Source organism: Streptomyces sp. NPDC056738, assembly GCF_042790435.1.
Classification (GTDB): domain Bacteria; phylum Actinomycetota; class Actinomycetes; order Streptomycetales; family Streptomycetaceae; genus Streptomyces.
This window is the reverse complement of record NZ_JBHTZF010000011.1, coordinates 57,672-115,342: the sequence shown is the minus strand read 5'-3', so window position 1 is coordinate 115,342 and position 57,671 is coordinate 57,672. Positions and strand designations below refer to the sequence as shown.

General features: G+C 72.0%; 43 protein-coding genes, 1 pseudogene and 1 riboswitch (1 of these 45 only partly in view). Of the genes and pseudogenes, 27 read left to right on the top strand and 17 right to left on the bottom strand.

Annotated features, from left to right (window positions below):
- The 4 genes from rlmN to ACFRIC_RS27275 all read left to right on the top strand — a co-directional run.
- Nucleotides 1–573, top strand: the 3' portion of a protein-coding gene (gene rlmN, locus ACFRIC_RS27290; protein ID WP_382790705.1) for a 23S rRNA (adenine(2503)-C(2))-methyltransferase RlmN. It extends 534 nt beyond the left edge of the window; the window shows 573 of its 1,107 coding nt (coding positions 535–1,107); its start codon lies off the left edge, out of view; the stop codon is at nt 571–573.
- Between the two features lie 93 nt (nt 574–666).
- Nucleotides 667–772: riboswitch (TPP riboswitch) on the top strand.
- A 77-nt stretch (nt 773–849) separates the two neighbouring features.
- A complete protein-coding gene (locus ACFRIC_RS27285) occupies nt 850–1,947 on the top strand; it encodes a thiamine ABC transporter substrate binding subunit (RefSeq protein ID WP_382790701.1) in 1,098 nt (365 codons plus the stop codon).
- A complete protein-coding gene (locus ACFRIC_RS27280) occupies nt 1,923–3,674 on the top strand; it encodes an ABC transporter permease (RefSeq protein ID WP_382790699.1) in 1,752 nt (583 codons plus the stop codon). The genes ACFRIC_RS27285 and ACFRIC_RS27280 overlap by 25 nt, the downstream gene beginning before the upstream one ends.
- Nucleotides 3,675–4,697 (top strand): ABC transporter ATP-binding protein, encoded by a 1,023-nt coding sequence (locus ACFRIC_RS27275; RefSeq protein ID WP_382790695.1) that lies wholly within the window; start codon nt 3,675–3,677, stop codon nt 4,695–4,697.
- 109 nt (nt 4,698–4,806) lie between these two features.
- Here the strand turns inward: ACFRIC_RS27275 and ACFRIC_RS27270 are convergent, their stop codons facing one another.
- The 7 genes from ACFRIC_RS27270 to ACFRIC_RS27240 all read right to left on the bottom strand — a co-directional run bounded on the left by ACFRIC_RS27270 (nt 4,807) and on the right by ACFRIC_RS27240 (nt 12,304).
- Complete coding sequence (locus tag ACFRIC_RS27270) at nt 4,807–5,466, bottom strand: LAETG motif-containing sortase-dependent surface protein (RefSeq protein WP_382790691.1); 660 nt, start codon at nt 5,464–5,466, stop codon at nt 4,807–4,809.
- Nucleotides 5,467–5,652: 186 nt separating this feature from the next.
- Nucleotides 5,653–6,768: an LOG family protein gene (locus ACFRIC_RS27265; RefSeq protein WP_382790688.1), complete on the bottom strand. Its 1,116-nt coding sequence runs from the start codon at nt 6,766–6,768 to the stop codon at nt 5,653–5,655.
- Between the two features lie 441 nt (nt 6,769–7,209).
- On the bottom strand, nt 7,210–7,617 hold the full coding sequence (locus ACFRIC_RS27260) for a VOC family protein (protein WP_382790685.1): 408 nt from the start codon (nt 7,615–7,617) through the stop codon (nt 7,210–7,212).
- Between the two features lie 119 nt (nt 7,618–7,736).
- Nucleotides 7,737–9,425 (bottom strand): hypothetical protein, encoded by a 1,689-nt coding sequence (locus ACFRIC_RS27255; protein WP_382790682.1) that lies wholly within the window; start codon nt 9,423–9,425, stop codon nt 7,737–7,739.
- Entirely contained in the window at nt 9,407–10,144 is a 738-nt protein-coding gene (locus ACFRIC_RS27250) for an ABC transporter ATP-binding protein (protein WP_382790679.1), read from the bottom strand. Before ACFRIC_RS27250 ends, ACFRIC_RS27255 begins: the two co-directional genes overlap by 19 nt.
- Before the next feature lie 277 nt (nt 10,145–10,421).
- Nucleotides 10,422–11,804 carry an aspartate aminotransferase family protein gene (locus tag ACFRIC_RS27245; protein WP_382790676.1) on the bottom strand — a complete coding sequence of 461 codons (1,383 nt, stop codon included), beginning with the start codon at nt 11,802–11,804 and terminating at the stop codon, nt 10,422–10,424.
- A complete protein-coding gene (locus ACFRIC_RS27240) occupies nt 11,789–12,304 on the bottom strand; it encodes an Lrp/AsnC family transcriptional regulator (RefSeq protein WP_339131888.1) in 516 nt (171 codons plus the stop codon). The genes ACFRIC_RS27245 and ACFRIC_RS27240 overlap by 16 nt, the downstream gene beginning before the upstream one ends.
- 187 nt (nt 12,305–12,491) lie before the next feature.
- Between ACFRIC_RS27240 and ACFRIC_RS27235 the strand changes: the two genes are divergently transcribed.
- The gene (locus tag ACFRIC_RS27235) at nt 12,492–13,931 is read left to right on the top strand and encodes a gamma-aminobutyraldehyde dehydrogenase (RefSeq protein WP_382790673.1); all 1,440 of its coding nucleotides are present in this window, start codon (nt 12,492–12,494) and stop codon (nt 13,929–13,931) included.
- Nucleotides 13,932–14,007: 76 nt separating this feature from the next.
- Here the strand turns inward: ACFRIC_RS27235 and ACFRIC_RS27230 are convergent, their stop codons facing one another.
- Nucleotides 14,008–14,640 (bottom strand): hypothetical protein, encoded by a 633-nt coding sequence (locus tag ACFRIC_RS27230; protein ID WP_382790671.1) that lies wholly within the window; start codon nt 14,638–14,640, stop codon nt 14,008–14,010.
- 272 nt (nt 14,641–14,912) lie between these two features.
- Here ACFRIC_RS27230 and ACFRIC_RS27225 point away from each other — a divergent pair, with 272 nt between their 5' ends.
- The 4 genes from ACFRIC_RS27225 to ACFRIC_RS27210 all read left to right on the top strand — a co-directional run bounded on the left by ACFRIC_RS27225 (nt 14,913) and on the right by ACFRIC_RS27210 (nt 19,624).
- The gene (locus ACFRIC_RS27225) at nt 14,913–15,569 is read left to right on the top strand and encodes a response regulator transcription factor (protein ID WP_382790667.1); all 657 of its coding nucleotides are present in this window, start codon (nt 14,913–14,915) and stop codon (nt 15,567–15,569) included.
- A gap of 74 nt (nt 15,570–15,643) precedes the next feature.
- Nucleotides 15,644–16,936, top strand: a complete 1,293-nt coding sequence (locus ACFRIC_RS27220) for a sensor histidine kinase (RefSeq protein ID WP_382790664.1) — start codon at nt 15,644–15,646, stop codon at nt 16,934–16,936.
- A 51-nt stretch (nt 16,937–16,987) separates the two neighbouring features.
- Nucleotides 16,988–18,178 (top strand): PotD/PotF family extracellular solute-binding protein, encoded by a 1,191-nt coding sequence (locus ACFRIC_RS27215; protein WP_382790661.1) that lies wholly within the window; start codon nt 16,988–16,990, stop codon nt 18,176–18,178.
- Nucleotides 18,179–18,565: 387 nt separating this feature from the next.
- Nucleotides 18,566–19,624, top strand: coding sequence for a PucR family transcriptional regulator (locus ACFRIC_RS27210; protein ID WP_382790658.1), 1,059 nt, complete (start codon nt 18,566–18,568; stop codon nt 19,622–19,624).
- Nucleotides 19,625–19,655: 31 nt separating this feature from the next.
- On the opposite strand, the gene ACFRIC_RS27205 is transcribed toward ACFRIC_RS27210, so the two are convergent.
- The 3 genes from ACFRIC_RS27205 to ACFRIC_RS27195 all read right to left on the bottom strand — a co-directional run bounded on the left by ACFRIC_RS27205 (nt 19,656) and on the right by ACFRIC_RS27195 (nt 28,612).
- Nucleotides 19,656–22,991: an ATP-binding protein gene (locus tag ACFRIC_RS27205; protein ID WP_382790656.1), complete on the bottom strand. Its 3,336-nt coding sequence runs from the start codon at nt 22,989–22,991 to the stop codon at nt 19,656–19,658.
- An 81-nt stretch (nt 22,992–23,072) separates the two neighbouring features.
- A complete protein-coding gene (locus tag ACFRIC_RS27200) occupies nt 23,073–26,048 on the bottom strand; it encodes an FG-GAP repeat domain-containing protein (RefSeq protein ID WP_382790653.1) in 2,976 nt (991 codons plus the stop codon).
- Nucleotides 26,048–28,612, bottom strand: a complete 2,565-nt coding sequence (locus ACFRIC_RS27195; RefSeq protein WP_382790650.1) for a S8 family serine peptidase — start codon at nt 28,610–28,612, stop codon at nt 26,048–26,050. The genes ACFRIC_RS27200 and ACFRIC_RS27195 overlap by 1 nt, the downstream gene beginning before the upstream one ends.
- Before the next feature lie 444 nt (nt 28,613–29,056).
- Between ACFRIC_RS27195 and ACFRIC_RS27190 the strand changes: the two genes are divergently transcribed.
- The 6 genes from ACFRIC_RS27190 to ACFRIC_RS27165 all read left to right on the top strand — a co-directional run bounded on the left by ACFRIC_RS27190 (nt 29,057) and on the right by ACFRIC_RS27165 (nt 33,305).
- Nucleotides 29,057–29,464 carry a sortase-dependent protein gene (locus ACFRIC_RS27190; protein ID WP_382790648.1) on the top strand — a complete coding sequence of 136 codons (408 nt, stop codon included), beginning with the start codon at nt 29,057–29,059 and terminating at the stop codon, nt 29,462–29,464.
- Nucleotides 29,461–30,099: a class F sortase gene (locus ACFRIC_RS27185; RefSeq protein ID WP_382790645.1), complete on the top strand. Its 639-nt coding sequence runs from the start codon at nt 29,461–29,463 to the stop codon at nt 30,097–30,099. Before ACFRIC_RS27190 ends, ACFRIC_RS27185 begins: the two co-directional genes overlap by 4 nt.
- 94 nt (nt 30,100–30,193) lie before the next feature.
- Nucleotides 30,194–30,685: an RNA polymerase sigma factor gene (locus ACFRIC_RS27180; RefSeq protein ID WP_382791272.1), complete on the top strand. Its 492-nt coding sequence runs from the start codon at nt 30,194–30,196 to the stop codon at nt 30,683–30,685.
- Nucleotides 30,669–31,181 carry a hypothetical protein gene (locus ACFRIC_RS27175; protein WP_382790642.1) on the top strand — a complete coding sequence of 171 codons (513 nt, stop codon included), beginning with the start codon at nt 30,669–30,671 and terminating at the stop codon, nt 31,179–31,181. The genes ACFRIC_RS27180 and ACFRIC_RS27175 overlap by 17 nt, the downstream gene beginning before the upstream one ends.
- A 168-nt stretch (nt 31,182–31,349) precedes the next feature.
- Nucleotides 31,350–32,714, top strand: a complete 1,365-nt coding sequence (locus tag ACFRIC_RS27170) for an FAD-dependent oxidoreductase (protein WP_382790639.1) — start codon at nt 31,350–31,352, stop codon at nt 32,712–32,714.
- A gap of 63 nt (nt 32,715–32,777) precedes the next feature.
- Nucleotides 32,778–33,305 carry a hypothetical protein gene (locus tag ACFRIC_RS27165; RefSeq protein WP_382790636.1) on the top strand — a complete coding sequence of 176 codons (528 nt, stop codon included), beginning with the start codon at nt 32,778–32,780 and terminating at the stop codon, nt 33,303–33,305.
- Between the two features lie 7 nt (nt 33,306–33,312).
- Here ACFRIC_RS27165 and ACFRIC_RS27160 read toward each other — a convergent pair whose 3' ends face one another.
- The gene (locus ACFRIC_RS27160; protein WP_382790632.1) at nt 33,313–33,996 is read right to left on the bottom strand and encodes a glycerophosphodiester phosphodiesterase; all 684 of its coding nucleotides are present in this window, start codon (nt 33,994–33,996) and stop codon (nt 33,313–33,315) included.
- An 18-nt stretch (nt 33,997–34,014) separates the two neighbouring features.
- Nucleotides 34,015–35,169: pseudogene (locus ACFRIC_RS27155) on the bottom strand (adenosine deaminase).
- Nucleotides 35,170–35,667: 498 nt separating this feature from the next.
- On the opposite strand from ACFRIC_RS27155, the gene ACFRIC_RS27150 reads away from it, so the two are divergent.
- Nucleotides 35,668–36,501: a DUF4190 domain-containing protein gene (locus ACFRIC_RS27150; RefSeq protein WP_382790629.1), complete on the top strand. Its 834-nt coding sequence runs from the start codon at nt 35,668–35,670 to the stop codon at nt 36,499–36,501.
- Nucleotides 36,502–36,525: 24 nt separating this feature from the next.
- Here ACFRIC_RS27150 and ACFRIC_RS27145 read toward each other — a convergent pair whose 3' ends face one another.
- A complete protein-coding gene (locus ACFRIC_RS27145; protein ID WP_382790626.1) occupies nt 36,526–38,127 on the bottom strand; it encodes an MFS transporter in 1,602 nt (533 codons plus the stop codon).
- 128 nt (nt 38,128–38,255) lie between these two features.
- Entirely contained in the window at nt 38,256–38,837 is a 582-nt protein-coding gene (locus ACFRIC_RS27140) for an NADAR family protein (protein ID WP_382790623.1), read from the bottom strand.
- 208 nt (nt 38,838–39,045) lie between these two features.
- Between ACFRIC_RS27140 and ACFRIC_RS27135 the strand changes: the two genes are divergently transcribed.
- From ACFRIC_RS27135 to ACFRIC_RS27100, 8 genes are all read left to right on the top strand, one after another.
- Nucleotides 39,046–40,572, top strand: a complete 1,527-nt coding sequence (locus ACFRIC_RS27135; protein ID WP_382790620.1) for a gamma-aminobutyraldehyde dehydrogenase — start codon at nt 39,046–39,048, stop codon at nt 40,570–40,572.
- A gap of 76 nt (nt 40,573–40,648) precedes the next feature.
- Nucleotides 40,649–41,896: a spermidine/putrescine ABC transporter substrate-binding protein gene (locus ACFRIC_RS27130; RefSeq protein WP_382790617.1), complete on the top strand. Its 1,248-nt coding sequence runs from the start codon at nt 40,649–40,651 to the stop codon at nt 41,894–41,896.
- Between the two features lie 5 nt (nt 41,897–41,901).
- On the top strand, nt 41,902–43,056 hold the full coding sequence (locus tag ACFRIC_RS27125; protein ID WP_382790614.1) for an ABC transporter ATP-binding protein: 1,155 nt from the start codon (nt 41,902–41,904) through the stop codon (nt 43,054–43,056).
- Nucleotides 43,056–43,985, top strand: coding sequence for an ABC transporter permease (locus ACFRIC_RS27120; RefSeq protein WP_382790611.1), 930 nt, complete (start codon nt 43,056–43,058; stop codon nt 43,983–43,985). The genes ACFRIC_RS27125 and ACFRIC_RS27120 overlap by 1 nt, the downstream gene beginning before the upstream one ends.
- Complete coding sequence (locus ACFRIC_RS27115; RefSeq protein ID WP_361683034.1) at nt 43,986–44,786, top strand: ABC transporter permease; 801 nt, start codon at nt 43,986–43,988, stop codon at nt 44,784–44,786.
- Between the two features lie 27 nt (nt 44,787–44,813).
- The gene (locus tag ACFRIC_RS27110) at nt 44,814–46,241 is read left to right on the top strand and encodes an NAD(P)/FAD-dependent oxidoreductase (RefSeq protein ID WP_382790607.1); all 1,428 of its coding nucleotides are present in this window, start codon (nt 44,814–44,816) and stop codon (nt 46,239–46,241) included.
- Nucleotides 46,242–46,466: 225 nt separating this feature from the next.
- On the top strand, nt 46,467–46,925 hold the full coding sequence (locus tag ACFRIC_RS27105; RefSeq protein WP_382790604.1) for a hypothetical protein: 459 nt from the start codon (nt 46,467–46,469) through the stop codon (nt 46,923–46,925).
- Nucleotides 46,926–47,046: 121 nt separating this feature from the next.
- Nucleotides 47,047–48,882, top strand: coding sequence for a chitinase (locus ACFRIC_RS27100; RefSeq protein ID WP_382790600.1), 1,836 nt, complete (start codon nt 47,047–47,049; stop codon nt 48,880–48,882).
- Here ACFRIC_RS27100 and ACFRIC_RS27095 read toward each other — a convergent pair.
- Together ACFRIC_RS27095 and gabT are read right to left on the bottom strand one after the other, a co-directional pair.
- Entirely contained in the window at nt 48,821–49,537 is a 717-nt protein-coding gene (locus ACFRIC_RS27095) for a phosphatase PAP2 family protein (RefSeq protein ID WP_382791269.1), read from the bottom strand. The genes ACFRIC_RS27100 and ACFRIC_RS27095 overlap by 62 nt on opposite strands.
- Nucleotides 49,538–49,996: 459 nt before the next feature.
- Nucleotides 49,997–51,331 carry a 4-aminobutyrate--2-oxoglutarate transaminase gene (gabT, locus tag ACFRIC_RS27090; RefSeq protein WP_382790597.1) on the bottom strand — a complete coding sequence of 445 codons (1,335 nt, stop codon included), beginning with the start codon at nt 51,329–51,331 and terminating at the stop codon, nt 49,997–49,999.
- 301 nt (nt 51,332–51,632) lie between these two features.
- Between gabT and ACFRIC_RS27085 the strand changes: the two genes are divergently transcribed.
- From ACFRIC_RS27085 to ACFRIC_RS27075, 3 genes are all read left to right on the top strand, one after another.
- Nucleotides 51,633–54,062 carry an ATP/GTP-binding protein gene (locus ACFRIC_RS27085; RefSeq protein ID WP_382790593.1) on the top strand — a complete coding sequence of 810 codons (2,430 nt, stop codon included), beginning with the start codon at nt 51,633–51,635 and terminating at the stop codon, nt 54,060–54,062.
- A 204-nt stretch (nt 54,063–54,266) separates the two neighbouring features.
- Nucleotides 54,267–55,934 carry a PucR family transcriptional regulator gene (locus ACFRIC_RS27080; RefSeq protein ID WP_382790590.1) on the top strand — a complete coding sequence of 556 codons (1,668 nt, stop codon included), beginning with the start codon at nt 54,267–54,269 and terminating at the stop codon, nt 55,932–55,934.
- A 288-nt stretch (nt 55,935–56,222) separates the two neighbouring features.
- On the top strand, nt 56,223–57,668 hold the full coding sequence (locus tag ACFRIC_RS27075) for an aldehyde dehydrogenase family protein (protein WP_382790587.1): 1,446 nt from the start codon (nt 56,223–56,225) through the stop codon (nt 57,666–57,668).
- Nucleotides 57,669–57,671: the final 3 nt, after the last annotated feature.

The following is a 57,671-nucleotide window of genomic DNA, read 5'->3' as shown; positions in this document are numbered from 1 at the left end:
GTCTTCATGGGGATGGGCGAGCCGCTCGCCAACTACAAGCGGGTGGTCGGCGCGATCCGTGCCCTCACCGACCCGGAGCCGGACGGGCTGGGGCTGTCGCAGCGCGGCATCACCGTCTCGACGGTCGGCCTGGTTCCCGCGATCAACCGGTTCTCGGACGAGGGCTTCAAGTGCCGGCTCGCGATCTCCCTGCACGCCCCGGACGACGAACTGCGCGACACCCTCGTCCCCGTGAACACACGGTGGAAGGTGCGCGAGGTCCTGGACGCCGGCTGGGGATACGCGGACCGGTCCGGGCGCCGTCTGTCCATCGAGTACGCGCTGATCCGCGACATCAACGACCAGGCCTGGCGGGGCGACCGGCTCGGCCGGATGCTCAAGGGCAAGCCCGTGCACGTCAACCTCATCCCGCTGAACCCGACCCCGGGCTCGAAGTGGACCGCGTCGCGGCCCGAGGACGAGAAGGCGTTCGTCGAGGCGATCGCCGCCCACGGCGTCACGGTCACCGTCCGGGACACCCGTGGCCAGGAGATCGACGGAGCGTGTGGTCAGCTCGCCGCGACCGAGCGGTAGTCTGAACCGAGTCGGTCCGTCTCGTCCGCTTCGCGAGCCGAAGGCTCCACGAGTCGACGAGTCCGGCCCGGCACATCACCGTCCGACATCTTCATATTCCGACAGGGGAGCGCCACAGCGCTGAGAGTGCGGGACAGACCGCAGACCCTCTGAACCTTGCCCAGGTCATTCTGGGTAGGAAGTTCGGTCACTTACTCAAGCTGTTGCGCCCTGCCCGGGAACCGTCAGAGGTCCCGGGCAGGGCCGCGTCTCTTCCTGGTCACCCAGGAGGAATCAGTGATCACCAACACCAGCGGCGGCAGGCGGCTCGCGGTCACGGCCGTCGGGCTCGGTCTCGTCGCGCTGCCCGTCCTGTCCGCGTGCGGCTCGTCCGACAGCGCCGGCTCGGGCGACTCGAAGACGATCACGCTCGTCAGCCACGACTCGTGGCTCGTGTCGAAGAACGTCCTGGCCGACTTCGAGAAGCGGTCCGGCTACAAGGTCCGCGTCCTCAAGGACGGCGACGCCGGACAGGCCGTGAACAAGGCCATCCTGACCAAGGACAACCCCCAGGGCGACGTCTTCTTCGGCGTCGACAACACCCTGCTCTCCCGCGCGCTCGACAACGGGCTCTTCCAGTCGTACGAGGCCAAGGGCGCGGACCAGGTCCTGCCGCAGTACCGGACCGACCAGGACAAGCACCGGGTCACGCCCATCGACACGGGCGACATCTGCGTCAACTACGACAAGGCCTGGTTCAGCAAGCACAAGCTGGCGCCGCCGCGGTCCTTCGACGACCTGGCCAAGCCCGCGTACAAGAACCTCCTGGTCACCGAGAACGCCGCCACCTCCTCGCCCGGCCTCGGCTTCCTGCTCGGGTCCGCCGCGCACTACGGCGACGAGAACTGGCAGGGCTACTGGAAGAAGCTCAAGGCCAACGGCGTGAAGGTCGTGGACGGCTGGGAGCAGGCGTACAACGAGGAGTTCTCGGGGTCCGCGGGCGGCAAGAAGGCCAAGGCCGACCGGCCCCTCGTCGTCTCGTACGCCTCCTCGCCGCCCGCCGAGGTCATCTACGGCGACCCGAAGCCCGCCACGGCCCCGACCGGCGTCGCGGACGGCACCTGCTTCCGGCAGGTCGAGTACGCGGGCCTGCTCAGCAACGCCAAGAACACCAAGGGCGGCAAGGCGCTCCTGGACTTCCTGCTCACCAAGGAGTTCCAGGAGGACATGCCGCTCAACATGTTCGTCTACCCGGTCCGTGAGGGCGCGCGGGTGCCGGCCGAGTTCACGCAGTACGGTCCGCAGGCCAAGGATCCCGAGATCCTGGCGCCCGCGAAGATCGCCGCCGACCGCGACCAGTGGGTCAAGTCGTGGACCTCGCTCGTACTGAAGTAGCCGCCGACGGGACGGTGAAGGCCGGCGGTCCCGAGAGGACCACCGGACCGGCCGGGCCCGGTGGGCGGGACCGTGCCGACCGGGCTCCGCGCCGGGCCCGCGGACAGAACGCGGTGCGGTTCGCCCTGATGGCGCTGCCCGTCGCGTTCTTCGCGGTCTTCTTCGCCTATCCCGTCGCCGCGATCGTCTCGCGCGGGCTCCACGGGGACGGCGGCTGGCAACTGGGCCGCGTCTGGGACGTCGCGACCCGCTCCGACATCCGGCACGTGCTGTGGTTCACCACCTGGCAGGCGCTCGCCTCGACGGCGCTCACGCTGCTGGTCGCGCTCCCCGGCGCGTACGTCTTCGCGCGCTTCGACTTCCGCGGCAAACAGATCCTCCGGGCCGTGGTGACGGTGCCCTTCGTGCTGCCGACCGTGGTCGTCGGCACGGCGTTCCTCGCGCTGGTCGGCCGGGGCGGACTGCTCGACGACCTGTGGGGCGTACGCCTGGACACCACCGTGTGGGCGATTCTGCTCGCGCACGTCTTCTTCAACTACGCCGTGGTCGTACGGACCGTCGGCGGGCTCTGGTCGCAGCTCGACCCGCGCCAGGAGGAGGCCGCGCGCATGCTCGGCGCCTCGCGCCTGGCGGCCTGGCGCAAGGTGACGCTGCCGGCGCTCGGGCCCGCCGTGGCCGCCGCCGCCCTCATGGTCTTCCTCTTCACCTTCACCTCGTTCGGGGTGGTGCAGATCCTCGGCGGCCCGACCTTCTCGACCCTGGAGGTCGAGATCTACCGGCAGACCTCCGAGATCTTCGACCTCACGACGGCGGCCGTGCTGACGATCGTCCAGTTCGCCGCCGTCGGCGCGATCCTCGCCGTGCACGCGGCGACCGTACGCCGACGCGAGACCGCCCTGCGGCTGGTGGCCCCGGACACCACCGCGCGCCGGCCCCGCGGCGGCGGACAGTGGGCGCTCCTCGCGGGCGTGCTCGTGAGCATCGCGGTGCTGCTCGTGCTGCCGCTCGCGGTCCTCGTCCAGCGCTCCCTCGACGCCCCGGGACTCGGCTACTACCGGGCCCTGGCCGACGCCGACGGAGGCGTCTTCCTCGTCGCCCCGATCGAGGCGGTCGGCAACTCGCTCGAGTACGCGCTCGCCGCCACCGCCATCGCCGTGCTGATCGGCGGTCTCGCCGCGGCCGCCCTCACCCGCCGCGCCGGCCGGCTGATGCGGGGCTTCGACGCCCTGCTGATGCTGCCGCTCGGCGTCTCCGCGGTCACCGTGGGCTTCGGGTTCCTGATCGCCCTGGACGAACCACCGCTCGACCTGCGCGCGAGCTGGATCCTGGTGCCGCTGGCCCAGGCGCTGGTCGGCGTCCCCTTCGTCGTGCGGACCATGCTGCCCGTGCTGCGCGCGGTGGACGGGCGGCTGCGGGAGGCCGCCGCCGTCCTCGGGGCGTCGCCGTGGCGGGTGTGGCGCGAGGTCGATCTGCCGATGGTGCGGCGGGCCCTGCTGATCGCGGCCGGCTTCGCCTTCGCCGTCTCCCTCGGCGAGTTCGGCGCGACCGTCTTCATCGCCCGCCCCGACAACCCCACGCTCCCGGTCGCCGTGGCCCGGCTGCTCGGACGCGCGGGCGACCTCAACTACGGCCAGGCCATGGCCCTTTCGACGATCCTGATGGTGGTCTGCGCGGTGGCGCTGCTGCTGTTGGAGCGGGTACGGACCGACCGGACCGGGGAGTTCTAGATGCTGCTGAGCCTTCAGGGCGCGACCGTACGCTTCGGCGGGCGGGCCGTGCTCGACGCCGTCGACCTCGACGTCGCCGAACACGAGATCGTCTGCGTGCTCGGGCCGAGCGGCAGCGGCAAGTCCACGCTGCTGCGGACGGTGGCCGGACTCCAGCCGGTGGACGCGGGCCGGGTGCTGCTGGACGGGCGGGACCAGGGGGGTGTCCCCGCGCACAAGCGGGGCGTCGGCCTGATGTTCCAGGACCACCAGCTCTTCCCGCAGCGGGACGTGGGCGGCAACGTGGCCTTCGGGCTGCGGATGCACGGCACGTCGAAGAACGGGCAGGCGGCCCGGGTGGGGGAGCTGCTCGACCTCGTCGGTCTGCCCGGAGCGCGTGACCGCGCCGTCGCCTCGCTGTCCGGTGGGGAGCAGCAGCGCGTGGCGCTGGCCCGCGCCCTGGCCCCGAGCCCCCGGCTGCTGATGCTCGACGAACCGCTCGGCCAGCTCGACCGCTCGCTGCGCGAACGGCTCGTCGTCGAACTGCGCCAGCTCTTCGGCGCGCTGGGCACGACCGTGCTCGCCGTCACGCACGACCAGGGCGAGGCCTTCGCGCTCGCGGACCGGGTCGTGGTGATGCGGGACGGGCGGATCGCCCAGTCCGGTACGCCCCTGGATGTCTGGCAGCGGCCCGCGGACGCCTTCGTGGCCCGCTTCCTCGGCTTCGACAACGTCGTCGAGGCGACGGTGGGCGCCGGCGTCGCCGACACCCCGTGGGGCAAGGTCCCCGTGCCCGAGGGCACCCCCCAGGGGCCCGGGACGCTCCTCGTACGGCCCGCCGGGGTGCGGCTCGTGGCCGCGGCGGACGGGCTGCGCTGCACGGTCGCCGCGCGCACCTTCCGGGGCACGCACGTCGCCGTACGGCTGCGGCCGGAGGGCGCGCCCGAGCTGGAGGCGGCGTGCGCGCTGCGGGACGCTCCGGAGTCCGGGGACGTGGTCGGGGTGGAGTTCGACGCGGGCGAGATCGTCGTCCTCGGGGCGTGACCCCGGGGAAAGGACCGGCGCGGCACACCGGTCGAGCGCGGTGTCCGGACAGGCGTGTGGCCCGCCCCCTCGAAACGGGGGCGGGCCACACGGTCGTTCGGGAAGCGGGTCAGCTCGCCTTCGAGGCGCCGCGGCGGCGCATGCCGAAGTAGACCGCTCCGCCACCGACGACGACGAACGCGCCGGCGATACCGGCGATCATCGGGGTGTTGGAGTTCGCACCGGTCTCGGCGAGGTTGGACTCACCGGCGGCGGCGGACGGCTGGTTGTCGCCCGGGGTGGCCGGAGCGGCGCTGCTCTCCGAGTCGGACGGGGTGGCCGAGTCCGAAGGGGTGTCCGACGGGGCGGACTCCGAGGGCTCGGGGCTCGCCGACGGGGACGGCGACTCCGACTTGGTGCTGCAGGCCTCGTCCTTCGTCACCAGGTTCGGCGAGATGTCCTTGTCCACGATGCCCGGGACACTGACGTGGATGCGGTACTCGGCCTTGGGCGCCCAGTCCTCCGAGAAGGAGACGGTGGCGCCGTCCTTGCTGCCGGTGACCTTCTGGGCGTCTCCGACCTGGTGGTCGTCGGCGCCGTTGCGCTCCAGGAAGACCGTGATGGTGGCTTCCTTGGCGGAGGAGTCGACGTCGGTCACGGTGATGATGCCCTTCCCGTTGCCGTCACAAGTGGCGGCAGCCGAGAAGTCCTTGATGTTGCAGGCGAGTGCGTTGCCGGCGACGCCGAGCGCGAGCGCGGCAGAGGCGGAGGCAACGCCGAGGATTCGCACGGTACGTGCGGTGCGTCGAGATATGGACACGATTGCCCTTCACAGGTTGCGCAACTGCGGGGGGTGTGGGGGGATTTGCTGCGGTCTTTCCAGCAACAGCGCCCCCAGGAGTCTCACAGGTCTATAAGCGCGACCTAAGTGCTGTCAATGCGTAGGTCCTGCCTCGCTGTTGGCTTTGCCGAGTTGTTAACGTCCCAGGTGTTTGAGCGCTTCCGGAGCGTCATCGACGCCATCGACGAGGGCGATCCGCGACTCCATCGCCCGTTCCCTGGCCAGCGACGTGAGCAGGTCCCAGGCGGGGTACTTCTCGGTCCAGTGCGTCCGGTCCACCAGGACCATGGGGGTCGGCTCGCCCCTGGATCCGTAGAAGTTCGGGGTCGCGTTGTCGAAGATCTCCTGTACGGTCCCGGCGGCGCCCGGCAGGAAGACGACCCCCGCGTTCGAGCGGGCCAGCAGCCCGTCCTCACGGGTCGCGTTGGCGAAGTACTTGGCGATGTGCGCGGCGAACGCGTTCGGCGGCTCGTGGCCGTAGAACCAGGTGGGGATGCCGACCGAGGCGCCGCCGGAGGGCCAGCGCTCGCGCACCTCGAACGCCGCGCGCGCCCAGTCGGTGACGGAGGGGGTGAACGACGGGACGGCCGCCACCATGCGCAGGGCCTCGTCGAGCATGCCGTCGTCGAACGGGGCCGCGTACGCGCCGAGGTTCGCCGCCTCCATGGCGCCGGGTCCGCCGCCGGTGGCGACCATGAGGCCGGAGCGCGTGAGGGTGCGGCCGAGGCGTGCGGCTCCCGCGTACGCCTCCGTGCCGCGCGCCATCGCGTGGCCGCCCATCACTCCCACGACCCGTACGCCGGTGAGGAGTTCGTCGAGGGCGTCCGAGACGGAGTCGTCGTGGACCGCGCGCACCATCGACGCGAATATGTCGCCGTCGGCCTTGGTCTTCTGGAACCAGGCGTACGCGCGGGCGTCGGGTGTCGACTCGTACCCCGCGTCGAGCGAGGCGAAGAGTTCGTCGGGCGAGTAGAGGTGACCCCGGTAGGGGTCGAGGGGGAGGCCTGGTACGGGCGGGAAGACGAGGGCGCCGGAGAGGCGGACCCGCTCGGCGGCCTCGGGCTCCATCGGGCAGCCGAGGAAGACGGCGCCCGTGGTGTCCACGGACAGGAGGTCCGCCGTACGGGCCGTCAGGTCGACCGCCTGGACGCGGAATCCGGCGAGCGAGGCGTCCGTCGAGACGACCTTGTCGAACTCGGCGAGGGATTCGATCTCGCGGTCGGGGGAGACGTGCGGGGGAGGTGGCAGCATCCCGCCCATGCTAGGGGCTGCCGCCCGAGGGACACCGGGGTTCCGGGCCACCGTTCCCTAACTGGGCTCCGCCCCGGACCCTGTTCCCTAGCTGGGCTCCGCCCCGGACCCTGTTCCCTAGCTGGGCTCCGCCCCGGACCCTGTTCCCTAGCTGGGCTCCGCCCCCGGACCTCGCTCCACCCCCTGGGGCTCCGCCCCAGACCCCGCTCCTCAAACGCCGGAGGGGCTGAATTTTCCCGGCCGGAGCGCCTGAAGTTTCCCCCGGCCGGAATGCCTGAGACTTCCCCGGCCGGAGTGCCTGAATCTGCCCCCGGGCAGGGAAGGCCGGTCGGCGGAGCTGGAATTGCTCCCGCAGCCGAAAAGGTCGGCAGGAGGGGCTGAATCCCCCAAGGCCCGGCGCGCGGACCCCTGTACCGCGCGCCGGGCCTTGGGGAGGGAGGGTCAGCCTTGGACCGCTGCCGGGTCCATCCACATGACCTCCCAGGTGTGGCCGTCCAGGTCGTCGAAGGCGCGGCCGTACATGAAGCCCTGGTCCTGTGCCTCGCCGGACCCCGAGCCGCCCGCCGCGATGGCGCCGTCGACCAGTTCGTCGACCTTCTCGCGGCTCTCGGCGCTCAGACACAGCAGCACCTCGCTGGTCCTGGTCGCGTCCGCGATCTCCTTCTTGGTGAAGTCCGCGTAGCGCTGCTTGCTCAGGAGCATCGCGATGATCGTGTCGCTGATCACCACGCAGGCGCAGTCGTCCGTGGAGAACTGGGGGTTGATCGAGTAGCCGAGCTCCGTGAAGAACTTCCTGGATGCGGCCACGTCGGACACGGGCAGGTTCACGAAGATCATCTGCTGGTACATGCGAGGTTCTCCCGTCGGTGTCGTGCTGTTCGCAGGGATAGACCGGGGGTCCGCCCGGAACTCATCGCCCGGCGCGGACCCTTTTTCCCGTACGTCGCGCGGAGTGCTCCGCGGGCCGGTCAGCGGATCAGGGGAAGCGCGGCAAGCTCGGCGACCGCCCAGGTCAGCGGGGCGAACGCGAGGAACAGCACCCCGGCACGCAGGGCCGCCGCACCGCGCAGCAGGGTGGCGGGCGCCCCCAGCCGCAGCAGGGCCGCCGTGGTGTCGGCCCGGGCCTGCCGCGCCTCGACGGCGGCGGTCGCGAGCGTCAGCACCGTGCACCCGGCGACCAGCGCGGCGCCCAGGGTGGTCAGCGGACCGAAGTCGGGCCGGGCGCCGGTGTACAGCGTCGTCATGGCGAACGCGCCCGACGCCACCGCGCACACCACGCCCAGCGGCTGTCCGATGCGCCGCGCCTCCGACTGGAGCACCCGCCCGGCCAGCAGCCGCAGCGCGCCGGGACGTACGGCCTGGAGCAGCCATCCGCACAGATACGTGATCGCGGGCCCGGCGAGGGCCAGACCGACCGCGGTCAGCACCCAGCCGAGCAGCACCCCGGCGGGACCGCCGGCGAATCCGCCGGGCAGCGCGAGCGCGGGCGCCGGTCCCGAGCGGCTCGCGTACGTCTCCACGGCCAGCCCGGCCGCGAGCGTGGCCGCGCCCCAGGGGAGACCGTTCGGGTAGCCCGGCGCGGCGGGCAGCCCGCCGGCCTCGGCGACCCGGCGCGGGTCCGGGCGCGCCCCGGGCACGGCGGCGCCCTCGTACGCCGGTCGCGGGTCCTCGTACACCGCGTCCGTGTCGACGTACGGCAGGTCCACGCGCTGGTACGAGGACGGCGTTCCGTGGGTGACGGCGGCCCGGTGCTCCTCGGCCGCCGTCGTCCCGGTCTCCCCGGAGGCGTACGCCTCGGCGGTCCAGTGGAAGTCGGGGCCGCCGGAGCCGTTCGCTCCGGGGGCGAGCGGGTCGGGTGCCGGCAGGGCGGCGCCGCCGGGGGCGGCCGAGGGGGTCCGGAACCCGTCGCCCGTGCCGGTCACGGTGACACCGTCGCCCGTGCCGGTCGAGGTGAGCCCCTCGGTCAGGCCGGCCGTCGCGAAGCCCGTGGGCCCACCGGGTGCCGTGAACGGCGCGAGGGTGCCCGGGGCGCTGCCGATGGGGAGGGCGTCACGGCGCACGACGGTCCGTGGAGTGCTCGCGACGGGGTTCTGCCGCGTCGACATCCACGTACGGCCGTAGGACCACGCGGCGCGCACGGGACCGCTGTCCCGGGGGCGCAGGGAAAGGGCGGCCGCGCCCGAGGCCGCGACCGGAACCAGGCCGAGCAGCGTGAGCGCCGCGGGCAGGGGCAGCGAGAGGCCCGAGGCGAGGAAGTCCTCCGCCGCGCCGCCGATCGGGCCGCCGGTCAGGTCGCCGCGCAGATGGAGGAACAGGAGCAGGGCGATCAGCGAGCCGAGGAGGGTGGACAGGGCGGTGGTGGCGGCGGAGATCGCCATCAGCCGGCCGGGGCCGAGGCCGACGGCGGACAGGCCGGGCCGGGGCCGGGTGGCGGGGTCGGTGCGGGCGACCGCGACGGCGAAGTAGACCGTGGCGGCGAGGGGCACGACGCACCAGGCCAGGCGCAGCGCGCCGGCGGCCGAGGCGTCCGGGTGGCTCATCGCGTATCCCAGCGTGCACAGCAGCAGGAACCCGGTGCCCGCGGAGGCGGCGGCGACCAGGAGCCGGCGGAGCTGGACGAGGGGGTGGCCCCCGCGGGCTAGACGGAGAGCGAGCACGCGGCCCGGCCTTCCGTCTCGGTGACCGGGGGCAGGTGGACGGTGTTCACACGCCGTCCGTCGAGCAGCGAGATCGTGCGGTCGGCGAGGGCCGCGGTGTCCGGGTCGTGGGTGGCGAGGACGGCGGTGATGTTGTGCGAGCGGGCCGCCGAGGTGAGCGTGCGCAGGACCTGGGTCTGGTCGGCGCGGTGCAGCGGGGCCGTCGGCTCGTCGGCGAACAGCACGGTGGGGGTGGGGGCGAGGGCGCGGGCGACGGCCACGCGCTGCCGTTCGGCCTGGAGCAGGGCGTGCGGGCGCTTGCGGGCGCAGCGGCCGACGTCCAGGCGCTCCAGCCACTCAAGGGCGGCGGTCTTGGCGGCCCGGCGGGTCCAGCCGCGCAGCATCAGCGGGAGGGCGGTGTTCTCCCAGGCGTTCAGCTCGGGGATCAGGGTCGGGACCGGGTCGATCCAGCCGAACCGGTCGCGGCGCAGCCGCTCGCGGGTGAGCGGGCCCATGGTGTGCACGGGCGAGCTGTTGAACCAGACCTCGCCCTGCTGGGGCAGGAGCTGGCCGGACAGGCACCGCAGGAGGGTCGTCTTGCCGCTGCCGCGCGGGCCGCAGACGGCGAGGATCTCGCCCTCACGGATGCCGAGCGAGACACCGCTGAGCGCGGGCGAGCCGTTGTGCTTGACGTGCAGGGCGCGTGCCCAGAGCACGTCGTTGTCAGGCGGGGCCACCATCGCGTACACCTCGTTCAGAGCTGATGTGCCGTGCCCGGCGACCTCTTCGAGGTCGCTCGGTCCCCCGGACGGGGGAACGAAGGCAGGGCCGATCGGTCACAGGGCACGCTAAGGAGTCGGGGCGGGGAGGCCGGACAGCACGCGGCCCCGGGCCGCCCATTCTCACTCGAACGGGCGGCACCGGGGCCGGTGTTGATCAGTCGGACGGAAGACCCGGGCCCGCCGTGGGGAAGTCGGCGGAGCCGGGTTCACGGCCGGGGATCGGCGGGATTCGCGATCAGAGCTTGGTCCACGCCTCCGTCAGCACCTGGCGGACGATCCCCTCGATCTCGTCGAAGGTCGACTGGTCGGAGATCAGCGGCGGCGAGAGCTGGATGACCGGGTCGCCGCGGTCGTCGGCACGGCAGTAGAGGCCGTACTCGAAGAGCTTCTTGGAGACGAAGCCGTAGAGCACGCGCTCCGACTCCTCGTCCGTGAAGGTCTCCTTGGTGGCCTTGTCCTTCACGAGCTCGATGCCGTAGAAGAAGCCGTTGCCGCGGACGTCGCCGACGATCGGCAGGTCGTGCAGCTTCTGGAGGGTCTTCAGGAAGTTCGCCTCGTTGTCCAGCACGTGCTGGTTGAGGCCCTCACGCTCGAACAGGTCGAGGTTGGCGAGGCCCACGGCCGCGGAGACCGGGTGGCCGCCGAAGGTGTAGCCGTGCAGGAAGGTGTTGTCGCCCTTGTAGAACGGCTCGGCGATGCGGTCCGAGACGATCGCGGCGCCGATCGGGGAGTAGCCCGAGGTCATGCCCTTGGCGCAGGTGATGATGTCCGGGATGTAGCCGAACTTGTCACAGGCGAAGTAGGTGCCCAGACGGCCGAAGGCGCAGATGACCTCGTCCGAGACGAGCAGCACGTCGTACTTGTCGCAGATCTCGCGCACGCGCTGGAAGTAGCCGGGCGGCGGCGGGAAGCAGCCGCCGGCGTTCTGCACCGGCTCCAGGAAGACGGCGGCGACGGTGTCCGCGCCCTCGAAGAGGATCTCCTGCTCGATCTGGTCGGCGGCCCAGCGGCCGAAGGCCTCCGGGTCGTCGCCGTGGATCGGGGCGCGGTAGATGTTGGTGTTCGGCACCTTGTGCGCGCCCGGGACGAGCGGCTCGAAGGGGGCCTTCAGGGCCGGCAGGCCGGTGATCGACAGGGCGCCCTGCGGGGTGCCGTGGTAGGCGACCGCGCGCGAGATGACCTTGTACTTCGTGTGGTTGCCGGTGAGCTTGTGGTACTGCTTGGCCAGCTTCCACGCGGTCTCGACGGCCTCGCCGCCACCCGTGGTGAAGAAGACCTTGTTCAGGTCGCCCGGCGCGTGGTGCGCGAGGCGCTCGGCGAGCTCCACGGCCTTGGGGTGGGCGTAGGACCAGATGGGGAAGAAGGCCAGCTCGGCGGCCTGCTTGGCGGCCACCTCGGCCAGCTCCCGGCGGCCGTGGCCGGCCTGGACCACGAACAGGCCCGCGAGACCGTCGAGGTAGCGCTTGCCCTTGTCGTCGTAGATGTAGGTGCCCTCACCACGGACGATCGTGGGAACGGGCGCGTTCTCGTACGAGGACATGCGGGTGAAGTGCATCCACAAGTGGTCGTACGCGGTCTTGCTGAGGTCCTTGGTGCTCACGGTTATCGGGTTCCCCACATGTAGGTCTGCTTCTTGAGCTTGAGGTAGACGAAGCTCTCGGTGGAGCGCACCCCGGGCAGGGCCCGGATGCGTTTGTTGATGACGTCCAGCAGGTGGTCGTCGTCCTCGCAGACGATCTCGGCGAGGATGTCGAACGAGCCCGCGGTCATCACCACGTACTCGACTTCCGACATGGCAGCCAGCGCTTCCGCCACCGGGTCGAGGTCGCCCTCGACCGTGACGCCGACCATCGCCTGCCGGCGGAATCCCACGGTGAGCGGGTCCGTGACGGCGACGATCTGCATGACGCCCTGGTCGAGCAGCTTCTGGACCCGCTGGCGCACGGCAGCCTCGGAGAGGCCCACGGCCTTGCCGATCGCGGCGTACGGGCGGCGTCCGTCCTGTTGGAGCTGCTCGATGATGGCGAGGGAGACGGTGTCCAACTGGGGACTGCCGTTCCTGGACTCGCGGGAGTCCCTTGGTTCCGCGCTTCGACTGACCACGACCCCACTGTGCACGACGTATCGACAGTTCCGCAAGGTTCAGGCGATGAAATTCGTTGTTTACGGGTACGTGTCTTGCGGATTTCGCAGCTCTGGGCCGTTCGGGGGTGTTGAAAACGCGGAGTCACGGATTAGGGTGGGGTCCAGGCATCTCAGGTAGTGGACACCTGGGCCGTTGTACATCCGACAGGAGGGCCGGGCAGTGAGCACCGAGCTGCGTCGTCTGCGCAATTACATCGACGGAGAGTTCCGCGATGCCGCCGATGGACGGACCACGGAGGTGGTCAACCCCGCGACCGGCGAGGCGTACGCGACCGCGCCGCTCTCCGGCCAGGCGGACGTGGACGCCGCGATGGCGGCCGCCGCCGCGGCCTTCCCGGAGTGGCGGGACAAGACCCCCTCCGAGCGTCAGAAGGCCCTCCTGAAGATCGCGGACGCGTTCGAGGAGCGGGCCGAGGAGCTGATCGCGGCCGAGGTGGAGAACACCGGCAAGCCGATCGGTCTGACCCGGTCCGAGGAAATCCCGCCGATGATCGACCAGATCCGCTTCTTCGCGGGGGCCGCCCGCATGCTCGAAGGCCGCTCGGCCGGCGAGTACATGGAGGGCATGACCTCGATCGTCCGCCGTGAGCCGGTGGGCGTCTGCGCCCAGGTCGCGCCGTGGAACTACCCGATGATGATGGCGGTGTGGAAGTTCGCCCCGGCGCTCGCGGCGGGCAACACGGTCGTCCTCAAGCCCTCGGACACCACCCCGGCCTCCACCGTCCTGATCGCCGACATCCTCGGCGGCATCCTGCCCAAGGGCGTCTTCAACGTCATCTGCGGCGACCGCGACACCGGCCGCGCGATGGTCGAGCACCCGACCCCGGCGATGGCGTCCATCACCGGCTCCGTCCGCGCGGGCATCTCGGTCGCCGAGTCGGCGTCCAAGGACGTCAAGCGCGTCCACCTGGAGCTGGGCGGCAAGGCCCCGGTCGTCGTCTTCGAGGACACCGACATCCCCAAGGCCGTCGAGGACATCTCGGTCGCGGGCTTCTTCAACGCCGGCCAGGACTGCACGGCCGCCACCCGCGTCCTCGTCCAGGACTCCATCCACGACGAGTTCGTCGCCGCGCTCGCCAAGGCCGCCGCCGAGACGAAGACCGGTCAGCCGGACGACGAGGACGTGCTCTACGGCCCGCTGAACAACCCCAACCAGCTCAAGCAGGTCGCCGGGTTCATCGAGCGGCTGCCCGCGCACGCCAAGGTCGAGGCGGGCGGCCAGCAGGTCGGCGACAAGGGCTACTTCTACGCCCCGACCGTCGTCTCCGGCCTGAAGCAGGACGACGAGATCATCCAGAACGAGGTCTTCGGCCCGGTCATCACCGTCCAGTCCTTCTCGGACGAGACCCAGGCGATCGAGTGGGCCAACGGCGTCGACTACGCGCTCGCCTCCTCGGTCTGGACGAAGGACCACGGCCGCGCGATGCGCCTGTCCAAGTCCCTCGACTTCGGCTGCGTGTGGATCAACACCCACATCCCGCTGGTCGCCGAGATGCCGCACGGCGGCTTCAAGAAGTCCGGCTACGGCAAGGACCTGTCGGGCTACGGCTTCGAGGACTACACGCGCATCAAGCACGTGATGACGTCGCTGGACGGCTGACCGCACCCAGGTGTGAGCGTGGCCCCGGCCGGGAGTCGATCCCGGCCGGGGCCACGCCTTTCCCCCGGGCGCCGGCTCAGGCGCTCTCGGTCACGCCGGAGAGCGAGGGCCCGTCGGGCGCGCCCGGCTCACTCTTCTCCGTGTGGAAGCCGGGCAGCTCGCCGAAGCCGCCTCCCGACCCCTTGCCGGGCCTGCCGGGCACGGTCACCGGCGGCAGGCCGGACCCGGTCGAGAAGGTGACGCCGGCCTTCCTCAGGATCGGCGCGCACGCCTTCTGCGCGGTCCGGTAGCTCTTCGAGGCCGGGTCGAACCCCTTGCCCGCCCTCATCCGCACGTCGAACCGGATCCGGCCCCGCTTGTCCTTCGAGGCGTGGAAGGCCGGGAAGTACTTCTGGCCGTGGTCGCGCATGCAGGCCGCGAACGCGTCGTCGGCCGTGTTCACGTCGCCGGGAGCGTGCGAGGTCGGACGGTAGGCGATGGCCGGCAGGGCTCCGCCGGACGGCAGTCCGCCCTTGGGGGGTACCCCGGTCCCGCCGTGCCGCCTGAGCAGGGGCGCGCCGGCGGTCCCCGTCGTCGCGGCGGTCACGGTGGTCCGGTCGGACGCCGAGGCGGCCGTCGCCGCAGAGGCGCTGACGGTCCCCAGCGTGGCGGCCGAGATCAAGGCGCAGGCCAGGGCGAGTCGTTGGGGCCGGGTGGCCGGTGCACGCATGGGCTTTCCTCCATGGGGCGGGCGGCGGTGCCGCCGGTTCGGACGCGATGGCGCACGGTGACGCACCGCCGTGCCGTCACGCGCCGTGGTCCGGCGGGTCGGGGCGGGGCGTCCGGTGCCGTGCTGCGCTCCAGCCAAGCCGGGGGGTGGTTACGGCACGGGAACGGTCTTCCTTACGGCGCCGCGACAGGCCCGGCCCGGTTCCCGCGACGGGGGACTCTGCCAACGGGCCCTTATCCCCGTGTAACCAGCGGCGCGTCACACTGACCGCCATGCGTGTGCTGGTGGTCGAGGACCATGAAGAGCTCGCCGAGACCGTGGCCGCCGGGCTGCGCCGCGAGGGCATGGCGGTCGATCTCGCGCTGGACGGGCCCACGGCGCTGGAACGCGCCACCGTCAACGGGTACGACGTCGTGGTGCTCGACCGCGACCTGCCCGGGGTCCACGGCGACCAGGTGTGCCGGACGCTGGCCGCGGGCGGCAGCCGCGCGAGGGTGCTGATGCTCACCGCGTCCGGCACGGTGGCCGACCGGGTCACGGGACTCGGCCTCGGAGCCGACGACTATCTCTCCAAGCCGTTCGCGTTCGCCGAACTCGTCGCGCGGATACGGGCATTGGCGCGCCGGGCGCAACCGGCCCTGCCTCCCGTCCTGGTCCGCGGGGAACTGCGGCTCGACCCGGCACGGCGGCAGGCGACCCGGAGCGGTTCGGGCCTCGCCCTCAGCCCGAAGGAGTTCGCCGTGCTCGAACTCCTGCTGGCCGCGCAGGGTGCCGTGGTCTCCACCGAGGAACTGCTGGAGCGGGCCTGGGACGAGGCGGCCGACCCCTTCAGCCAGACCGTGAAGGTCACGGTGAGCCGGTTGCGCCGCAAACTGGGGGAGCCGCCGCTCATCGCGACGGTGGACCGGGCGGGATACCGCATCGCATGACGAACACGGGTGGGAGCCGGCGGTGGAGCCCCCGGGGTCTCCGGCGGCCGGGGCCCGCCGGGGTGCGCCGGCCGATGGTGCCGCGCAGTATCCGGTGGCGGCTGACCCTGCTCTACAGCGCCCTGTTCGTGGCGGCGGGCGCGGCCCTGCTCGGCTTCACCTACTTCCTGGTGTCACGGTCCCGGCCCTCCGCGGGCGTCGTCTCGTCCATCGAACCCGGGCTGCCCGCGGGGCAGGCCCTCACCACTCCCGACCCGCCGGCGCTCACGACGTACGCCGAGGCCCTGCGCGCCGACCAACTGCACCAACTGCTCGTCGAGGCGGGTGTCGCGCTCGCCGTGATGACCTTCGCCTCCGTGGCCCTGGGCTGGATCATGGCCGGCCGGGTCCTCGCCCCGCTGCGCACGATGACCGCCGCCGCCCGGCGGATCTCCGCGGACAACCTCCGCCAGCGGCTGGCCGTGCCGGGACCCGAGGACGAACTCAAGGCGATGGCGGACACCTTCGACGACGTACTGGGGCGGCTGGAGGGCGCGTTCGAGGCGCAGAAGCAGTTCGTCGCCAACGCCTCGCACGAACTGCGCACGCCTCTCACGCTCCAGCAGGCGATCGTGGACGTCGCGCTCGCCGACCCCGGCGCGTCGGTGGAGACCCTGCGGGCCGCGTGCCTGCGCGTCCGGGCCGCCGGGCAGGAACAGGAGCGGCTCATCGACGCCCTGTTGACCCTCGCCCGCAGCCAACGCGGTCTGCAGCGCAGGGAGTTCCTCGACCTCGCCGAGACGGTGCGGGAACTGCTGCCGGACGCCGGGTCCGAGGCCGGTGCGCCGACCGTACGGGCCGACCTCGGCTCGGCTCCCGTGCTGGGCGATCCCCAGTTGATCGAGCGCCTGGTGGTCAACCTCGCGGACAACGCCGTACGGCACAACGCGGGCGGGGCCGGTGAGAGGTGGGTCCGTGTGTGGACCGGGACGGAGGCGGGGCTCCCGGTCCTGCGGATCGACAACACCGGCCCGGTGATCCCGCGCGACCAGGTGGCCGGACTCTTCCAGCCGTTCCGGCGGCTCGGCACGGAACGGACCCGCGCACGGCCCCGGACCCGCCCGCACGGGCAGGGCCGCCCCCGTGAGGGGCTGGGCCTCGGCCTGTCCATCGTCACGGCCGTCGCCACCGCCCACCGCGGCACGGTGGAGGCGTGGCCCCGTCCGCAGGGCGGCCTGTCGGTACGGGTCACGTTCCCGGCGTGCGCCCCGCCCGCGAACGCCCCGGGCCGTGAGCCGGGCCGGGGCCGGCCGCCGGTCACGCGTCCGGAGTCCTCGAAGCGCCGCCCGGAAACGGATCGACAGGGTGTCGGGTCGGCGGGCGACTGATCGACGCAGCGTCCATTGTCCGGAAGGAGCCGGGTTCGGCATGCTGCGCGCGTGCCCGTGAATCGGAAGACCTCGCCCCCGTCCCGCCGGTCCCTGCTGCGCGCCCTGGGCGGCGGTGCCGCCCTCGGAGCCCTCGCGGGATGCGGCGTACCGGCCGCGTACGTGGCACCCGGCGACCGGTCCGGAGCCGACCTCTCCGCCTCGGACAAGCGGCTGACCTGGGCGAACTGGCCGCTGTACATCGACACCGACGACGAGGACACGAGCCGGCGGCCGACGCTGGAGGCCTTCGAGGAGCGCACCGGGATCGCCGTCGACTACGTCGAGGAGATCAACGACAACGACGAGTTCTTCGGCAAGATCAGCCCGTCCCTGATGAACCACCAGCGGACCGGGCGCGACCTGATCGTCATCAGCGACTGGATGTGTGCCCGTTTCGTCCGGCTCGGCTGGGTCCAGGAGATGGACCGGTCCCGGCAGCCGAACGTCGCCAAGTACCTTGACCCGCTGCTGCGTTCGCCCGCCTTCGACCCCGGCCGCAAGTCCTCGGTGCCGTGGCAGTCCGGGATCACCGGTATCGCCTACAACCGCCGCAAGCTCGGCCGCGAGATCAAGCACGTGTCCGACCTGTGGGCCGACGACCTCAAGGGCCGGGTCACCCTGCTCTCCGGCCTGGACGAGGCGTTCGCGCTGCTCATGCAGGCCGACGGCGTCGACATCACCAAGTGGCGGGCCGACGACTTCCACCGGGTGTGCGACCGGGTCGAGAAGCAGGTGCGCCGCGGGCAGATCCGCCGCTTCACCGGCAACGACTACATCAAGGACCTCGCGAGCGGGGACGTCCTCGCCTGCCAGGCCTACTCGGGCGACGTGATCCAGCTCCAGGCCGACAACCCCGACATCCGCTTCGTCGTCCCCGAGGAGGGCGCCGAACTGTGGGCCGAGTCGCTGATGATCCCCAACCTGGCCCGGCACAAGGCCAACGCGGAGAAGCTCGTCGACTACTACTACCAGCCGGAGGTCGCCGCCGAGCTGGCGGCCTGGGTCAACTACGTCTGTCCGGTCCCCGCCGCCCAGGACGTCCTCGCCTCCTCCAAGGACAAGGACACGGCGGCCCTCGCCGAGGACCCGCTGATCTTCCCGGACGCGACCATGCGCAAGCGCCTCGCGATCGCCCGCGACATCACCGCCGGCGAACGCACCGCGTTCGCCAAGCGCTGGAACGCGATAGCCGGCCTGTGAACCGGGGGGCCGGGCCTGCCGAGTGCGGCTGACCCCGGCGGCGCCGAACCGCAGCACCACCAGGAGATTGCCGGTTCCCGGCAGGGTCGGGCCTTATCAACCATTCCCGAGACTCGCGTGAGCGGTTCACCGGTGCGTTGGCCGCCGATGCCTGCACGGTCCGTGAGCGGACCGGACACGCCCCGGGGCGCTGCTCCCCTCCCGGTTCCGGGCCGGGCACCACCTGCCGGTGTCCGGCACCAGAACCTTCACAGTGCTCCCCGCACGTCATGGTGCACGGCCGGGACGCGCACCCGCATTGCCGATTCCCGGCAGCGTTCACTAGGGTCTGCATGCCGGAGGGCCGTCAAGAAACCGTCACCGGCGCGTCAAGATTCGGGGGACGACGTGACCGACCGCGAGCATCCGGTGGACCATCTGCACGGCTACGCCGAGATCCTGGCCGCGGTCTCGGCCACCGGCCGGCGCCTCACGCGCGAGGAGATCGATTCCCGGCGCGCCCTGGGTGAGCGGGCGGCGGAAGCCGGACACGGGCTGCGCACCCTCGTCAGCGACCATCTGACCGCCGCGCGTTCGGCCTGGCCCGCCTCACCCGGTTCCACCGACGCCGCTCTGGGCGCCGTGCAGCAGGCGATAGACGCGTTCGCGGAGGGCTACGAGCGCGCCCAGCGCCATGCCGTACGTCAGGAGGAGGCCGCGCGCCGCGAGTTCATCGACGACCTTCTCTACGGCCGCAGCGACCTGGGCCGCCTCGCGGAACGCGCCGAACGCTTCGGGCTGCGCCTCTCGCACGCCCACGCGGTCGCCGTCGCCCAGGGCCCGGCCGCGTACGACGAGAGCGACCCGGTGCTGCGGCAGGTCGAACGGGCGCTCATCGGCCGGTTCGGCGACCGCGACGTCCTGATCACCACCAAGGACGGGCGCTTGCTGTGCGTCGCGCCCGGCCATCAGGACGACGTCCTCGGCTACTTCGCCAAGCAGGCCTACGCCGCCGCGGAAGGAGGGCGCGTCGCCATCGGCCGCCCCCAGCCCGGCCCCGGTGGCGTCGTCCATTCCTATGAGGAAGCGCTCAACGCCCTCGAACTGGGGGAACGCCTGGGCCTCGAGGATCCGGTCCTGCGGGCCGCCGACCTCCTGGTCTACCCGGTCCTGACCCGGGATCGCCAGGCCATGGCCGACCTCGTCCTCGACACCCTCGGACCGCTCACCACGAGCCGCGGCGGCGCCCAGCCGCTCCTGGACACCCTCACCGCGTACTTCGACTGCGGCTGCGTGGCGGCCGAGGCCGCCCGCCGTCTGAGCCTGAGCGTGCGCGCCCTGACCTACCGTCTGGAGCGCATCCACAAGCTCACCGGCGCCAACCCGGCCGACCCGGCCCACCGCTACATGCTCCAGACCGCGGTCATCGGCGCACGGCTGCTGGACTGGCCGGCCCGGGCCCTCTGACGCCCGCGAACGACGCAAGAGGAGACCGGGTTCAGAGCTCCCGCAGCAGGGCCCGGGCGCGGGTCAGCCGACGGGTCCCGGCCGGATAGGGAAGTGCCTGGGCCAGCGACTCCGCCCGCGTCAGCTCCCTCGCGCCCTCCCGCGTCGGGGCGAGCCGCGACAGCGAGGCGCCGAGGACGATGCGCGCCTCCACCTCGGTGAGGCGTTCCCCGGTCCGTTCGGCCCGGGCCGCCTCGGCGCGCGCGAGCCGCAGCGCGGCCTCGGCCCGTCCCGACAGGAGCTCCGCCCAGGCCACCAGCACCGGCGCGTCGTCGGTGTGACCGTCCAGGGCGCGCAGCGCCCGGTCCGGGTGGCCGGTGCGCAGGGCGAGTTCGGCGCGCGCCGTGCGCACCTCGTGCTCCGCCTGCCGGTCCCCGAGCTCGGCGGCGACCGCCTCCGCGCGGTCCAGGAGGGGCACGGCCGCTTCCGCCGCGCCCGTGAAGACCCGTACGCGGGCCAGGGTCGCGAGCGCGTACGGAAGGCACCAGGCGTCGTACGCCTCCGCGCCCGTGACCGCCTGTTCCGCGAAGGCGAGGGCGGGCCCGGGCTCCTCCAGCAGCAGCCGCAGCTCCGCGAGGTTCCCGCGCTCGAACGCGGCGGCGGTGGGATCACCCGACTGTTCGGCGAGGCCGAGCGCGCGGGTTCCGATGTCGACCGCCTCCCGCAGCCTGCCCGCCCGCCGCGCGTTCTCGCGCAGCATCGACAGGACCGAGCCGAGCAGGGTCGGATCGCCGTAGGCCTCGGCCGGTGCCAGCGCCTGGTCGCCCGCCTCGCGTGCCTGGTCGAAGCGGCCGGCGAGCCCGAGGTTGGCGGCCTGCATCGCGAAGGCGCGGGCCAGCAGCCGCTGGCCGGACGCTCCCGGCACGTTCCGCGCCGAGGTCAGGGCCTGCCGGGCGGCCTCGTGCCCGGCGGTGTACCGCCCCTGGACGCAGCGGATCACGGACAGGGCGAGGAAGTGACTGGCTGCCGGTTCCGGACCGGTGTCCGCGGTCACCGGGTGTTCCCGCAGGGTGCGACGGGCGGCCGCCGGTGCGCTCGTCCGGGCCAGGGTCTCGGCGAGCAGCGCCGAGGCGAGGACGGCCTCGTCACGGTCCTCGCGCCGCTCGAACTCCGCGAGCGAGAGCCGCAGGGCGTCGGCCGCCTGCTCGAAGTGGCCCATCCTCCGCAGGACATGGGCGTGGGCGAGCCGGGCGCGGGCCGCGTCGACGTCGAGCCGGGCCACCAGGTCGCGGTAGTAGCGGTCGGCGGTGTCGTTCGCGTACAGGGCCGCGGCCCGCTCCGCCGCCCGGCGCAGGTACTCGGCCGCCCGCGGGTCGTCGGCGCGGGCGAAGTGGGAGGCCAGGGTGTCGACGGCGTCGGGACGGCGCCGTCTGACCGCCTGCGCGAACGCGGCGTGCAGTTGCCGGCGGCGGACCGCCGCGAGCTGTTCGTAGCAGGTGAGCCGGACCAGCGGATGCCGGAAGGCCACACCTTCCTCGGACCGCCCGGCCACCACGACGGGCCGTTCCTCGACGAGCGAGGCGGCGATGGCCTGTTCCAGGGCGTCGGCCGCCGCGGCCCCGGCGACCGGGGGGTGCAGTCCGTGTTCGGCGACGTCCAGGAGTTCGGACAGCGCGGTGTCGCCGCCGGCGACGGCGAGCGCCTCGACGACGCGGCGGGCGTCCGCGTCGAGCCGTACGAGCCGGTCGGCCACCAGCCCCCGTACCCCTTCGGGGGCGAGGCCTGCGCCGTCCCCGTCGGCCAGGCCGTGGGCGAGTTCGAGGGCGAACAGCGGGTTGCCGAGGGAGAGTTCCCACACCCGGTGGACCCGTTCCTCGTGCGAGGGGTCCGCGGCCGCGTCGCGGACGACCGCCAGGCAGGCCTCCTTGTCGAGGCGGCTCAGCTCCTCGCGTACGCCGTGACGCCGGCGCAGGAGGGAGGCCACGGCCGAGCGGCGCGCGTCGCCGTCGGGCAGCTCCTCCTCGCGGTAGGTCGCCAGGAACCGCAGGGCGGTGTCCCGCTCCACGGCCCGCCGGGCCAGATGGCCGAGCAGGCGGTACGAGCCCGTGTCGGCGGCGTGCAGATCGTCGAGGACGACCAGTACGGGACGGGCAGCGGCGAGGTCGCCCAGCAGTGCCGTGATGCCCCGGAACAGCCGGTCCCGTTCCTCCTCCGGGCTGCGCTCGCCGGAGGTTCCCACCTGCCCGAGCGAGGGGAGGAACGAGGCCAGTTCGGGGTACTCGGACCCGACCCGGGCCCGCTCGGCGGCGCCGTGCCCGGCGAGCCAGCCCTCCAGCGCCTCCGCGAACACCCCGTACGGCGTGTGCCCCTCGGCGTCCTGGCCGCCGCCCCAGAGCACGGCCGTGCCCTCCGCGGCGGCACGCCGGGCGACCTCGCTCACCAGGCGGGTCTTGCCGACGCCCGCCTCGCCGGTGAGCAGGGTGACGGGCGGCCCGTCCGTCGCGAGGAGCCGTGCGAGCACGGTGTCCCGGCCCCGCAGCGGCGGTGCGCTGCGGGTGGCCCGCAGCAGGGCGGGGAGCGGCGGGGCGGTGGGGGCGGGGGCGGGCGCCGCGGCCAGGGCGGCCCGGTGCAGCCGCTCCGTCTCCGGTCCGGGCCGTACGCCCAGTTCCGCCGAGAGGACCTCGTGGCACGCGTGGTACTGGCGTACGGCCTGGCGGCGCAGCCCCTGGCGGAGCAGGGCGTCGATGAGCACGCGGTGCGCCAGTTCCTCGGCCGGGCTCTGTGCGAGGACCTGTTCGGCCACGGCCGCCGCTTCGGCGGCGGCGCCCCGCTCCAGCTGCGCTTCGGCGAGCCGGAGGAGCAGCTGCTCACGCAGCAGTGCGAGTTGCTCGCGGCGTTCCCCGGCCCAGCTCGCGTAGCGGTCCTCCGGCAGGATCTCACCGGTGAACCGGCCCAGCGCGTCGGTCAGTTCGTCCACGCCGCCGTCGGCGAGGGCGGACCTGGCCGCCGTCTCGGCGTCGTCGGCGTCGATCCACACCGTGGCCGGGTCGAGGTGGAGCAGCGTGCCGTCGGAGATCAGGTACGAGGAGGCGGCGCGCTTGGCCAGTTCGGGTTCGAGGGCGTGGCGTGCGGCGTGCAGGGCGACGCGCAGGCTGCCCGCGGCGGCCTGCGGGTCGGCGTCGGGCCAGCAGATGTCCATGGCCTGGCCGCGGTGGAGCCGGTGGCCGGGGACGACGGCGAGCAGTTTCACCAGGGTGCGGGCGCCGGGCCGCGGCCAGCGTTCGGCGGGCTCGGGGCCGCTGTCACGTGAAGCCCGGAAGCCGTCGAAAAGGTGCAGACGCAGCAACGGAGGGCTGAATTCCGTCCCGTTCGTCTGGCGCGTGCTCATAGGGGCGACAGCGTAGCCGAGCAGGCCGAGAACCCCCTGGGCGAGGCCCAGGGGGTTCCGGTCGGACCGGTGTGGAGCCGGTCAGGAGAGCTTGTACGTGGCTACTTGGTGGATGGCGTTGTTCGGGATGTAGTAGCGGCCGCCGAACTCCTCGGCCGTCCGGTCGAAACCGTTGTCGTCACCCGCGAGCGACAGCGCCTCGTCGACCCCGTCGCCGTCCAGGTCGGCGGCGAGATAGTTGCGCGCGCCCATCAGGGTGACGCCGCCGACACTGTTGGACCAGGTGTCGGGGCTGTCGAAGATGCTCGGGTCCCACAGGTCGAGCCCGCCGTCGGCACCGGCGACCAGCAGCTTGCGCCCGCCGGGTCCGGTCATGAAGCCGCCGCCGTACGACTGGGCGACGGTCCCGGCCTTGCTGTCCTTGCCGTCGGCCTCGTACCGGCGGAAGGCGGCCGTGCCGCCCTCGTACAGCGCGCCGTCCTCGGCCCAGTAGCTGAAGTGCGTCCACAGGCCGCCGTCGTAGCCGGAGTGCAGCACCTCGCCGGTGCGGCCGTCGCGGATCTCGAAGTAGTTCCGGGGGCTGAGGGACTCGGCGCCGTTGATGTTGATCGGCGCGGTGAGGTTCCACTGGTAGACGACCGCGTGCCCGTCCGCGTACGGGATCTCCTTGGAAGCGAGGATGCCGTCGTTCGGCGTGGCGGTGCGGACGGGGCCCACCGCGTCGGCCGGGGCCTTCGGCGCGAGGTCCCAGCGGACCTTGCCGTTCTTGGCGTCGAGCGCGACGGCGTCGGTCACCGGGCTGTCCAGGTCGTACGCGTCGAGGCTGGCGTAGGCCGCGTACACCTTGCCGTCGCCGGCGGACGGGTCGGTGAAGCGGACGTCTCCCGCGCTCTTGGGCGCGCTGTACGTCCACAGCGCGTGGCCGTCGCCGTAGTAGGCGCGCAGGGCGTCGGTCGGGACGAGGATGTCCAGTTCGCCGTCCCCGTCCAGGTCGGCCAGCTTCGCGGAGCGGACGTACTGGCCCGCGCCGCCCTCGATGGTCGCGAGGGTCTTGCCGGTCCTCCCGTTGAGGACGACCACGGCGGTGTCGGCCGCGACCACGATCTCCGGCCTGCCGTCGCCGTTGACGTCACCGGTCTCGATGTCGTGCACCGCGCCGGGCACGGTGGCCTGCCACAGCTTCTCGGGCTTGCCGCTCACCAGCGACGGGCCCGAGTAGGCCCACACACCGTCGGACTGGCCCGCCATGACGACGTCGTTCCTGCCGTCCTTGTTCAGGTCGGCGGCCTTGGCGTACGCGATGTCGCCCATCAGCGGCGTCACGTCCTCGGCCTTGCCGCTCGCGAGCTTGAACGTGCGGATGTTCTCCGCCTGGTCGACGATCCGCACGTGCGTGCCCGCGGCGTCGCTGAACACGTCCTGGTACATCGGCGCGGCCGCGACACCCCTGCTCTGCCAGCCGACCACACCTTTGGCGTTGTAGACGGTCAGGGACGCGTACCGGCCGCCACCGGGGTTGCCCGCGCCGTTGATCTCGCGGTCGTCCTGGGCGGAGGTGACCAGCTTGCCGTCGGCCACCGCGAGGCGCCAGACGCTCGCCGCGTCCTTGGCGTTGCCGGCGTCGCGCTTGACCGTGCTCGACCACAGGAGCTTGTCGGGGTCGGTGCCGTCGAGCACACGCACCGTGCTGGCGTTGACGTAGTAGTCCTCGTCGAGCGAGGACTCGGCGACCGCGTACTCGTCGCCGTCCTTCGCGGTGAGGTCGCCGACCGTCAGCGCGGTGGGCAGGACGTTGTCCCGGGTCTCCAGCGTGGCGCGGTGACCGGTCTTCAGGTCGTAGGAGGCGACCTCGTAGCGCACGGCGTCGGTGGAGTCCTGCTGGTCGAGCGCGACGATCCGCTTGCGGCCCGCGTCCACGCGGAGCTGACGGCTGTAGAGCATGCTGTCGGTCTGCCAGGTGACCGAGCCGTCCGCGGTGTCGAGCACGAGGGTGCGGCCGCGCGCGTCGACGCCGGTGGCCTTGGCCAGGTTCCAGGAGACGACGACCTTGCCCTTGCCCAGGTCCTGGATGTCGCCCCAGTTGCCCTTGCGGGCCTCGCCGGTGTCGTACGTCCAGGTCGTCGCCGGCGTCAGCACGCCGTCCGCGGACGAGAAGCGGATGCCCGTCAGGGTCATCGTGGCGGCGGCCGGGACCTTGGAGTCGCCGCTCATCCTCGGTGCGTCGGCGACGAGCAGGGTGCCGTCGACGATCTTGACCATGGAGGCGCGGTTGTACAGCTTCGACCACACGGTTTTGCCGGTCTTGCCGTCGAGGACGGTGACGAACGTGCCCGTGGTCAGCGACGAGCCAGGAGAGGTGAACGGACGCGGGTACGGGGTGGTGCCGACCTGCGCCGAGAAGACCACGTCCGGGACGCCGTCGCCGGTCAGGTCACCGGTCGAGTAGCCGTTGTCCGAGTTGGCGGAGAACGGCGAGACGGCGTTGTAGCCCATCAGGATCTGCGCCGGGTACGGCTCGGTCCGCCACGGCTGCGTCGGCTTGACCTGCCACTCCGGGTAGAACGAACTGCTGGTGCGGGCCCACACCTCACTGCCGTCGGCCGCGTGCCGCTGCACGTAGCCCATGCTGTTGAAGGTGAAGTAGTCGCCGTTCCTGCCGACCGGCACGGTGGCGCCCATGCCGCGCACGCCTTCCAGCCTGGCCCCGGCGGTCAGGGTGACCTTGGCGCTCGCGTCGGCGTCCGTGGAGGCGCCGTCCAGTTGGGAGCCGCTGCCACTGCCGGTGTCCGTGCCGGAGCCGGTGTCCGTTCCGGTGCCGTCGTCGGCGGGCTTCGGGGAGTCGGGGGACTTCGGGCTGACCGTGGCGGTGTCGCCGGCACCGGCGTTCGGGTCGAGGGCGACGTGGGCGGCGAGGGTCTCGGCCTCGGCACTGGTCAGCTTCATGGCCGAGCCGCTGTCGTCGGCGGCCAGGGCCTGCGGGCTCACGCTCAGGCACAGGCCCGCCGCGACCAGGGCGGAGGCGAGCCGCAGGGCCCGCCGGGACTGGGGGGCTCTCATCACTTGGCTCCCTGCGTGAAGCGGACGGCGGTGCCGTCGGCGATCACGGACTGGTTGAAGGAGTACTGGAGGGCGTCGGTGCCGGACTGGTTCGCGATGCCGACGGTGGCACCCGCGCCCTTGTCCGCGACCGACTGGTACTGGACCGTCACCGCGCCGGTCGCCTCGTCGAAGACGACCTCGAAGGTGGCGCGGCCCGAAGTGCCGTTGGCGTAGGCGGCGTTGTTCCAGACGATGGCGAACCTGCGGCTGCCGGTGGTGCCGGTGGTGGCGGTCTGCACCGACGACTTCTTGTCGAGGGTCAGGTCGTCCCACAGCGGGGCGACGATGCCCTTGACGCCGTTCACGCCCGTCGTCGGCAGCGCGGTGTTGGAGTAGTCGCCGACGCGCGAGGACAGGAAGTTCACCAGGCCGTCGGTCGTGACGGAGGCGGAGGAGTACGAGACGCCGTACAGCTTCGCCGGGAAGGGCAGGGAGACCGTCGCGGAGTCCTCGTCACCGGTCAGGGAGACTTTCTTGGTGCCGGCGATCCAGGAGTAGGCGGCCGGGGCGCACCTGTTGCCGGAGTCGTCGGTGCGGGCCGGGACCTGGACGTTCTTGGTCAGGTCGGCCGAGGCGACGGTGGCGGTGCCGGTGTAGACGCCGTTGCACAGGACGGGCGCCGCGGGCTTGACCGTCAGTCCGTAGGTGCCCTCGGCGACCTTCGTGAAGGAGTACGCGCCCTTGGCGTCCGTGGTGACGGCGGGGACCGGGGAACCGGTCACCTCGACCGTGGCACCCGCGAGCGCCTTTCCGGTGACGTCGAGCACCGTGCCGCCGACCTTGTGCGAGGCCACCGCGGTCAGCGCGATGTCCTGGGTGAGGGCCTGGTTCTCGACCACCGTGACGCCGGTGGTCGAGCCGTTCGCGTAGCCGTAGCCGCTGAAGGCGAAGCCGTACGTGCCGGCCGGCAGCGCGATCTTGTACGTGCCGTCGCCGGCGGTGGTGACCGTGCGGACGTCGCCGCCCGTGCCGGTGGCCTTGACGGTGATGTTGGCGAGGGCCGCGCCGGTCGCCTTGTCGGTGACCTTGCCGGTGACGGTGGCCGCGGTGTGCGGGGCCTTGTCCACGGAGGCGAGGATGTCGAGCTTGCCCTCGCCCCACACGTTGTTCATGTCGGCGGTGCCGCCGCAGTGGGTGTCGTCGACGTCGCGCGCGCCCTGGTTCAGCAGCGCACGGGTCTCGTCGATCTTGCCGATCAGCGACGGGGCCGCCGACCAGAGCAGCGCGACCGCGCCCGCGACGTGCGGGGTCGCCATCGACGTACCGGATTCGGTGTTGTAGGACGAACCGGGCCACGTGGACTCGACCTTGACACCCGGAGCCGAGATGTTCGGCTTCATCGAGCCGTCGACGAGCGAGGGGCCGAAGCCGGAGAAGGAGGCGATGGTGCCGGTGGAGTCGTAGGCGCCGACGCCGTAGGACGGGGCCTGCGAGCCGGGGGCGTGCGCGGTGGAACAGGTCTTGCCGTCACCGTCGTTGCCGGCCGCGAACGCCTCGAAGATGCCGGCGGCGTTCCAGGCCTCGACGATGTCCTGGTAGAACGTCGTGTCGCCGCCGCCCCAGGAGTTGTTGACGATGTTCGGCGCGAGGTCCGGGCGCGGGTTCTGGCCGTTGTGGTCGGTCGGCGCGAGGATCCACTGGCCGGCCGCCAGCAGCGACTCGTCCGAACAGGAGGAGGACTCGCAGCCCTTGGCGGCTATCCACTTGGCGTTCGGCGCGACACCGATGCCGTGCTTGCCGACCATCGTGCCCATCGTGTGGGTGCCGTGGCCGTTGTTGTCGCAGGGGACGCCACTGGTGCCGCACTGGCCGGTCGGGTCGTACCAGTTGTAGTCGTGCGTGAAGGAGCCGTCGCCGTTGTTGCCCCGGTACTGGGCGACCAGATCGGGGTGGTTGTACTGCACGCCCGAGTCGACGTTCGCGATGACGATGCCCTCGCCGCGGTCGTCGTACTGGTTCCACACGTCGTCGGCGTTGATGTCGGCGACGCCCCACTCGGGGGTGTCGTCTCCGTTCGCGGAGGAGTCCGTGCGCGACGTGGTGATCTTGTTGTCGGCGGTCTCGATGTCGTCGAGCTTGTAGTGCTGCTCCTTGACGATCGACGCGACGTCCGGACGCTTCGCCAGTTCGTTCACGAGGTCCTGGCCACCGGTGACCTGGATCGCGTTGGCGATCCAGTAGTCCTGGTGACCGATCTTCTTCTTGTCCAGGAAGGACTTGAGGGAGGCCTGGCTGTCCGCGGCCTTCGCGCGCAGCTCCTTGAAGGCGGCCCTGGCCCTCGCGGCGTGCGTCTTCTGCTTCTTGGCGCCGGACAGGTCGGCCTGGTCCTTCAGGACGACGAAGAACGTCGCGTCACCGCCCTTGGCCACGGCGGCGGTGAGCGCGGAGTCGACCTCGGCCGACGACGACGGGGCGGCGCCGGCGGCGAGTGCGGGGGTCGACGCGGTCAGCAGGGCGGTCGCGGTGAAGGCGGCCGCCACCCAGACGGCGCCTCTGCGCCGGGGCGGTTGGGGCAGGTGCATCGGGGGTGCTCCTCCGGGAACGGTAGGGGGAGCACGGACGCTAGGCAGACGCCGTTACTCGGGCATTACAGGGCTCGGCCCGGCCGTACAACTGCCCTCTTTCCAGGCCGAACCAGACCTCGCCCGCCCCAACCCTCACACCAACGCCGAGCGCGCCGGGCGAGGTTGGCACCGACCGGGAGCGGGTCTCCCTGACCGAGGTGGGCGTTGGACCGGGAGCGGGTCGCCCTGACCGAGGCCGACGCCGGAACGGGAGCGGGTCGCCCTGGCCGAAGTTGGCCTCGGAAACGGCAGCGGGTCGCTCCGCTCGCGGGCGAACCGCCTTTCCCCTCGTCGTCTTTGCCCGCTCTTTACAACCCCGTCCACCGCCCGCTCGTCTCTCCGCTCGATCCGTAACCGGCCCGCCGCTCCACCGGCGGGCGGACCGACGAAAGAGAGCGATCCATGCGCCGAACCGTCTTCAGTGCCACGGCACTCGCGTGCACCGCCGTGCTGGTGGGCACGGTGCCCGCGTTCGCCGACGGGGCGTCCCCGCGCCCCTCGACCCGACCGAGCGTCAGCGCGGCCCCGGCCTCCGCGAGCCCCACCACGGCCCCCGCCCCGGCGAGCCCCACCGCGACCCGGGCACCCTCCGCCGTGCCCTCCGCCGTGCCCAGCGCTGCGCCGACGCGGGCGCCGGCCTCGCGGCAGGTCTCCGTCCGGCCGAACGGAGCGCCCGACACCGGTGTGGCCCCGACCGCGACGCCGTCCTCCGGCCCGGCGGCCGGGCTGGTCGGCGGGGGCGCCGCCGCCGTGTTCGCCGTGGGCGCGGGCGTCTTCGCCGTACGCCGTCGGCGGGCGACCGGGGCATGACCTCCCTCTCCAGGCGCGCGTTCGTCGCCACGGCGGCGGCCGCGCTGCTCGTGGGGTGCGGCGGCCGTCCGGCCACTTCGTCCGCGCAGCCGAAGCCCGGCGGCACACCCGCGACCGCGCGGCCCGGCGGCGGCTCCACGGCCTCGCCGTCCGCCGCGAAGCCCGTGCGTGCGATGGCACGTTCGGCGCCGGTCGGGCTGCGGATACCGGCCATCGGCGTCGACACCCCGCTGACGCGGCTCGGACTGGCACCGGACGGCGGCGTGCAGGTGCCGCCGGTCACGGCACACGACCGGGCCGGCTGGTACCGGTACTCGCCGACGCCGGGCCAGAAGGGTCCCTCGGTGATCCTCGGTCATGTGACGGTCGGCCCGTACGGCGACGGCGTCTTCCGTCACCTCGCGCGCCTGCGCCACGGCGACCGGATCGTCGTGCGCCTGGAGAACGGAGGGTCGGCCGGGTTCACCGTCGACGACGTCCGTACCGTCGCCAAGGCCGACTTCCCGTCGGACGCGGTCTACGGCGACGTGGACCGCCCGGAGCTGCGGCTCATCACCTGCGGAGGTCCCCGCTCCGGAAGCGGCTACCGCGACAACGTGATCGTGTTCGCGGCGCTGACGTCCGCGAGCCCCTGACCCCCGGCCGGCAGTCCGGGATCCTGGGCCGCAGGACCGTACCCCCGCGGCCCGGGATCGTCCGCTCCCGGCACCGTCACGACCATGGAGAATGTTGAAAGGGTCCCGAGAGAAGGCGGCTTCCGAGCTGTTCGCCGCCCTCTACCCGCGCCTCGCCGGCTGGTGCCGCCGTCTCGTCGACGACGACGGCACGGCCCACGAGATCGCCTCGGAGGCGTTCACCCGGCTGTGGTCCCGCTGGACCTCCGTGGCCGAGCCGCGGGGATTCCTCTACGTCACGGCCGCCAACCTCGTCCGGGACCACTGGCGCAAACTGGAGCGGGAGCGCAGGGCCGTGCACCGGGCCACCGCCGAGGCCGCCGTCGGCCCGCCGAACGAACAGGCCGATCCCTCCGTGCGCCTGCTCGTGCAGTCGCTGCCCGAACGGCTGCGCGTCCCGATCCTGCTGCACTACTACGCTGACATGCCGATCCGGGAGGTGGCCGCGCTGACCGGGCGCAAGGAAGGAACGATCAAGGCCGATCTCCACGCGGCCCGCGAAACGCTCCGCGCCCATCTGAGGAGAAGTCTTGATCACACACTCTGACGACGGTCCGGACTTCGGCCCCGACGACCCGCTCGCCGTCATCATGCGGCCCCCGTCCGAGTACCTCTCGCCACCGCCCGGCCGCTACGAGGCGATCCGCCGGGGCGCTGCCCGGCGCCGGCTGCTGCGCGCCGCCGCCGGGGCGGCCGTGGCGTGCGCGCTCGGCGCGCTCGTCGTGCTGCCGCTCCGGTCGGCCGCGCCCGAGGCGCCCGTGTCCCCGGTGGTCCCGATGGCCCCGCCGCCCGCGAGCGGCCCGTCGCCCGAGCCCACTCCGTCGGTCTCGCCCGAGAGCGCCGTCCCCCGTCCCCGCGGGAGCGGTCCTGCGCGCCGGACGTCGGCGCCCGCTAGCGTGCCCACGGCCCGTACGACCGCCGTTCCGACGCTCACCCGCACTCCGTCGGCCACGCGGGCGTCCGCTTCCACCCCCGCGACCGCCCGCCCGTCCGCCGCCCGCACCGGGGCCGTTCCCACGCCGTCCAGGGCGGACCAGAGGTGACTGCTCAGGGGGACCGGCGGCAGAGGACGACGCCACCCATAAAGCGGTCCTTCAGGAGCCATAAGTCGGCCTTATGAGGTCATAGCCCGGACCCGCCTACTGACTTAGGTTTGCCTCAGTTTAGGCTTCCCGACGAGTCCCCTGCCCCTGCTCGAAGGGAATCTGATCATGCCTCGCCCTCTGCGGGTAGCCATTGTCGGAGCCGGCCCCGCCGGAATCTACGCCGCCGACGCGCTGCTGAAATCCGCAGTGGCCGCCGAGCCCGGTGTCTCCATCGACCTGTTCGAGCGAATGCCGGCCCCGTTCGGTCTCATCCGTTACGGCGTCGCCCCCGATCATCCCCGGATCAAGGGCATCATCACCGCCCTGCACCAGGTGCTCGACAAGCCGCAGATCCGCCTCTTCGGCAACGTCGACTACCCGCGCGACATCACCCTCGACGATCTGCGCGCCTTCTACGACGCGGTGATCTTCTCCACCGGCGCGACGGCCGACCGCGCCCTCGACATCCCCGGCATCGACCTCGACGGCTCGTACGGCGCGGCGGACTTCGTCTCCTGGTACGACGGTCACCCGGACGTCCCGCGTACCTGGCCGCTGGAGGCCGAGAAGGTCGCCGTCCTCGGTGTCGGCAACGTCGCGCTCGACGTGGCCCGCATCCTGGCCAAGACCGCGGACGAGCTGCTGCCCACCGAGATCCCGCCGAACGTGTACGACGGGCTCAAGGCCAACAAGGCGCTGGAGGTCCACGTCTTCGGTCGCCGGGGCCCCGCGCAGGCGAAGTTCAGCCCGATGGAGCTGCGCGAGCTGGACCACTCGCCGAACATCGAGGTCATCGTCGACCCCGAGGACATCGACTACGACGAGGGCTCGATCGCCACCCGGCGCGGCAACAAGCAGTCCGACATGGTCGCCAAGACCCTGGAGAACTGGGCGATCCGCGACACCGGCGACCGCCCGCACAAGCTGTTCCTGCACTTCTTCGAGTCGCCCACCGAGATCCTCGGCGAGAACGGCGAGGTCGTCGGCCTGCGCACGGAGCGCACGGCCCTCGACGGCACCGGGAACGTCAAGGGCACCGGCGAGTTCAAGGACTGGGACGTCAGCGCGGTCTACCGCGCGGTGGGCTACCTCTCCGACAGCCTGCCCAAGCTGCCCTGGGACGTCGACTCGGGCACCGTTCCGGACGCGGCCGGCCGGGTGCTGGAGGACTCGGGCGAGCACCTGTCCTCCACCTACGTCACCGGCTGGATCCGGCGCGGTCCCATCGGTCTGATCGGTCACACGAAGGGCGACGCCAACGAGACGGTCGCGAGCCTGCTCGACGACCACGCGAACGGCCGTCTGCTCACGCCCACGTCGCCCGAGCCGGAGGCCGTCGACGCCTTCCTCGGCGAGCGGGACGTCCGCTTCACCACGTGGGAGGGCTGGTACCGGCTCGACGCCGCCGAGAAGGCGCTGGGCGAACCGCAGGGCCGTGAGCGCGTGAAGCTGGTCGAGCGCGAGGACATGCTGCGGGAGAGCGGCGCCTGAGCCATCGGAGCCCCGGACCGGGGCGGTTTTGAACACGTTCAAGTCGGGGCGTACGCTCCCGGTATGAGCGACAGAGCCGCCCTGCTCCGGGGCATTCGCGTTTGGCTTGCCTTCTTCGTCGTCAGCCTGGTGCTCAGTGGCGCCACGGCCTTCCCGCTGGTGCACGAGCTGCACTGGACCGAGGACCTGCTGCGGACCCTGTCCGTGCCGGAACACCTGCCCGTCCTGATGGACTGGATCGGACGCGTGAGCCGCGGCCTCGACACCGCCGACGCCCAATACCCGTTCCTGCTCTACGGAACGGACTGGCTGGCGTTCGCGCATCTCGTCATCGCGGTCGCGTTCTACGGCCCGTACCGCGATCCGGTCCGCAACATCTGGGTCGTCGAGTTCGGGATGATCGCCTGTGCCGGCATCGTCCCGCTCGCCCTGATCTGCGGACCGATCCGCGGAATTCCCTTCTGGTGGACGGTCGTCGACATGTCCTTCGGGATCTTCGGGGTGATCCCGCTGTACGTCGTACGGAAGAAGATCAAGCGCCTGGAAGCCCTCGGCGCCGGACCGGTGCCCGTGCCGGCGGCCGCCGGCTGACCTCGTCTCAGTCCCGGCGCAGGGCGGTCAGCGTGTCGATCCGGTTGGTCGTGATCGAGTCGACCCCCGCGTCGAGCAGGCGGCGCATGGAGCGCCGGGTGTCCGGCGTCCATACGGAGACCAGGTGGCCGTCGCGGTGAACCCGGGCCACGAGCTCGCGACTCGCCAGGGGGAAACGGTAGTTGAGCCAGCGCGGGCGTACGACGTCGAGCAGGCCCGGGCGCGGCGGGGCCACGGTCGTCCAGGTCAGCGCGATCTCCGCGGACGCGTCGGCGGCCCGCACCGCGAGCATGGCGGGGGCCGACGCGCAGTAGTACACCCGCTCGCCGGCCCCGCACGCCCGCACCACGTCCACGATCTCGCGCGCGACCCGCGCGTCCACCGCTCCCGGCAGATCGACCATGACCCTGCTGTCCCCGGTCGCTTCGAGGGCGTCCGCCAGCGTCGGCACACCGCCCTCGGTGAGCCCGCGCACCTCGTCGCCGGAGAGCGAGCTCAGCGGCCGGTCGTGTCCCCACAGACGCTTGAGCGTCGCGTCGTGCAGCAGGACGGGTACACGGTCGCGCGTCAGGCGTACGTCGATCTCGACGGCGTCCGCGCCCTGTCGGAGCGCGGAACGCAGGGAGTCGATCGTGTTCTCACGGACGCGATAGGGGTCGCCGCGGTGGGCGACGGCGGTCACGGTGCGCATGGGGCCATTGTGACCGGGTCAGAGCGCGAGCCAGGTCGCGGTGTACGTGTCGATCTCCGCGGCGAGTCCGGCCTTCTCCGCCTCGCCGAGGAACGAGGCGTGCACCGCGTTCCTGGCGAGCTCCGCGATCCCCGGCTCGTCGAGACCCAGGAGGCGGGCGGTGACCGCGTACTCCGTGTTGAGGTCGGTGCCGAACATCGGCGGGTCGTCGGAGTTGACGGTGACCGTCACCCCGGCCGCCACGAACTCCTTGACGGGGTGTTCGTCGAGGGTGCGCACGGCGCGGGTGGCGATGTTCGAGGTCGGGCACACCTCCAGCGCGATGCCGTGCTCGGCGAGGTGGGCGAGCAGCCGGGGGTCCCGGGCGGAACTCGTGCCGTGGCCGATGCGCTCGGCGCCGAGGACGTTCAGCGCGTCCCAGACCGTCTCCGGGCCCGTCGTCTCACCGGCGTGCGGCACCGACCGCAGTCCGGCCGCGCGGGCACGGTCGAAGTAGGGCTTGAACTGGGGCCTGGGCACGCCGATCTCGGGGCCGCCGAGTCCGAAGGAGACGAGCCCCTCCGGCCGCAGCCGGTCGTCGGTCGCGAGCCGCACGGTCTCCTCGGCGGCCTCGAGACCGGCCTCGCCCGGGATGTCGAAGCACCAGCGCAGCACGACACCGAGATCGGCCTCGGCGGCCTTGCGGGCGTCCTCGATCGCGTCCATGAAGGCGCGTTCGTCGATTCCGCGCCGGGTGGACGACCACGGAGTGATCGTCAGTTCGGCGTAGCGCACCTGCTGACGGGCCATGTCGCGGGCGACCTCGTACGTCAGCAGCCGCACGTCCTCGGGGGTGCGGATGAGGTCGACGACGGACAGGTACACCTCGATGAAGTGCGCGAAGTCCGTGAACGTGAAGTAGTCCGCCAGCGCCTCGGGATCGGTGGGCACCCTGGAGTCGGGGTGGCGGGCGGCGAGTTCGGACACGATGCGCGGGGAGGCGGAGCCGACGTGGTGGACGTGCAGTTCGGCCTTGGGCAGCCCCGCGATGAAGGTGTGCAGGTCGCGGGCGTCGTCGCGTGCGGTGATGTGCTCGGTCAACGGGTTCCTCCCCGGAACGGCGTCCCTGGGCCGTGTGGGTCCGGACGCGGGTGATCGGCTGATCGACGGTTCGGGATCATCGTAGGCGGCCACCGCCGTCCGGGCCCGTGGGCCCCACGCGGGGCGAGCGGGCCGTCGCACGAGGGAGATCCGCCGCCGCGGCACGGGCCGTAGCATGACGGAACGTACGAGAGAGGGGACTCGACCATGTCCGACGACGCCCAGAGGCCGACAGCCCCACGCGAGGCGGGTACGTGGGCTCCACCGGGCGGGTCGAACCCGACGCCGGACCGGAACGGGTCACCCGAGGGGCGTGGAGCGTCCGGTGCGGGCACCGAGCCCGGTCCCGCCGAGGACGCGGCACCCGGCGCCGATCGCGCGTCGGCGGCAGGTCCGGACCGTGCGATACCCGCGGCCGACCGGGACCACGCCGACCGGGACCACGCGGCGTCCGCGGCCGGCCCTGATCACACGGCACCCGCCGCCGGCCCCGGTCGGGCGGCACCTCAGACGGACCCCGGCAGGGACGAGGGTCCGGCCGGCGGCTCGGGCGGTGGAGCCGGCTCCGGCGCCGAGGAGGCCGCGCTGTGGGTGGACAGGGCCTTCGACGAGGGACCGGGGCACGCGGCACCCGTGCCGGGCGGGGCCTTCGGTGCCGCGCCCGCAGCCTCGGTGCCCGCGCAGGGCGGCGGCCCCTTCGCCGCACCCGACACCCGGGTCTCGCTCGGGAAGCCCGGCCCCGGCCCGCGAGCCGAACTCGACCCCTGGGCCCCGCCCGAGGAGATGGCCTCGCCCGCCAGGACCGTACGGGGGAGTGCCACGCCCCCTCCTGCGTACGGGCTTCCGACGATCACTTCGCTGCCCGGCGCGCCGGCCCCGTCCGGACCCGGGAACCCCGGCGGTCCCTGGGACAACCCGTTCGCACCACCGGCGGCCCGCACCCCCTACCCGCAGCCCTCACCCGGCGAGCCCGTCCCGCCGCCACCGATCGCCCCCGGCGGCCCCGGCCTCCCGTACGGCTACGGCTACCCGCAGTACCCCGGCTTTCCCGCGGGTGGGGCCTATCCGGGCGCGCCCGGATACGGCTGGCCCGTGGGGCAGCCGATGCCGAGCAACGGGCTCGGAACCGCCGGCCTCGTGCTGGGCATCATCGCGGCGGTCCTCTTCATCGTGTGGCCGCTGGCGATCGTGCTGGGCGTCCTCGCCGTGATCTTCGGGCTCGTCGGCGGGGCCAAGGCGCGTCGCGGCGAGGCCACGAACGCCGGGCAGGCGCTGGCCGGGGTCATCTGCGGAGCCGTCGGGCTGCTCCTCGCCGTCGCCGTGTTCGTCCTCGTCATCCTCTACGCACCGGACGACGGCGGCAGCGACACGGGTGGCGACGACGGCTTCTCCACCTCCCTGGTGACACACCGGCTTCCCTGGTGACCCACCGGCGATGACGCGGTGGGGTCAGCCGGACGGCGGGGGTTCCTCCTGCTCCTCCTCCGTCGTCCCGCCGCGGCCCCCGGGGTGGCGCAGGGCGCAGAAGAAGCCGACGGCGAGCGCGATCGCCATGCCGTAGAAGACGTACTGGTTGGCCTCGGCGAAGTCCGTCCGCACGTTCGACATCACCTCGCGCATGGTCGACGCGGCGGCGCCGGTGCCGGTGGGCTGCTGGGCGTCGGCGTTGCCCGTGACGGCCTGGGCGATGTCGTCGGCGACGTCGTGGGCCCTGGCCGACGACAGACCGTGGGAGGTGAGGGTCGAGACGACGTTGTCCGTCATCCTGTGCGTCAGGATCGTCCCGAAGATCGCCAGCCCGACACTGGCCGCGTAGTTGCGGACGGTCTGGGTGATGCCGGTGACCTCGCCGTAGGAGGCCCCGATGGACCGGTTGACGGCGTCGGTGGAGGCGGGCGCCAGGATGAACCCGATCCCGGCTCCCGCGAGGGCGACGTAGGGCCACTGGTCGTGCATGGACAGGTCGGTCAGCTTGCCGGCCCAGAGGTAGAAGCCGACCGCGCCCAGGATGGTGCCGATCTTCAGCGCCGGCCGCGGTCCCTGCCGGTCGAGCATGCGGCCGCCCCACTGGGAGGCGATCGCGAAGCCGGCGAAGAAGTACAGCAGGTAGAGCGCCGCCTGGTTGGGCGAGGCGCTGAGGGAGACCTGCGCGTACACCGAGGCGAAGAAGAAGACCGGGACGAACGCCAGCATGGCGAAGAAGAGCACCAGGGAGTCCACGGTGAACGCCCTGTCCCGGAAGACCGCCAGATTGACCAGCGGGTGGCGCCGGTCGCGTTCGTAGCGGCAGAAGAGGACCAGGACGACGAGGCCGCCCACGATGCAGGCCCAGGTCGCCACGCTGCCCCAGCCCCAGTACGCGGCCTGCTGGAAGCCGAGCACGCTCACTCCCATGCCCACCGCGATGAGCACGGCCCCGACGACGTCCAGCGATTCGTCGCGCCGCCGGTCGGGGATGTGCGCCAGCACGGTCAGGACGAGCGCCACCACGGCGACGGGCACGTTGACCCAGAAGATCGCCCGCCAGGTCCATGCCGTGAGCCAGCCGCCCAGCAGCGGTCCGATGGCCGTCAGCGCTCCCGACAGCCCGAAGAAGAGCGCCAGCGCCCGGCCACGCCGCTCCACCGGGAACACGGCCACGACCACGGCCAGTGCCGCGGGGAACAGGAGGGCGGCTCCCAGGCCCTGGGTCGCCCTGAAGACGATCAGCCAGGTCTGGGCGAAGTCTCCCTTGGGCACACAGCCGCACAGCACCGACGAGACGACGAACACGAGGGTGCCGACGACCACGACCCGGCGCGGCCCGAGCAGGTCGGCCAGCCGCCCGCCGAGGGCGAAGAAGGCCGCCAGCGACAGCAGGTAGGCGTTGACCACCCACTGCATGCCGGACGCCGAGAGCCCCAGTTCGCGGACGATGTCCGGCGCGGCGATGGAGACGATCGTCTGGTCGATGAAGGTCATCGCCACCGCGAACAGCATCGCCGCCAGCGCCAGGGACTGGCGGGGCGCGCCGGGCGCGGTGGACGAGACGTGGTTCTGCTTTGCGTACATGCCCGTCACACGGACAGTTTTGGCCGGTGGGGGCGTTGCCGCATCCGGTGATCGCCACCCCGGAGCGGCCCCCCGGCCTCCGGTGACCGCCGCTCCGGCCCCTGGGGTACCGCCCTCGGGCGCGGTTCCTAGGCGCCCGCCTCCGTGGGCGTCGGCGCCGCGCGCAGTCGCTCCCGTGCCGCCATCAGGGCGAAGCCCAGCAGGTTCTCACCCCGCCAGCGGCGCGGGTCGAAGGCGCCGTCGTCGTTCGCGGAGAGCCCGATGCCCCAGATGCGGTCCATGGGGCTCGCCTCGACCAGCACCCGCCCGCCCGTGCCCAGCAGGAACGCCCGCAGGCCGGGGTCGGCGGAGAACTTGTGGACGCTGCCCTCGACGACGATCCCGAACCGCTCGCGCCGCCAGACGGTCTCGTCGAAGCCGCGCACCAGCCGTCCGGCCTTCTTGGCGAGCGCGGGGCTCGCCGCGCCGACCGCCTGCCGCTCGGCCTCGGCGTCGCCGAAGAGGCGGGCCTTGGACGCCATCATCCAGTGCTCGGCCGTAGCGTATGCGACCCCTTCGACCACGAAGGGTGACGGCCACCACTGGCTGAGACAGCTCGTCCCCACCTGGCCGTCCGGCCTCGGGCGGTGCCCCCAGAAATGCAGATACTTCACCGGTGTCCCGGACGCGACAGCACTGACCAGCGCGTCCCGAGTGTCGATCATCCCCATGCACGCCACTCTGGCACGCACCACTGACACACCGTCCCGCCTTTTCCGGGAGGACTCGACACCTGGTCAAAGGATTCCGTCGCGTAACCAAAAGGCAACAACGGAATCACTTGTTGGAGTCCCTTTGCTCTGCCAGGATCGGCACTCAAATCGAGCTGGAGCTACGCCGACCCCCGTCTCGACGGGGAGGACGGCGGAGGAGAGCGACATGCACAATCCGGGCCATCGCTTCCAGGCGCAGGACCGCCTCGCGGACGGCGCGCAGTACATCGGAGGCCGTTTCATCCAGGGCACCTCCGGTCGCACGCACGCGGTCGTGGACCCCGCCACCGGCGAGGAGGTGTACACCTACGAGCTGGCGAGCACCGCCGACGTGGACGCGGCCGTCGCCGCCGCCCGCGCGGCCTTCCCCGGCTGGGCGGCCACCACCCCGGGCGAGCGGTCCGACGCGCTGCACCGGTTCGCCGCCGTGCTCGCCGAGCGGGCCGAGGAGTTCGCGCAGGCCGAGTCGCTGCAGTGCGGAAAGCCCCTCAAGCTGACCCGCGAGTTCGACGTCCCGGGAACCATCGACAACACCGCGTTCTTCGCGGGCGCCGCCCGGCATCTGCAGGGCCAGTCGGCCGGTGAGTACTCCGGCGACCACACCTCGTACGTACGCCGCGAGCCCATCGGGGTCGTCGGATCCATCGCGCCCTGGAACTACCCGCTCCAGATGGCCGCGTGGAAGATCCTCCCGGCCATCGCGGCCGGCAACACGATCGTGCTGAAGCCCGCCGAGCTGACCCCGCTCACCTCCCTGCTGTTCGCCGAGGCGGCCACCCACGCGGGCATCCCGGACGGTGTCGTCAACATCGTCACGGGTCTGGGCAAGGAGGCAGGCGAACACCTCGTCGGCCACCCCGACGTCGCCATGACGTCCTTCACCGGGTCGACCGCCGTCGGCAAGCGCGTCGCCGAGATCGCCACCTCGACCGTCAAGCGCCTCCACCTGGAGCTCGGCGGCAAGGCCCCCTTCCTCGTCTTCGACGACGCGGATCTGGAGGCCGCCGTGAACGGCGCGGTCGCCGGGTCGCTCATCAACACCGGCCAGGACTGCACGGCCGCCACGCGCGCGTACGTGCAGCGGCCGCTCTACGACGCGTTCGTCGAGCGCACCGCCGCCCTGATGGCGACCGTCCGCGTGGGCGACCCGTTCGCGCCCGGCACCGACCTCGGCCCGCTGATCTCGCACACCCAGCGCGACCGCGTCGCCGGATTCGTCGACCGGGCCCGCGGCTACGCGCGCGTGGTGACCGGCGGTGAGGCTCCACAGGGAGACCTCAAGAGCGGCGCGTACTATGCGCCCACGCTCGTCGCCGACGCCGGGCAGGACAGCGAGATCGTGCAGGCCGAGATCTTCGGCCCGGTCCTCGTGGTGCTCCCGTTCGACACCGACGACGAGGGCATCGCGCTGGCCAACGACACCCCGTACGGACTGGCCGCCTCCGCCTGGAGTCGCGACGTCTACCGGGCCAACCGCGCGACCCGCGAGATCCAGGCCGGCTGCGTGTGGGTCAACGACCACATTCCGATCATCAGCGAGATGCCGCACGGCGGTTACAAGGCATCCGGCTTCGGCAAGGACATGTCCGCCTACTCCTTCGAGGAGTACACACAGGTCAAGCACGTCATGTTCGACAACACCGCGGTCGCCAGGAAGGACTGGCACCGCACGGTCTTCGGGGACCGGCCGTAGTCCGTTCACCGGCTACGGCCCTGTGGCAGACCAGGCCGCGACCACGGCCGCGACCCTCTCGAAAGGGCACCAGAGCATGGAGCAGTACGAGCCCGAACGCCTGTCCCCGGTGCAACTGGCCGCCATGCGGCGCAGCTTCCGCAACGGCAGGGCGTCCCTCACCCGTCGTTCACTGCTGCGCGCCTCGGCGGGCGGCGCGCTGGCCGTCGGCGGACTCGGGGCGCTGAGCGCCTGCGGGATCCCCGCGGCGGGCAGGACCCAGGGCGGCACGTCCGCCCAGGACCACTCGGCCACGGAGAAGACCCTCAACTTCTCCAACTGGACCGAGTACATCGACCTCGACGACAGCGGCAAGCACCACCCGACGCTGGAGACCTTCCGCAAGCGGACGGGCATCTCGGTCAAGTACACCGAGGACATCAACGACAACAACGAGTTCTTCGCCAAGATCAAGCCGCAGCTCGCCGCGGGCCAGCCCACCGGCCGTGACCTGATCGTCCTCACCGACTGGCTGGCCGCGCGCGTGATCCGCCTGGGCTGGGTGCAGAAACTCGACCCGTCCAACCTGCCGCACGCCTACACCAACCTGTCGCCGCAGTTCCGCAACCCCGACTGGGACCCGGGACGCGCCTACTCGTACCCGTGGCAGGGCATCCCCACCATCGTCGCCTTCAACAAGAAGGCCCTCGACGGGATCGAGGTGAAGTCGGTCTCCGACCTCCTCGACAACCCGAAGCTCAAGGGCCGCGTCTCGTTCCTGTCCGAGATGCGCGACACCATGGGCATGACCCTGCTGGACATGGGCAAGGACCCGGCGAAGTTCACCGACGACGACTTCGACGCGGCGATCGCCCGGCTCCAGAAGGCCGTCGACAAGGGCCAGATACGCCGCTTCACGGGCAACGACTACACGTCCGACCTGACCAAGGGCGACATCGCGGCCTGTGTCGCCTGGGCCGGCGACATCGTCCAGCTCAAGAACGACAGCCCGGACGTCGACTTCGTCATCCCCGACAGCGGCTACATGACGTCGACCGACAACCTGCTGGTCCCCAACAAGGCGCGTCACAAGACGAACGCCGAGCGGCTGATCGACTTCTACTACGAGCCTCAGCAGGCCGCCGAGCTCGCCGCGTACATCAACTACGCGACGCCGGTCGAAGGCGTGAAGCCCTACCTTGCCAAGATCGACCAGGACGCGGCGAACAACCCGCTGATCGTCCCCGACAAGGCCATGCAGGCCAGGTCCCACTCCTTCCGCGCGCTGAGCCAGAAGGAAGAGACCGCCTACGAAGAGAAGTTCGCGAAGCTCACAGGGGCGTGACGATCATGACGACAGAAAACAGCGGCGACGTCCGCCTCTCCGGAATCAGCAAGACGTACGACAACGGCTTCACCGCCGTGCAACCGCTCGACCTGACCGTGCCGCACGGCTCCTTCTTCGCCCTGCTCGGTGCCTCGGGCTGCGGCAAGACCACCACCCTGCGCATGATCGCCGGTCTGGAGGAACCTTCCTCCGGCACCGTGCACCTCGGCGACCAGGAGGTGACCAACCTGCCGCCGTACAAGCGGCCGGTGAACACCGTCTTCCAGTCGTACGCGCTCTTCCCGCACCTGGACATCTTCGAGAACGTCGCCTTCGGCCTGCGCCGGCGCGGGATCAAGAGCGTCAAGAAGCAGGTCGAGGAGATGCTCGACCTCGTCCAGCTCGGCGAGCAGGCACGCAAGAAACCCCACCAGCTCTCCGGCGGCCAGCAGCAGCGCGTCGCGGTCGCCCGCGCGCTCATCAACCACCCCAAGGTGCTGCTCCTGGACGAGCCCCTCGGCGCCCTCGACCTCAAGCTGCGCCGCCAGATGCAGCTCGAACTCAAGCGGATCCAGACCGAGGTCGGCATCACCTTCGTCCACGTCACGCACGACCAGGAGGAGGCCATGACCATGGCCGACACGGTCGCCGTGATGAACGCGGGCCGCGTCGAACAGCTCGGCTCGCCCGCCGACCTGTACGAGAACCCGCAGACCACGTTCGTCGCCAACTTCCTCGGCACCTCGAACCTCATCGAGGCCGAGGTGGACACCAGGAGCGGCGAGGACATCGTCCTCAAGGCGGGCGGCGGCAAGCTGGTGCTGCCCCAGGCGCGATGTTCCGCACCGACGGGGGCCGGCGGCAAGGTGCTCGTCGGCATCCGCCCGGAGAAGATCTCCCTCACGCACGCCGACGACGCGGGCGCGATACCCGCCGGCCGCAACCGGATCACCGGCAAGATCGCCGACTCCAGCTTCATCGGTGTGTCCACGCAGTACGTCATCGACAGCGCCGTCTGCCCCGAGTTCGAGGTCTACGCCCAGAACATCGAGCGCGACTCCCGGCTCGTCCCCGGCGCGGACGTCGTCCTGCACTGGAGCCCGGCGCACACCTTCGGCCTCGACGCGGCCCAGGACATCGACGCGGGTGTCGACACGGCCGAGGAGGAGGCCGCCTGATGGCCACCGTCACCGAGGCCGAAGCGCCACCCCTCGCGCCGGCGCCCGAGCAGAAGCCGCCGAAGAAGCGGGGCCGCCTGGTCCCGTACTGGCTGCTGCTGCCCGGCCTGCTCTGGCTGGTCGTCTTCTTCGCGCTGCCGATGATCTACCAGGCCTCCACGTCCGTGCAGACGGGCTCCCTGGAGGAGGGCTACAAGGTCACCTGGCACTTCGCGACCTACTGGGACTCGCTCGCCGAGTACTGGCCGCAGTTCCTGCGCTCGGTCTCCTACGCGGCCGCCGCCACGGTCCTGTGCCTGCTGCTCGGCTACCCGCTGGCCTACCTGATCGCCTTCCGCGCGGGCCGCTGGCGCAACCTGATCATGATCCTGGTGATCGCGCCCTTCTTCACCAGCTTCCTGATCCGCACCCTGGCCTGGAAGACGATCCTCGCGGACAGCGGTCCGGTCGTGCACGCGCTGAACTCGTTGCACATCCTGAGCGTCACGGACTGGCTCGGCTGGACCGCGGGCGACCGCGTCCTCGCCACACCCCTGGCCGTGGTGTGCGGTCTGACGTACAACTTCCTGCCGTTCATGATCCTGCCGCTCTACACCTCGCTGGAGCGCATCGACGGCCGGCTGCACGAGGCCGCGGGCGACCTGTACGCCAGGCCCTGGACGACCTTCCGCAAGGTCACCTTCCCGCTGTCGATGCCGGGCGTGGTCTCCGGAACGCTGCTCACCTTCATCCCGGCGGCCGGTGACTACGTCAACGCCGAACTCCTCGGCTCGACCGACACCCGCATGATCGGCAACGTCATCCAGACCCAGTTCCTGAGGATCCTGGACTATCCGACGGCCGCCGCGCTCTCCTTCATTCTCATGGCCGCGATTCTCCTCATGGTCACGGTCTACATCCGCCGGTCCGGGACGGAGGATCTGGTCTAAATGCCCTTCGTCAACTGGCTCAAGCGCCATCTCGTCGTCATCGCGGGACTGCTGACGCTGTCCTATCTGCTGCTGCCCAACGTCGTCGTCACCGTGTTCTCCTTCAACAAACCGAAGGGGCGCTTCAACTACGAATGGCAGCAGTTCTCCACCGACGCCTGGAAGGACCCGTGCGGCGTCGCCGACATGTGCGGCTCGCTCGGGCTCAGCCTCCAGATCGCCGTCTGGGCGACGATCGGGGCCACCGTCCTCGGCACGATGATCGCCTTCGCGCTCGTCCGCTACCGCTTCCGCGCACGCGGCGCCGTGAACTCGCTGATCTTCCTGCCGATGGCGATGCCCGAGGTCGTCATGGCCGCCTCGCTGCTCACCCTGTTCCTCAACATGGGTGCCCAGCTCGGCTTCTGGACGATCCTGATCGCCCACATCATGTTCTGCCTCAGCTTCGTCGTCACGGCCGTCAAGGCGCGTGTCATGTCGATGGACCCGAGGCTGGAACAGGCCGCCCAGGACCTCTACGCCGGCCCGGCGCAGACGTTCCTGCGGGTCACCCTGCCCATCGCGGCCCCCGGAATCGCCGCGGGCGCGCTGCTCGCCTTCGCGCTCTCCTTCGACGATTTCATCATCACCAATTTCAACGCCGGCTCGACCGTCACGTTCCCCATGTTCGTCTGGGGTTCGGCGCAGCGCGGAACACCCGTTCAGATCAATGTCATCGGTACGGCCATGTTCCTCGTCGCCGTACTGTTCGTCCTGTCCGGAATGATCATCGGAAATCGCCGGAACAGGCAGAAGGCATAACCGTCACCCTTGTAGGGAGTTGAAATCATGGCCCCAAGCGCCATGACCCGTGGTAATCAGTGGACGAAATCCCTTTCCGACGCCCAGCCGGTCCCGTACTGGCTGGACGACCCCGGTAAACCCCACCCCGAGCCCGCGCTCACCGGCGCCGAGACCTGTGACCTGCTGGTCGTCGGCGGCGGCTACAGCGGACTGTGGACCGCGCTGATCGCCAAGGAGCGCGACCCCGGGCGGGATGTCGTCCTGGTGGAGGGGCGCGAGGTGGGCTGGGCCGCCTCGGGCCGCAACGGCGGCTTCTGCGCCGCCTCCCTCACCCACGGTCTGTCCAACGGGCTCACCCGCTGGCCGGACGAGATCGCGAAGCTGGAGGAGCTGGGCGCCCGCAACCTCGACGAGATCGAGGCGGCCGTCGCCCGCTACTCCCTCGACTGCGACTTCGAGCGCAGCGGCGAGATCGACGTCGCCACCGAACCGCACCAGGCGGCCGAGCTGCGCGAGTGGCACGAGGAACTGGAACGCAGGGGCCTCGCCGAAGGCATCGAGTTCCTCGACACCGACGCGGTGCGCGAACAGGTCGACTCCCCGACCTTCCTGGCCGGGCTGCACGACCGGCGCGGGGTCGCCATGCTCCACCCGGCCAAGCTGGCCTGGGGCCTCAAGCGCGCGTGCGTGGAGCTCGGCGTGCGGGTCTACGAGCACACGCCCGCCCTCGAACTGAGGCCGGCCGGTGCCGGCATGGCCGTCCGCACCCCGTACGGCTCCGTCCGTGCCCGCCGGGTGGCCCTCGGGACCAACATCTTCCCGAACCTGGTCAAGCGCGTCCGCCCGTACACCGTCCCGGTCTACGACTACGCGCTGATGACCGAACCGCTCACCGCCGACCAGCTCGCCTCCGTCGGCTGGAAGAACCGCCAGGGCCTCGGCGACTCGGCGAACCAGTTCCACTACTTCCGGCTGTCGGCCGACAACCGCATCCTGTGGGGCGGGTACGACGCGATCTACCCCTACGGCGGCCGGGTGCGTGCCGAGTACGACGACCGGCCCGAGACGTACGCCAAGCTCGCCGAGCACTTCTTCACCTGCTTCCCGCAGTTGGAGGGCCTGCGCTTCTCCCACGCCTGGGGCGGCGCCATCGACACCTGCTCCCGGTTCTCGGCGTTCTTCGGCAGCGCTCATCAGGGCAAGGTCGCCTACGCGGCCGGCTACACGGGCCTCGGTGTGGGCGCCACCCGGTTCGGCGCCGAGGTGATGCTCGACCTGCTGGCGGGGGAGCGCACCGAACGCACCGAGCTGGAGATGGTCCGCAGGAAGCCGCTGCCGTTCCCGCCCGAGCCGTTCGCCTGGACCGGCATCGCGCTCACCAAGTGGTCGCTGGCCCGCGCGGACACGCACGGCGGCCGGCGCAACCTGTGGCTGAAGACGATGGACAAGCTGGGCCTCGGCTTCGACAGCTAGGGGCACGCAAGTCCCGGTGACAAGTGACCGGTGACTGGTGACCGGGGGCGGCTCGGCGCCGGTGGCGCGGCGGCCGGCCGCCGACGACGGCGCACCGCCCGGCCCCGTGCCGGACCGGCGAACTGAATTTCTGTCAATTCGTCGTCCGAACCCGCGTAATGAACCGCCCGGACCTCCCTCTCCTCTGTGACGCGACCCGCGTCGACACGAGAGGGAGGTTCCGTCATGACAGGGCCCAAGGCGGCGGTCGAGTGGCTGGCATCCGTGGCACCCGACCCCGAGGCCTGCCGCTGGGAATGGGAGCGCAGCCCCCGCGGGGTCGCGCTGCTGCCGGCGGGGAAGGCCTGGGACGTCCTGATCCTGCCGGCCGGGCTCGGCTATCCCACCCTCGACGTCCTGACCCGGGTGCTCGACCAGCCCGGGCCGGTGCTCGTCGACTTCGGCGACGCCCGGATGGGCTTCTTCGTGCCCGCGGGCACCGCCGCCCGGTGGCTGGGCACGGGCGTGCGCACGGCCGGCCTCGGCACCTGGATCGTGGTGCCCTACCCGGGACGGTCGACCGGCGGGGTCCGCTGGCTCGTCGCGCCGGACGGCTCGGGCACGCTCACGGATCCGGCGCTGCTCGAACTGGCCATGCACGAGGCCGCGGCCGGCCTCGCCGGTGAGGAGGGTCGGCGGTGGTGAGGGGGAGGTTCCGGCGGTCAGGTGAACTCCGTTGCCCGCCAGGGGTCTTGACAACCGAATTGGTCTGGACCAAGTTGGGCGCGCGCTCCATCCCCCAACTCCCCCCTGCCCGGAGGCACTCATGGCCCCCACCAGACACGACAGACCCCTCGCACCCCGCCGCCGCAGGCTGCTCGCCGCCTGCGCGGCCACCGTCCTGGCCGTGCCCGGACTGGTGGCGCTCTCCACCACCGCCCAGGCGGCCGACGTGAACGTGGCCAAGAACGGCGGCTTCGAGTCGGGCCTGGGCAACTGGACCTGCACGGCGTCCACGATCGTCAACTCGCCTGTGCACAGCGGCGGGTCGGCGATGATGGCGACCCCGGCCGGCAGCGACTACGCGCAGTGCTCGCAGACCGTGACCGTGAAGCCGGACGCGCAGTACACCCTCTCCGGCTACGTCCGCGGCGCCTACGTCTACCTCGGCGCGAGCGGCACCGGCACCACCGACGTCAGCACCTGGACCCCGTCCGCCGCCGACTGGCAGCAGCTCGCCACCACCTTCCGCACCGGCGCGTCCACCACCCAGGTCACGATCTACACGCACGGCTGGTACGGCACGGGCTCCTACTGGGCCGACGACCTCTCGCTGACCGGCCCCGGCGTCGACGCGGGACAGCCGCCGGCCGCGCCCGGCGGTCTGACGGCCGGCACGGTCACGTCCTCGTCGGTCGGCCTGTCCTGGACGGCGGTGTCCGGCGCGACCGGCTACAACGTCTACCGCGACGGGGTGAAGGTCCAGAGCGCCACCGGGACCTCGGCCACCGTGAGCGGGCTGACGGCCTCCACCGCGTACTCCTTCCAGGTCACCGCGACCAACGACGCGGGCGAGTCCGCGAAGTCGGCGACCGTCACCGCGACCACCTCGGCGGGCTCGGGCGGAGGCGGCGGAGGCTCCTCCGACCTGCCCACGCACGCGCTCGTCGGCTACCTCCACGCGAGCTTCGCCAACGGCGCCGGCTACACGCGCATGGCCGACGTGCCCGCGAGCTGGGACGTGATCGACCTGGCCTTCGGCGAACCCACCTCGGTCACCTCGGGCGACATCCGCTTCAACCGCTGCCCGGTCAGCGAGTGCCCCACGGTGGAGAGCGACGCCGACTTCAAGGCCGCGATCAAGGCCAAGCAGGCCGCCGGAAAGAAGGTGCTGATCTCGATCGGCGGGCAGAACGGACAGGTCCAGCTCACCACGACGGCCGCCCGCGACACCTTCGTCTCCTCGGTCTCGAAGATCATCGACACCTACGGCCTGGACGGCCTGGACATCGACTTCGAGGGCCACTCGCTGTCCCTCGACGCGAGCGACACGAACTTCAAGAGCCCGACCACCCCGGTGATCGTCAACCTCATCTCGGCCCTGAGGACCCTCAAGGCCAAGTACGGCTCGAAGTTCGTCCTGAGCATGGCCCCGGAGACGTTCTTCGTCCAGCTCGGCTACCAGTACTACGGCACCGGGAAGTGGGGCGGCCAGGACCCGCGCGCCGGGGCGTACCTCCCGGTGATCTACGCCCTGCGCGACGACCTGACCCTGCTGCACGTCCAGGACTACAACTCCGGGTCGATCATGGGCCTCGACAACCAGTACCACTCCATGGGCGGCGCCGACTTCCACATCGCGATGACCGACATGCTGCTGACCGGCTTCCCGGTGGCGGGCGACGCGAACAACGTCTTCCCGCCCCTGCGCCCCGACCAGATAGCGATCGGCATGCCCGCCACCACCAACGCGGGCAACGGCTACGTCGCCCCGGCCGAGGTCACCAAGACCCTGGACTGCCTGACGAAGAAGACCAACTGCGGCTCGTACGCGACCCACGGGACCTGGCCCGGCCTGCGCGGTCTGATGACGTGGTCGGTCAACTGGGACCGGTTCGGAGGCTGGGAGTTCTCGCGGAACTTCGACGCGTACTTCGGCTGACGAAGAGCCACAGGGCCGACAGCAGCACCGCGCAGAGGCACCAACTGGCCACCACGTCCAGTGGCCAGTGGTAGCCGCGCCGGACCAGGCCGAAGGCCACGCCCGCGTTGAGAGCCACGCACACGCACAGCAGCGCACCGCGGGCGCCCGCGGAGCGCAGCAGGGGAAGGAGGAGCAGGGTCGCCGCGCCGTACGCGACGGCGGCGGTGGCGGTGTGCCCCGAGGGATAGAAGCCGGTGCCGGGCCCCATGACCGGGGGGCCCGGCCGGGAGACGAGTTCCTTCAGGGGCACGATCACCGCGGGCACGAGAAGCATCAGGGCCGCGGCGGCGGCCGGGGGCAGCCACCAGCGGTCCAGACCGGTGGCACGGTTGTGCAGGGCGACGAGGACCAGCGCCAGCGTGAGCACCGGGACCGCCACCTGGACGCTGCCCAGGTCGGCGAGCAGTTCGGAGAAGCGGTCCGGGTGCACGAGGCCGCCGCTCAGCCGCTCGTCCAGACGCACGAGCGGACCGTCGGCCACGACCTGCCAGGTGATGAGCAGGAAACACAGGCCGGGCAGGCCGAACAGAAGAGGCGTGCGGGACATGGGGGACAGCCTGCCACTGTCCGCGGCCGCCGCGGCGCGCGCCCACCCGCCGTCGACGGCGGAAATGCGGCCGAGCCGAACAAGCGGAAGGAAGGGGCCCGCGGACGAGCGGGGTCCGGGGGCCGGCCGGAGAAGGAGTCGGCCGCCCCGGAACAGGGGGGGTGGTTCCGGGGCGGCCGCAGGACCGGAGATGCCGCGCGCCCCGGGGGGTTTGGGGCGGGCGACCGTCCGATCGGTGAGGAGAACCGGAGCCGCAAGCTCCGGGTGTGTGCGCGAGGGCACGACCAGGGCGAAGCTGGGGAGGCCTCGGCCCTGTACAGCCCACAGTTCCCTGCGGGCGGGTGCATCCCTGATCTGGTTAGAACCTACGGCAGGGGGTGCGCCTCCGACAGACGGATTCGCGTCCCGCCATGCACCTCGCACACCTTCTTCACACGCCCCCACGGGAACGCCGCAGCACCGCGCCCCCGGCGGAATCCGCCCGGGGGCGGATTCGGGGACGCGGTGCTGCGGGTGCCGTCGTCGTCAGATGCGGGCGAAGGCCTGCTCGATGATGTCGAGACCCTCGTTCAGGAGGTCCTCGCCGATGACCAGCGGGGGCAGGAAGCGGAGGACGTTGCCGTAGGTGCCACAGGTCAGGACCAGCAGGCCCTCCTGGTGGCAGGCCTTGGCGAGCGCGCCGGCCGCCTCCGGGTTCGGCTCCTTGGTGGCCGGGTCCTTGACCAGCTCGATGGCGATCATGGCGCCGCGGCCGCGGACCTCGCCGATGATCTCGAACTTCTCCGCCATGGCGCCGAGGCGGGTCTTCATGACCGACTCGATGTGCTTGGCCTTGGCGTTGAGGTCGAGCTCCTTCATCGTCTCGATCGCGCCGAGCGCACCGGCGCAGGCCACCGGGTTGCCGCCGTAGGTGCCGCCCAGACCGCCCGCGTGGGCGGCGTCCATGATCTCGGCGCGGCCCGTCACGGCGGCGAGCGGCAGACCGCCCGCGATGCCCTTGGCGGTCGTGATCAGGTCCGGGACGATGCCCTCGTCCTCACAGGCGAACCACTGGCCGGTGCGGCAGAAGCCGGACTGGATCTCGTCCGCGACGAAGACGATGCCGTTGTCCTTGGCGAACTTGCTGATGGCCGGCAGGAAGCCCTTCGCGGGCTCGATGAAGCCGCCCTCGCCGAGGACCGGCTCGATGATGATCGCGGCGACGTTGTCGGCGCCGATCTGCTTGTTGATCATGTCGATGGCCTGGGCGGACGCCTCGGCGCCGGCGTTCTCCGGGCCGGTCAGCCAGCGGTAGCCGTAGGCGACCGGCACGCGGTAGACCTCGGGCGCGAACGGGCCGAAGCCGTTCTTGTACGGCATGTTCTTGGCGGTCAGCGCCATCGTCAGGTTCGTACGGCCGTGGTAGCCGTGGTCGAAGACGACGACGGCCTGGCGCTTGGTGTACGCACGGGCGATCTTGACGGCGTTCTCGACGGCCTCGGCGCCCGAGTTGAACAGCGCGGACTTCTTGGCGTGGTCGCCCGGGGTCAGCTCGGCCAGCGCCTCGGCGACGGCGACGTAACCCTCGTACGGCGTGACCATGAAGCAGGTGTGGGTGAAGTCCTGGAGCTGGGCGGAGGCCCGGCGCACGACCGCCTCGGCGCTCGCGCCGACCGACGTCACGGCGATGCCGGAGCCGAAGTCGATGAGGCGGTTGCCGTCGACGTCCTCGATGATCCCGCCGCCGGCGCGCGTGGTGAAGACCGGGAGCACCGACCCGACACCGGCCGCGACCACGGCGGTGCGGCGGGCCTGCAGCTCCTGCGACTTCGGGCCGGGGATGGCGGTGACGACGCGGCGCTCCTGCGGAAGTGCGGTCATGAGGGGCTCCCTGATGATCTTGCGAACCGGACGGTCCCCGACGGATGCGGGGCGGTCCGGGCGGGGGGTTTTCGGACGCTTGCCTTCTTTCTTCGCAGGCTAGAGCCGACGAGGGGGGCTCGGCATGCGCCATGTGGGCGTTGTCGGAGGAATCCGTTGTCCGCGATGGACATAGAGGGGCGGACGCCCGGTCCTCCCGTCCCACCGCGGGCCCGGCCGCGTAAACGGTGAACTCGCCCCGCGGGACCACTAGATTGGCCTGAGAGTGACAGGCGGACTGGCTGGTCAGGGGGCGCACACGATGGACTTCGACGGTACGCGCGACGCACGTGGCACGCATGCCGACCCCGTGCCTCGTCCGGCCGCACCCCCCGGGGCCGTCCCCGGGGGCGCTCCGCCCAGGCCCGCGAGCCCGCCGCCCGCCCCGTCCGGCCCGCCGACGGCCCGCCCCGCCCTGCGCGACTGGCTCAACGCGCCCCGCCCGGAGGCCGCCCTCGGGATCTGGCGGTACGGATACACCGCCCCCCGGGAGTCGAAGGAGAGGCGGCGCCTGCCCTCCGTGACGATCGTCGGCCTGGTGATCCCCCTGGTGCTCGGGCTCGTCGTCTGGTCCCTGTGGCGCCGGGGGAACGTCCCCTACCAACTGGTCGTCCTGAAACTCTTCACCCCGGAGGACTGGTGGTGGGGCGGGACGACGGCCCCGAAGAGCTGGCAGGGCGTGGACGCCCGCGTCGTCTACGACGGCCTCTTCTTCGCCGCGCTGATCTACACGATGGGGCGCCTCGGAAGCTGGCGCGAGATCGCCCACCACTTCGTCGTACAGCGCGCGCAGCCGGGCCGGGCCGTCATCGCGGCCCTCGGGGCCCTGCTGACCCTCACGTTCGTGTGGCCCGACGCCTTCCCCGGCGTCGGCTGGGAGCCCCTCCCGATCGTCAATCCGGTGCTGTCCCTGGTGGCGCTGATCGCCGGCGGCGACGACGTGTTCGCATCGCTCGGGATCACCTACGGCGTCTACACGCTGGTCACCGTGCTCGTCGTGCTGCCCTTCGCCAAGCTGGGCGGCTGGTGGCCCCTCCTCAAGGAGCGCCTCGGATCCCGGCCGGCCGCCACCGGCGCCGCGACCGGCACCGCGACGGCCTCCCCGGCCGCACCGGAAGAGCCGTCCGGCCCCCCGGCCGAATGGCCCGAACTGAGGGCCACCGGACAGCACAAGGCGGCGGAACTGCTGTCCTCCGAGGTGCTGACCGAGCGCATGAACGACGTCGACTGCGCCAGGATCCTGCGCGCCTGGACCCGGGCCAGGTGCGACGGACAGCTCGGCGTCTTCAGCGACACCGTGCTGCGCCGCGGCGCGGCGGCCTGGACCCATCCCTCCGGAGCCCGCGACCTGCCCGTCCGCGCCGCCTCCCACGACCTGCTCGCCGCCCAGGTGCGGCTCGGCCGCTGGGTCGCCAGGGAGCGCACTCCGCTCGCCTACTCCGGCGCGGGCGCCGCTCTCGGCCCGGCGACGCTCGGCACCTCCCTCCTCGCCGTCGGACCGGCGGGTTCCGGCAAGACCCGCCACCTCGTCGCGCCCGTCGCCGAATCCCTGGGGCTGCAGGCCCTCACCGCGCGCTGCGCCGTCGTGGTCGTGGCCGCGGCCGGGACCCCGGTCGGCCCCGACGGGTCGTACGACGTCGTCGTGAAGCTCGGCGACCCCGAGTCGGTCCACGACCTGGACCTGTACGCCGACTGCGACGACGCCGACGAGGCCGCCGCGTTCCTCGCGGAAGGCCTGGTCGGCGGCGCCGACGGCGTCGACGTGCGGCGCGCCGCCACGGCCCTGGCCCAGTTGCTCGGTCCCTACCGAGCCGTGCACGGCACGTTCCCCACGATCCCCGTGCTGCGCGAACTGCTCGAAGGGGTGCCCGCGCTGCTGGAACCCCTGCGGCAGGGCCTGTCCGCCGGGGGCCACCCCGCGATGCTCCGCGAACTGGAGGCGCGGCTGCGGCAGAGCGGCGGCCCGAACGACCCGGGCCCGGTACTCGCCGACCGGCTGGCGCTGCTGGACCGGCCCGTCTTCGCCGACTTCTTCGGCGCCGGCACGAGCGCCCGGCCGTTCTCGCTGCGGGCGGTGGCCCATCATCCGCTGCGGGTCCGCGTCGACCTCCCGCAACGCGGCTACGAAGAGGCGTCGCAGCTCGTCACCCGGCTCCTGCTCGCCCAGTTCGCCGCCGTCGTCCGCGGCGGCGACCGGCGCGGGCACTTCGCCTGCCTCGTCCTCGACGACGCGACCGGCGCCCTGACCGCCGAGACCGTACGCCGCATCCAGGGCCTGCGGGCGCACAACGCCGGAGTGGTCCTCGCTCTTCGGACCATCGGCGACATCCCCGAGGCGCTGCACGGGCCGTTGTACGGCGCGGTCGGCTGCCGCATGGCCTTCTCCGGCGTCACGACCTGGGACGGCGGCCGCTTCGCCGAGTCCTGGGGCACCGAGTGGGTGGAGGCGCGCGACGTGGCCAAGCACACCGTCTTCGCCGACCAGCCCATGACCCGCGCCATCCACGCGCTGCGCAAACTGGTGACCGGCAAGGCGGTGACCACGGACGCCGTGACCGTGCGGCAGGTCGAGCGGGAACGCTGGTCCGCCTCCGAACTGGCCCACGCCGTCCCGCCCGGCCACGCCGTACTGTCGCTGACCAGCGTGGACGGCGAACACGCCCCGCCGCTCCTGGTGGACCTGCGGGGCTGAGGGGCGGCCGGACGCGGGACGGAGGGCTGCCGGGGCGGGCCTGGCGGGCGGCCGAAGGTAAGGACGTGCGGACCCGCTGACCTGGGCGTATGAGGATGAACGCACACGGCGACCGTACGGTGAGGCAGAATCGACACAGGCCGTTCATACGCCGCGGCCAAAAGATCACAGAGATCACCGAGCTCACACCGACCTGAAGGCCCCATGCCCCCCACGCTCGCCTCGCTCGTCCACCACTCCGCGCTCAAGCTCACTGTGCGCGCGGGCGAGGACCGCCTGGACGTGCCCGTCCGCTGGGCCCACGTCAGCGAGCTCGCCGACCCCGTGCCGTACATGGAGGGCGGGGAACTGCTGCTGATCACCGCGCTCAAGCTGGACGCGGACGACCCCGAGGTCATGCGGCGGTACGTGAAGCGGCTGGCCGGCGCCGGAGTCGTCGGGATCGGCTTCGCCGTCGGGGTCAACTACGACGAGATCCCCAAGGCCCTCGTCGACGCCGCCGACGAGGAGGGGCTGCCGCTCCTCGAAGTGCCCCGGCGCACCCCCTTCCTCGCCATCAGCAAGGCCGTGTCCGCGGCCATCGCCGCGGACCAGTACCGCGCCGTCACCGCGGGCTTCGCCGCACAGCGCGAGCTCACCAAGCAGGCCCTGAACGACGGCCCCGAAGGACTGCTCACCGCGCTCGCCGGACAGGTCGACGGCTGGGCCGCGCTCTACGACGCCTCCGGCGCCGTCGTCGCCGCCGCACCCGACTGGGCGGGCCGCCGCGCCGCCCGGCTCACCCCCGACGTGGAGCGGCTGCGCGAGCGGCCCGCGCCCGCGAGCTCGGTCGTGGGCGGCGAGGACCGCGTCGAACTGCACTCCCTCGGCACGGGACGCAGGCCGCGCGCCGCGCTCGCCGTCGGAACCGCCGGCGCCCTCGGCACCGCCGAGCGCTACGCCGTGCACTCGGCCATCGCCCTGCTCACCCTGACCACCGAACGCTCGCGGTCCCTGCACGCCGCCGAGCAGCGGATCGGCGCGGCCGTGCTCGGCATGCTGCTCGCCGGGGAACCCGACCACGCGCGGGCCGTCGCCGGGGACCTGTACGGCGAACTGCTCGACGCCCCCTTCCGGCTGATCATCGCCGAGTCGGTGTCCGGGTCGGCCGGCCGGGCGCACGCCGACGGTCACGCGCGCGTGAACGCCGCCGCGCCCTCGAAGACCGCCGTCGCCGTGCCCGACGTCAAGGGCGATCCCCTGGGCGGCCTCGCGGAGGTCGTCGAATCGGCCGCCGCGCGGGCGGGGGAGTCCGTGCTCGTCGTGCCCGACGGGGAACGGCTGGTCGTGCTCGCCGTGGACGGCGGCGCCGCCGTCGCGGCCTGCGGTGACTACGCCGTCGGGCTGGAGTCCGCGCGGGCCGTCCCGCGCGAGCAGTCCGCCGGGGCCGCGGGCGACGAGGACGAGATCGTCGTCGGGCTCTCGGCCCCCGCCGGGCCGATCGCCGCCCGCGCCGCCTACAAGCAGGCCGAGCAGGCCCTGTCCGTCGCCAGGCGCCGCGGCAGGGTCCTCGTCGAGCACGAGGAGCTGGCGGCCGGATCCGTACTGCCGCTGCTCGCGGACGACGCCGTGCGCGCGTTCGCCGACGGCCTCCTGCGGGCCCTGCACGAACACGACGCCACCGGCCGCGGGGACCTCGTCGCCTCACTGCGGGCCTGGCTGTCCCGGCACGGCCAGTGGGACGCGGCGGCCGCCGACCTGGGCGTCCACCGCCACACCCTGCGCTACCGGATGCGCCGCGTGGAGGAGATCCTCGGCCGCTCCCTGGACGACCCCGACGTCCGGATGGAACTCTGGCTGGCCCTGAAGGCGACGGCCGCGACCGGCGAGTGAACCGGGCTCCCTGACGGGGCTGCCTGACGGGGCTCCGTAACGGTGCTCCGTGACGGGGCCCGCTCACGGATTTCCCGGACCGCTCGTCCGGCCGTCGGCGGGGCCCGCCCGGACATGAGGCGCCCGCCCGCGGGTGACCAGGCCAAACCGGCGCACCTCGCCCTCCGACTGTTACGCGTCGGACAAACGACCGGTGATGCTCGCGGACCTACCGTGGACGGGAAAGCGCAGCACCACCAGAAACATCCCAGTCGTCACCCCCACTACGTAAGGGCCCGGGACTCGCACATGACTTCAACCCACGCCTTCTGGCTCGCCGGCCGCCAGGCCACCGGCGAGACCGCCTTCGACGTCACCTCGCCGTGGGACGGCCGCCTCGTCGGTCAGGTCAGCGTGCCCACCGAGGCCCAGGTCGAGGAGGCCGTGGCCGCCGCGTACGCCGTGCGGGACGAGTTCGCCGCGACCCCGGCCCACGTACGCGCCGCCGCCCTCGACCACGTCTCGCGCCGGCTGGCCGAGCGCACCGAGGAGATCGCCCAGCTCATCTCCGCCGAGAACGGCAAGCCGATCAAGTGGGCCCGCGGCGAGGTCGGCCGCGCGGTGTCCGTGTTCCGGTTCGCCGCGGAGGAGGCCCGCCGCTTCAACGGCGGCGAGGCGCAGCGCCTCGACACCGACGCGGGCGGCCAGGGCCGACTGGCTCTCACGCGCCGCTTCCCCAAGGGTGTCGTCCTCGGTATCGCGCCCTTCAACTTCCCGCTGAACCTGTGCGCCCACAAGGTCGCCCCGGCCATCGCCGCGGGTGCCCCGATCATCCTCAAGCCGGCGCCCGCGACCCCGCTGTCCGGCCTGATCCTCGGTGACCTGCTCGCCGAGACCGACCTGCCCGCCGGTTCATGGAGCATCCTGCCGGTCGCCAACGACAAGATGCCCGCCCTGGTCCAGGACGAGCGCCTTCCCGTCATCTCCTTCACCGGTTCCGAGACGGTCGGTTACGCGATCATGGACTCGGTGCCGCGCAAGCACTGCACCCTGGAGCTCGGCGGCAACGGCGCGGCCGTCGTCCTCGCCGACTTCGCGAGCGACGCGGACCTGGACTGGGCCGCGACCCGGATCGCGACCTTCTCCAACTACCAGGGCGGCCAGTCCTGCATCTCGGTGCAGCGCGTGATCGCGGACGCCGCGGTGTACGAGCGCCTGCTGCCGCGCATCGTCGCCGCCGTGGAGGCCCAGGTCACCGGTGACCCGTCCGACGACAGGACGGACGTCGGCCCGCTGGTCAGCGAGGCCGCCGCCGAGCGCGTCGAGTCCTGGGTGGACGAGGCCGTCGCGGCCGGCGCCACGCTGCTCACCGGCGGCAAGCGCGACGGTGCCTCCTACGCCCCGACCGTGCTCGCGGACGTTCCGGCCGACGTCACGATCTCCTGCGAGGAGGTCTTCGGACCGGTCCTGACCGTGCAGAAGGTGGACGGCGAGGCGGCTGCCTTCGAGGCCGCCAACAACTCCAAGTACGGCCTCCAGACCGGCGTGTTCACGCACGACCTGCAGACCGCGTTCCGCGCGCACCGCGCCCTGGAGGTGGGCGGCGTCGTGATCGGCGACGTTCCGTCCTACCGCGCCGACCAGATGCCGTACGGCGGCGCCAAGCAGTCCGGCGTGGGCCGCGAGGGCGTCAAGTTCGCGATGGACGACTACACCTACGAGCGCGTGCTCGTTCTCACGGGTCTCGCACTCTGACGG

Bases quoted from the DNA above. Each gene is read 5' to 3' on its own strand.
- ACFRIC_RS27200 (WP_382790653.1), bottom strand. From the start codon at position 26,048: ATGAGAGCCCCCCAGTCCCGGCGGGCCCTGCGGCTCGCCTCCGCCCTG.
- ACFRIC_RS27130 (WP_382790617.1), top strand. From the start codon at position 40,649: ATGGAGCAGTACGAGCCCGAACGCCTGTCCCCGGTGCAACTGGCCGCC.
- gabT (WP_382790597.1), bottom strand. From the start codon at position 51,331: ATGACCGCACTTCCGCAGGAGCGCCGCGTCGTCACCGCCATCCCCGGC.
- ACFRIC_RS27225 (WP_382790667.1), top strand. From the start codon at position 14,913: ATGCGTGTGCTGGTGGTCGAGGACCATGAAGAGCTCGCCGAGACCGTG.
- ACFRIC_RS27205 (WP_382790656.1), bottom strand. From the start codon at position 22,991: ATGAGCACGCGCCAGACGAACGGGACGGAATTCAGCCCTCCGTTGCTG.
- ACFRIC_RS27135 (WP_382790620.1), top strand. From the start codon at position 39,046: ATGCACAATCCGGGCCATCGCTTCCAGGCGCAGGACCGCCTCGCGGAC.
- ACFRIC_RS27140 (WP_382790623.1), bottom strand. From the start codon at position 38,837: ATGGGGATGATCGACACTCGGGACGCGCTGGTCAGTGCTGTCGCGTCC.
- ACFRIC_RS27105 (WP_382790604.1), top strand. From the start codon at position 46,467: ATGACAGGGCCCAAGGCGGCGGTCGAGTGGCTGGCATCCGTGGCACCC.
- ACFRIC_RS27190 (WP_382790648.1), top strand. From the start codon at position 29,057: ATGCGCCGAACCGTCTTCAGTGCCACGGCACTCGCGTGCACCGCCGTG.
- ACFRIC_RS27085 (WP_382790593.1), top strand. From the start codon at position 51,633: ATGGACTTCGACGGTACGCGCGACGCACGTGGCACGCATGCCGACCCC.
- ACFRIC_RS27115 (WP_361683034.1), top strand. From the start codon at position 43,986: ATGCCCTTCGTCAACTGGCTCAAGCGCCATCTCGTCGTCATCGCGGGA.
- ACFRIC_RS27170 (WP_382790639.1), top strand. From the start codon at position 31,350: ATGCCTCGCCCTCTGCGGGTAGCCATTGTCGGAGCCGGCCCCGCCGGA.
- ACFRIC_RS27110 (WP_382790607.1), top strand. From the start codon at position 44,814: ATGGCCCCAAGCGCCATGACCCGTGGTAATCAGTGGACGAAATCCCTT.
- ACFRIC_RS27100 (WP_382790600.1), top strand. From the start codon at position 47,047: ATGGCCCCCACCAGACACGACAGACCCCTCGCACCCCGCCGCCGCAGG.
- ACFRIC_RS27185 (WP_382790645.1), top strand. From the start codon at position 29,461: ATGACCTCCCTCTCCAGGCGCGCGTTCGTCGCCACGGCGGCGGCCGCG.
- ACFRIC_RS27275 (WP_382790695.1), top strand. From the start codon at position 3,675: ATGCTGCTGAGCCTTCAGGGCGCGACCGTACGCTTCGGCGGGCGGGCC.
- ACFRIC_RS27075 (WP_382790587.1), top strand. From the start codon at position 56,223: ATGACTTCAACCCACGCCTTCTGGCTCGCCGGCCGCCAGGCCACCGGC.
- ACFRIC_RS27230 (WP_382790671.1), bottom strand. From the start codon at position 14,640: ATGCGTGCACCGGCCACCCGGCCCCAACGACTCGCCCTGGCCTGCGCC.
- ACFRIC_RS27195 (WP_382790650.1), bottom strand. From the start codon at position 28,612: ATGCACCTGCCCCAACCGCCCCGGCGCAGAGGCGCCGTCTGGGTGGCG.
- ACFRIC_RS27265 (WP_382790688.1), bottom strand. From the start codon at position 6,768: ATGCTGCCACCTCCCCCGCACGTCTCCCCCGACCGCGAGATCGAATCC.
- ACFRIC_RS27120 (WP_382790611.1), top strand. From the start codon at position 43,056: ATGGCCACCGTCACCGAGGCCGAAGCGCCACCCCTCGCGCCGGCGCCC.
- ACFRIC_RS27080 (WP_382790590.1), top strand. From the start codon at position 54,267: ATGCCCCCCACGCTCGCCTCGCTCGTCCACCACTCCGCGCTCAAGCTC.
- ACFRIC_RS27165 (WP_382790636.1), top strand. From the start codon at position 32,778: ATGAGCGACAGAGCCGCCCTGCTCCGGGGCATTCGCGTTTGGCTTGCC.
- ACFRIC_RS27220 (WP_382790664.1), top strand. From the start codon at position 15,644: ATGGTGCCGCGCAGTATCCGGTGGCGGCTGACCCTGCTCTACAGCGCC.
- ACFRIC_RS27250 (WP_382790679.1), bottom strand. From the start codon at position 10,144: ATGGTGGCCCCGCCTGACAACGACGTGCTCTGGGCACGCGCCCTGCAC.
- ACFRIC_RS27260 (WP_382790685.1), bottom strand. From the start codon at position 7,617: ATGTACCAGCAGATGATCTTCGTGAACCTGCCCGTGTCCGACGTGGCC.
- ACFRIC_RS27160 (WP_382790632.1), bottom strand. From the start codon at position 33,996: ATGCGCACCGTGACCGCCGTCGCCCACCGCGGCGACCCCTATCGCGTC.
- ACFRIC_RS27145 (WP_382790626.1), bottom strand. From the start codon at position 38,127: ATGTACGCAAAGCAGAACCACGTCTCGTCCACCGCGCCCGGCGCGCCC.
- ACFRIC_RS27125 (WP_382790614.1), top strand. From the start codon at position 41,902: ATGACGACAGAAAACAGCGGCGACGTCCGCCTCTCCGGAATCAGCAAG.